This is a genomic window from Deltaproteobacteria bacterium, assembly GCA_019309545.1.
Taxonomy (GTDB): domain Bacteria; phylum Desulfobacterota; class Desulfobaccia; order Desulfobaccales; family Desulfobaccaceae; genus Desulfobacca_B.
The window spans coordinates 1-57,671 of sequence record JAFDGA010000003.1 but is presented as its reverse complement, the minus strand read 5'-3'; the positions used below and the strand labels follow the sequence as shown (position 1 = coordinate 57,671).

The window sequence follows — 57,671 nt, the reverse complement described above, 5'->3', positions numbered from 1 at the left end:
AAAGCCCGCTGCAGATCGTCGATGACACTGCCGAAAAAGTATTCGCCATCGTGGAGGCAGGCCTGCCCCTGGTAATCTCTTCTTCGCCGCAAGGTGGGTCCTCGGCTCCTATCCAGGAAGCGGGGATGGTAGCCCAGATCAATGCCGAAATTTTAGTCGGTATTACCCTGACCCAGTTGATCAAAGCCGGGGCCCCGGTGTTGTATGGCAGTGTGCCGGTCCGGGCCCGATTGGACGATCTGCACGATCTTTACGGTTGCCCAGAATTTAATCAGTATAATATCGACTGTGTGCAGTTGGCCCGTTATTACAAAATCCCCTGCTATTCCACTGCCGGGGTCGGCGATGCCAAGGTGCCGGGCATGCAGGCGCTGTTTGAGAAGCTCTTCACCCACCTGTATATGGCCATGACCGGAGCACAATACATTCATTATGCCTTTGGGCTGTTGGATCGGACCAACAGCTTCTGTCCTTTGCAAGCGGTGCTGGACAATGAACAGATCGGTAAGATCAAGCATTGTCTGGGAGAACCCAAAGTAAGGGCGGATGACGTGGAGGACGCCTTGCAGATGGTCAAAAAGGTCATGGCCTCCGGCCATCGGCTCTTTACCCGTCATACCCGCAAGGCCATGCACCGAGGCGAAATCTCCAGTCCGTATCAGTTTGAAGCCAAAGGCATGGAAGACAAGGTCATTGAAAACGCTCTCAATTATTTGACCCAACTGGAGGCCCAAGCCACTCCTCATCTTGATCAGCCCACCGTAGAAACTATTTTCGATGAGATCCCGGGTCTCCTACCGAACCTTAAGAAGTTCAAAGGAGATTAATCATGAATTTCCAAGCCCGACAACCGAAAGTTATGAATTATGAAGAGGAGAGTTCAGTGAGTAGTCAAGAACTGATAGAGAAAATCGCGTTCAATGTGATTCAGGGCCGGTTGGAAGCGGGAGACGAAGGCTTTGACCCCGGATTGGAAGGCCAACCGGCGGTTACCGAACTGATGCAAGAAGCCCTGGAACAGGGCGTTGATCCCAAAGACATCGTTTTAGGGGCTCTGACCCGCTCCATGGAGATCGTCGGCGAGAAGTTCGAGCGCAATGAATATCTGATTCCGGACATGCTGGCCTCGGCCGAATGCGTAGGGCTGGCCATGGAAATGCTGGCTCCGCACCTGATCAAGGCCGGCATCAAGAGTAAAGGCAAATTTATCATTGCTACAGTGGCTGGTGATTTGCACGACATCGGCAAAAATATCGTGGCCATTATGTTAAAGGGTGCGGCCTACGAAGTCATCGATCTAGGCACCGATGTCTCGGTGGAGCGAATTTTGGAGGCCGTAAGAGAACATCAGGCCCCGTATGTCGGACTCTCGGCCCTGTTGACCACTACCATGCGGGTCATGGGGGATGTCGTGCAGAGACTGGAAGATGAAGGTTTGCGCCAACAGGTCAAGGTCCTGATTGGCGGGGCACCCACCTCAGCGGAGTTTGCCCAACAGATCGGGGCTGACGCCTATTGCAAAGATGCCTTCCAGGCTCTTGATAAATTGAAAACCCTTGAAACTTAACTCAGGAGAAAATGACCATGGCTGAAAAGACAGCCTATAGTCAGGCTTTTCAGACCGGGAAATACGAGAAGGCCAGTGGACTGCTGGGAAAATACGATAATGTCCGGCGGTTCTGGGAAGACCAGGTTACGGGCAACTCCTTACGGCCGATGTTGCAACAAATGGTGAATCATAAACGAGAGCGCCTGGAAAGAATTAGAATTCTTGATCTGGGATGCGGCAGCGGTGATGGTTATGATCTGTTGATGGGGGTTACTACCAAGGATCCCGGCATCTTTGATTGGATTACCGCAGCCATTACCCCGGACATGCTGCAAGAGTACGTGGGGCTGGATATTAACCCAGACCTGATTAAACAGGCTGAGGAATACCTGGCCTATAACCCAAAGGCCCGGTTTATGATTGGCGATTTGTCGGACGGCTTACCTCCTGAGGTGTGGTCGGAGAAACCCTTTGATATTTATTTTTCCTCCTTCGGGACCTTTTCGCATTTTCATGATCATCAGAGTGTTAAAATCATCGCTGACATATGTCGGCATGCCCCGGCCGAGGCGATTTTTATGGGGGACTGGCTGGGGCGCTATTCCTATGAATGGCAGGATCTCTGGCATCACCCGGTGGACCAGGAATATTTTATGGACTACCGGATTTCCTATATTTATCCGGAGGAGCAACGCAGCCAGGTGGAGGTGGCCAGTTTCCCATTACGACTGATCACCCAGGATGAGGTCATGCGCATCATTGAGCAGGCCGCTAAGGAATCGGGGGTGGAAATCAGGCCGCTGAAGTTCTTTGACCGCTCGATTTTTATTGGCCGCCATATGGATACCGGTGATTATAACGCCAATTGTCCCCAGTTGCGGGGACCGGTAAACTCCCTTTTTGAGGGCTACATTCGTACTGACCTGGAGAGTCTGTTGGTCGACTATGTGCCGCGGGCCGGATTTGATTATCTCAACAACTTTTTCGAAATGTTTTTCATGTCTTGCAATACCCTGGTGAAATATACCATCAGCTTACTTACCAACTACGATAGCGCTACGCGGAAAATTAATGATATACCGCCAATCATGCCTTTCTATCCGGAACCTCTGAAGGAAGCCATGGCTACTATGCATAGTATCATCGAAGGAATCGGCTGGGTGCCTTGGGGCGATGTGCGGGCAAATGTCATCGAGCCGATGTTAGGCTATTCGCTGCGCAAGCTGGAAATGGAACTGCAGCCCGGAACCGGCGTCGGCCACGGCTTGGTAGGCATCTTTGAGATTCGCAAATAAAGTCGTCTGACGCAGTGGCGCAGGCTATTTTAGTTAACCATAAGCCAGGGGCTTAGAAACTTAACCTTCAATTTTGGGGGAGCAATTATTTTGAGTGGCTTTGTGGCGATTTATGGAAACCCGGATCGGGGGCAACTAAATACCATGTTTAACTGCATCAGGCATCGGGGGCCTTGGCGACAAGATATTTATACATCAGAGAAAATCATCATGGCCCAGAATTATCTGGAAGCCGATCTTCCCGGGGCTGCAAGTGATCTCAAGCTCTTTAGGCATAATTCTTCCAATACCGAGCCGCAAATTTGCTACGACGGTCAGATAGGCAACTGGCCGAAGCTGGCTTCGCTGTATGGGATCCCGGCCGGGCCGCTTCAGGAAGAGTCTTTAGTGCTCCATTTGTATAAACAGTATGGCCGCGACATGTGGCGCTACTTGAATGATGCTATTTTTGCCCTGGTGATCGCGGATGGCGACCGGCTGCTGGCAGCTCGCGACCTGCTGGGCATTAAAACTCTCTTCTATGGCTGGAAAGACGGCAACCTTTACCTGGGTTCGGAACTTAAGAGCCTGGTGGCGGTCACCGATGAGGTTTACGAATTCCCCCCGGGTTGCTATATGGACCAGAAGGGCCAGATCTTCCGGTTTGCCGAGTTGCCCCAGATTCCGCCGCCGGTCCTCCATGACGATCTGGATCAGATGATCGCCGACATCCGGGATATTATCCAGCGCAGTGTCATCAATCGGGTGGATTTTAGGGTAAGATCCGGCAGCCTGCTCAGCGGCGGGATTGACAGCAGTCTGGTCGCCTGTCTGGCGACCCAGACCTATCGGGACAAGTTTGGCCCCGAGGCCCGGTTGCCGACCTTTGCCCTGGGCGTGGGAGAAAGTCAGGACATCCAAAATGCCCGGCTGATGGCCCGCCATCTCAATTCCGATCACGCTGAGGTGATTGTCGATCTGGAGCAGATTCTGGCCGTATTGCCGGAAGTAATTTACTATCTGGAATCCTTCGATCCTTCCCTGGTCAGGAGTTCGGCTTCTAATTTCCTTATCTCCCGTTACGCCAAAGAACAAGGCATCCAGGTGCTGTTGTCGGGGGAGGGCGGCGATGAAGTTTTTTGTGGGTATATGTATCTTAAGAAATTTCCCTTGACCGAACTGTTTGCCCATCAGATGCAATGTATCGGCTTTTTACACAGCAATGCCTCTTTGCGCCTGGACCGCATGAATCTGGCTAATTCCATCCGGGTGGTAGCCCCCTTGATTTCCGGAGAACTGCTGGCCTACTCCCTGGCCATTCCCCCGGAATACAAGCAAAAGCCGGAAGGAGATGACAAGATCGAAAAATGGATTTTTCGGAAAGCCTTTGAAGATCTGCTCCCTACCGAAGTGGTCTGGCGTATTAAACAGGAGTTTTCGCAAGGGTCGGGATCTGCTGACGTCTTGCCCCAATATTTTGAACAGGTGATCAGCGATGCCGAGCTGGCCCAAACCCAATCCCAGTTTCCGATGGTCCGAAGCAAGGAAGAGCTTTATTACTTCCGGATTTTTACCGAGCATTTCGGCCACGGACGGGCGGTGGATACCGTGGGCCAGTGGGTCTGTTTATAACTAGTGTCCATCCGGAACCCCCTATCTTTTATAATTCTATCATTTCCAGACTATTTTGGGGCTTCGCGGCCCCATTTAATTTTTCAAGTAATAATGATAAATTGAACCAGTGAACAGCATTGGTGGTAAGTCAGGCAATGATAACCTACGAGGCGGTCACCAAAGTCTTTGGGGTCGGCAAAGATGCAGTTATTGCCGTGGATAATGTCAGCTTTACCATTGACCAGGGAGAGGTAGTCGTCTTTTTGGGACCCTCCGGATGCGGCAAAACCACGCTCTTGCGTCTGACTAATCGGCTGGATTCTTTGACTCGGGGTAACATATATATTAATTCCCAAAACATCATGGACTTAGATCCGGTGAAACTCAGACAGAGCATCGGTTATGTCATCCAGGAAATCGGACTGTTCCCCAATAAGACCATTTTTGACAATATCGCCGTGGTCCCCAAACTATTGGGGTGGAGCAAAGACAGAATACGACAGCGGGTTGATGAACTTTTGCGCCTTACCCGCCTGGAGCCCGAGCAGTATCGCCACCGCTATCCAGCCGAGCTATCCGGCGGTCAACAGCAACGGGTCGGAGTGGCCCGGGCCTTGGCCGCAGATCCGGAAATTCTGCTGATGGATGAGCCGTTTGGGGCTATTGATCCTATTAACCGGGAACGGATTCAGAATGATTTTTTAAATCTCCAGGCCGGGATGAAAAAGACCATTGCCTTTGTTTCCCACGATATTCACGAAGCCATCAAGATGGGGGATAAAATTGCCCTATTTAACCGCGGCCGACTGGTGCAATACGATACTCCCGAAACCATTCTGACCCGGCCAAAAAATAAATTTGTGGCTGATTTTGTCGGCGCGGACCGCACCTTGAAAGTCCTGGGCCTGATCCACGTCCGCGACATCATGAACCGCTCGCCGAAAAACATTGTCAAGGCTGCCGATTCGGCACCCGAAATCCTGAAATTTTTGGAAGAAAAAAACCAGGCCTACGCCATTGTCCTAGCTGACGGCAAGCCCATCGGGTATGTCACCCCCCAGGACCTTAAATACGAAAAGGGCTCGGTCCAGGAGGTGGTGCGACCCTATCCCTTATTGATAGAGGAGGCTACTTCAGTGCGCGAGGTTCTCTCTTACATGCTGATGCATGATCTATCAACCTTCTGCGTGGTAAATGGTCAGGGCGATTTTGTCGGCTCGGTTACTTATGACTGCATTCAAAAAGCGGTTAAGGAAACTTATCCTCAGGGCAGCGAAGATCAATAAAGGGCAAATATTTGACTAGTTTATATTTTATCATTAATAATTATAAGCAGGTTATCTATCTCACCTGGGAACATCTCTGGATCGTCGGGTTGGCCCTGGTCATTGCCACTTTTATCGGGTTGCCGCTGGGGATGCTGATTACTCGGAATCGGGAACTGGCCCGGAAGGTGATCGATGTCGCAAATGTTTTGATGACCATCCCCTCGATCGCCCTGTTTGGTCTCCTACTGCCGGTTTTTTCCCTGGTAGGCCACGGATTGGGCAAAGTACCGGCAGTAACGGCCCTGGTGTTGTACAGCCAGCTTCCTATCATCCGCAATACTTATACCGCGATTCAGAACGTGCCGCCGGCGGTGGTGGATGCGGGCCGGGGTATGGGGATGAGCCGCTGGGAGTTGCTTAAAGAAGTGCAGATCCCCATGTCTCTACCCGTGATCCTGGCCGGGCTGCGGACCGCCGCGGTCATGAACATCGGCATCGCCGCCATCGCCGCCTATATCGGGGCCGGTGGCCTGGGGGTTTTGATCCAGCAAGGCATTGACCGGGTCTACCGGGAGATGATTCTGGGTGGTGCCATCCTGGTTTCGCTGCTGGCCCTGGTAGTGGACGGCGGCATGGCCCTGCTGGAGTCCTTGGTTACCCCCCGGGGGGTTAAAATTCAGCGACAACGAGGCCGATGAGACATTTGTTACCGAAAGTATATCGATTGCTGCTGATCCTGGTGATTTTTGGGGCAGGAGTGGGGGTGCAAAGAATCGGCCTGATCGATTACCTCTTAGACCCCTATGAATATCCCTTGATTATAAAACTCTTCTGGCAACACCTTTACCTGGTGGGCTGCAGTATGGGGTTGGCGACCGTGGCCGGCCTCAGTGTGGGCATTCTCTTAACCCGAAGGCAGTTTAAAAAATATGCCGGGGTGGGGATGTATATCGTCAGTCTCGGCCAGACCATCCCTTCTCTGGCGGTAATTGCTCTGGCTATGAGCTTTTTGGGGATCGGGGCCACATCGGCGATTTTTGCCCTGACCATTTATTCCATCTTGCCGATCGCCCGAAATACCCTGGCGGGAATTATGGCGGTTCCGCCTCCCTTAATTGACGCGGCCCAGGGTATGGGGATGCCGCCCTGGCGTCTGCTACTGGAAGTGGAACTGCCCATGGCTATGAAAGTCATAATCACCGGATTTCGGGTCGCTCTGATCATCAATATCGGCACCGCGGCTTTGGCCTTCCTGATCGGCGCCGGGGGGTTGGGCGACTTGATTTTTTCAGGCATCAGCCTAATGGAACCTGATAAGTTGCTGGCCGGGGCCATTCCCTTAACCCTGTTGGCGCTGCTCGGGGATTATCTTTGTGAACTTGTAGGACTGCTGTTGATTCCCCCTGGCCTGCGGCTGGAAGAGGGCTGAAAAGGATAACCTATATGAGATATTTTATAAAAACAATTGTTTGCCTATATGTCGGCCTGTTATTTATGGCTTTTCCTAGTAAGGGTGGCGCGGCCGCCAAAAAACTGGTAATCGGAGGGAAAAACTTTACTGAACAATATATCCTGCCGGAAATCGCCAAAATCCTGTTACAAAAACATGGTTTTGAAGTGACCTTGAAAACCGGGGTGGGATCTACCCTGTTACGCAGAGCCCTGAGGAGCGGCCAGGTTGACCTCTATTTCGAATATACCGGCACAGCCTACACCGTTTACCTTAAACAGAAAGACCGGGAGATCATGGCGGACCCGGAGAAGGTCTTCAACTATGTGAAGCGAGCCGACGCAAAATGGGGTCTGGTGTGGCTGCCCCGTCTTCAGTGCAATACTACATATACTTTGATGATGCAGCAGGCCCGGGCCCAAAGTCTGGGAGTTACCTCTATCAGCGATCTGGCCATTTACGTCAAAAAACACCCCAATGTCCTGATTTTTGGAATGAATGCCGAATTCTGGGGGCGCCCCGACGGGTTTAAAAAGTTGATGCAAGCCTATGGCTTTCGGGTGCCCCACGGCAAGATCCGGAAGATGGCTACCGGCTTATGTTACCAGGCCTTAAAAGAGGGCCAGATCGATCTGGCCATGGGTTTTTCCACGGACGGCCGCATTGCCGCCTTTGGCTTCGTCAATCTGGAAGATGATCAGGGATTTTTCCCAGCCTATAACCCGGCTCCAGTGGTCCGCCGCCGGGTGCTAAACAAATATCCGGAAATTCCGGAGATTCTCACGCCCATGCTCGAACTGACCACCGAGGCCATGCAGCAATTGAATAAGGCCGTGGACGTGGATAAGCACTCCGTTCACCAGGTGGCGGTCGCCTGGCTCCAGAAAAAAGGACTTCTCTAAGGGCGGGCCGATCCTGGCGGTGATATTTTTTTAAGATAAGTATAAAAGAATTATGATATATTAGATTCAGCGCCGTTAATTATTCACAACCGGTAGCAAAAATTTTCGATTAGCAGGAGACTAAAAGAAGTTTCAAGATCGGGAGCCCACCTTTCTTAATGATCATGGACTTGCCTTTTACTGCCTCATTACCCCACTGTCCCCACTCCGAGGTCCGGATCATGGGTTTAGATCTGGGCCGAAAACGGATCGGCGTGGCACTAAGCGACGCCCTGGGAATCACCGCCCAAGGCCTGATGGTGCTGGAACGCCAGGACAATGCTACTGATCTGGCCCGGATCATCGCACTGGCCCGGCAGCATCACATAACCGGGATTGTTATCGGCCTGCCCCGCCACATGAATGGCCGTCTCGGAGCCAGCGCCGCCGAAGTCTTTGATTGGGTGGCGCAGCTACAACAAGCGCTAGCGATTCCCGTCCATACCTGGGATGAACGTCTAACCACGGTCCAGGCGGAGCGTATTCTGCTGGATGCCAACCTTAGCCGCCGGCGTCGCCGGCAGGTCATTGATAAAATGGCCGCCGTATTGATTTTGCAGGCCTTTCTTGATCAGCGCCGCCCTTCTCCCTGATGGCAAACCTCCTTCCGAGTTTAACAATTCTTAAATCAGATATAGTTAGCTATTCGATGAGCTTAACTTATTTATAAATAATTTACATAAGTTATATACTTGTATTTCTTTTCACATAGCTATTTTTTCCTTGACATTGGGTGGCAAACCCATTTAATTTGGGGCCAAGTGGGATTAAGTGGTGTCAGATGGAATTAAATAAGGGGGTAAGGTGTTCCGGGGGAGTTTCTTCCACGTCATCGATGACAAAGGAAGGATCAGCATTCCGCAACGCTATCGCGAAATTCTCCGGGCGCGTCACGATGATTATTTAATCATAACTAACCTCGACGGCTATCTGCCCGCCTTTCCGCTGTCGGAATGGGAATTGATTGAGCAACGGCTGGGCCAATTAGCACTTCTGCGCAAAGATTTCCGGTCCTTCCAGCGGTTTTTTGTCTCCGGGGCGGCAGAGTGTCAGCTGGATCGTCAGGGACGGATTCTGATTCCGCCTCACTTGCGTGAGTATGCCAGACTAGAGAAAGAAGCTGTTCTGGCCGGAGCAGTGCGCTGTTTCGAGATCTGGAACCGCCAAGCCTTTGAAGAGGATCGGGCCCTGGTGGACCAAATGGATACCGAAGAGGTACGGAAAGAATTGGGAATCCTGTAATCAACCAGGAGGTCATCCATGAGCCGGTAATGGTTGCCGAGGTGGTCGCTGGTCTCAACTGTCGGACCGACCAGATCTTTGTGGATGGCACGGTAGGATTGGGTGGCCATGCTCAGGCTATCCTGATCCACAGTGCCCCGGCTGGTCAACTGGTGGGTTTGGATCAAGATCCGGCGGCTTTACGGGTGGCGGCCCACCGCCTGGAACCTTTTCAATCCCGGGTTCGACTGTTTCACAGTTGTTATACACGCCTGGGAGAAATTCTGACGCACTGCCGGATCGAGCAAGTGGCGGGGATCCTGCTCGATCTGGGATTATCAACTCAACAGCTTAAACAATCGGGCCGCGGTTTTAGCTTTCTGGGTGACGAGCCTCTGGATATGCGGCTGAACCCTGAGGCTCCCGGGCTGACTGCCGCGGAAATCCTGAACACTTATCCAGAACCGCGCTTAACCAAGCTTTTCCTGGAGCTGGGGGAGGAGCGCTGGTCGCGCCGGATTGCCCGAAGGATCGTGACGGCCCGGCAACAGACCACGATTAGCACCACGGCCCAATTAGTGAAGCTAATTATGCAGGCCATCCCTCCCAAGATCTCCCGGGGGCGGATTCATCCTGCGACTCGGGTTTTTCAGGCGCTAAGAATCGCGGTCAATCAGGAACTGGAAAGGCTAACGGCTTTTATACCGCTGGCTGTCAGTCTCCTGGCTCCGGGCGGACGGCTGGTGATCATCTCCTACCATTCGTTGGAGGATCGGATAGTGAAGCATCAATTTTTAGCCCTGGAAAAGGCGGGCCAAATACGGCGCCTGACCCGGAAGCCGCTGACTCCCAGCCGGGCTGAAGTACAACACAATCCCCAGGCCCGCAGCGCGAAATTAAGAGTGGGGGAAAAGGCTATATTGACAACTAATTAGAATTAACGGGGAAAAGAGGAGGGGGAGACGGTGATCCACAACCGGACGGCGCGAGCAAGTTTAGTTGACCAGGTTTTTTACCCAGGAAATCGTAAACTGAGAAGCCGAAGTGCGGTTTTACAACTTGGGAAAGCCAAATTTCTGTCGCTATTTTTAGTTTTGGTAGCAGCCGTCGGCACTGCCTGCCTATTTGTTTACACCGATTTAAAATATATCACCCTAAGCTATCAGATCTCCGAGGCCTTTAACCAGCAGAAGCAATTATATGATCTAAACCGCAAGCTGCGTATTGAGTTGAATAACCTTAAGTCTCTTGGAAGACTGGAGAAACTGGCGGTAGAAAAATATAATATGGCACCGCCGGAACCTGGACAAGTAGTCTATCTGCGATGAGCTCGAGACCGGGGAAATGGCTCCGCTTGCGCATCATCCTGGTAGGCGGGTTTTTGGGGCTGCTGTTACTGACCGTAACGGGCCGATTTATCCAGCTCCAGTTGTTTGAAAGCCAAAGACTGCGGGAGTTGGCCCAGAGAGAGTATCAAAAGCTCTGCCCGGTCCTGAGCATCCGCGGGTCGATCCTGGACCGCCGAGGTAGCGAGTTGGCTATCAGTACCTTTGTCCAGTCGCTGGGGGCTCATCCTGGTCGTTTACCAGAAAAGGGCTATTTGAGCACCCAACTGGCCTCCCGGCTCAACCTGCCCCGCTCCCAGATTCAGAAGATTTTAAATAAAGACCGGCCTTTTGTTTGGATTAAACGTCATCTCACTCCACAGCAGGCCGAAGCCATTCAGGCCTTTAAGGAAGAACAGCATCAAAAGTCCAGATCTGCCAAATGTTCCGACCGAGCTACGGAGCATCAGAATAAATCCTTGGAGGCCATGTATTTGATTCCGGAAGCCCGGCGGTTCTATCCCCATCGGTCTCTGGCCGGAGCGGTTTTGGGATTCTGCAATATTGATGGTCACGGTCTGGAGGGTCTAGAGTGCCAGTTTGACCAGTATCTCTACGGGCAACCCATCAAATGTATGAATCTGCTGGATGCCCGGGGCCATATCATCGTTTCCAATGAAAAGGAACTCGCCCACCAAACCATGGGTAACAATCTAGTCTTGGCGCTTGATCGGACTATCCAATATATTGCTGAAAAAGCCCTGGTCAGGGGGGTAGAAAAATGGCACGCGGCCGGTGGACTGGCCCTCGTAGTCTGTCCCCAGACCGGCGAGATCCTGGCCATGGCTCAAGCACCTGGCTTTGACCCCAATCAATTCTATCGTTATACCAAGGAACAATATCAAAATCGCAGTTTGACCATTGCCTTTGAACCTGGCTCTACCTTCAAGATCTTTACGGTGGCGGCGGCCTTAGATGCCAATGCGGTCCGGCCCGGGGACCAGTTCCATTGTGGCTGCGGAGTCTTTAAGATCAGCAATTGTGGCGTTATCCATGATGTCCACCCCTATGGCAGCTTGACCGTTAGTGACATCATCAAGAAGTCAAGCAATATCGGGGCGGCCAAGATCGGTATGCGGATGCGACCAACCTTAATGGATAAATACCTCCAGGATTTTGGTTTTGGCAGTCGTACCGGCCTGTGTTTCCCTGGAGAAAGTTGCGGTCTGTATCGAACCCTGAAGTTTTGCCGGTCCCCGATCGACCGGATCACGGTCAATTTTGGTCAGGGCGTCTCCCTAACTGCTCTCCAACTGGCTATGGCTTTGGCCTCCCTGGGCAATGACGGCGTGCTCATGAAGCCTTTGTTAGTTAAAGAAATCCTTGATCAGCAGGGTAGGGTAATCAAACAATTCAAACCTGAACGGGTGCGGCAGGTAGTTTCGCCTCAAACCGCCCACCAGATGCTGGCCATTATGAAGACCGTGACCGAACCCGGGGGCACCGGAACCGAGGCCGTACCGCCAGGCTATACCGTAGCCGGGAAAACCGGGACTGCTCAGAAGCTAGTCGGGGGACGATATTCCCACAGCAAATTCAACGCTCTGTTCGTCGGTCTGGTTCCTGCCGAGCAGCCAGTGTTGGCCATTGTGGTAGTTATTGACGAACCCCAAGGGGCTATTTACGGGGGGGTAGTGGCGGCCCCGATATTCCGCGAAATTGCCGCCCGAACCATGCGGTTTTTAGGATACTATCCCCAGCTCGAACCGTTGGTTGACCCATCTCAATCCTGCAAAATCGTGGATTGCAGTCTGAGGTTTGCCAAACCAGAACCAGAGCCGATAAACGGGCCTTTGAAAGTTATGCCGGACTTCCGGGGCCAGACGATCCGTCAGGTGTTAAAGGCTCTGCACCGTTCGGGCCTGCGCTGCCGCATTGAGGGCAGTGGGGTGGCGGTCACTCAACAGCCCGAACCTGGAGCCCGGATATCTTCCGGAACTATCTGCTGGGTAAAATTTCAGCCAACATATCAATAGATCTCAAAAGATTAAGTAAAAATAAACCTGACTCTAAAGGCAGTTGCAAAGCAGAGGAAGTTAAGATAGGATAAAAATAATTTTCGTTTCTTACCTTCCCAAACCAGAAAGCTAGTTATTCAAGGAAAAGAGCAAGAGGAATTTATCATTGTCCGGTCTAGAGGATACCTATACCCCGAAAACCCTGAATCAACTCCTGGAGGGTCTGGCCGGAATCCAGGTCTGGGGGCCAGACGATCTCCCGGTTATCGGCATTGCCTATCATTCCGGACAGATTGAACCGGGGCAGCTTTTTGTGGCCCTGCGGGGTACCCAGACCGACGGCCACCTGTTTGTGGAGCAGGCTATCCAGCGAGGGGCCCGAGTCATCGTCAGCGAAAGGGATGTGCCAGTTTATCCGGGGGTAGTTAAGGTCCGGGTTCCCGACGCTCGGCTGGCCCTGGCTCACCTGGCCGCGGCTTTTTATCAGCACCCTTCCCGGGACCTTAACGTGGTGGGTATTACCGGTACCAACGGCAAAACCACTACCTCCTATATCCTGGAGGCCATTATGCAGGCCGCCGGTTTAGAGGTTGGGGTGATCGGCACAGTAAACTGTCACTTTGGCAACCAAGTGCTGCCTGCTCCGGTGACTACGCCGGAATCGTTAGACCTGCAAAGATTGTTGCAAGAGATGCAGCGCCACCGGGTCACCCACGTTCTGTTGGAGGTCTCTTCCCATGCCCTGGATCTGAAGCGAGTCCATCATTGCCAATTTGCCGCGGGTATTTTCACCAATCTGTCTCAGGATCATTTAGATTATCATGGTGATCTGGATAACTATTTTGCCGCCAAGTGTCGGCTGTTTACGGAATTGTTGAACAATGGCCGGCAGCTCCAGCCCCTGGCGGTTATCAATGGCGACGATCCCCGGGGAGAGGAATTGCTGCAGCAGACGTCGGTTCCGACCCTAACCTATGGTTTTAACGGGCGCAGCGATCTGAGCCCGGAAAAGTATAAATTATCCCCTACCGGACTGCAGGCTTGGCTGGCCACGCCCTATGGCCGTATGGAAATCAGTTCTCCGCTGGTTGGCCGCCATAATCTTTATAATATCATGGCGGCCAGTGCTACTGCCCTGGGCTTGGGACTCAGCCCTGAAGCAATAGTGAGCGGTTTAGGACAATTGGCCGGGGTTGATGGCCGCCTGGAACGGATTGCCGTCCCGGGACAGCCCCTGGTGTTTGTAGATTATGCTCATACGCCGGACGCCCTGGGGCAGGTCCTGGCCGCCCTGCGGTCTTTAGATTTTAATCGGTTGATAACGGTCTTCGGCTGTGGCGGAGATCGGGACCGCTCCAAACGTCCCCTGATGGGGCAGGTGGCGGCCCAGGCCAGCGATCTGGTGATTATTACCAGTGACAATCCCCGCACCGAAGATCCGCTGGCCATCATTGCTCAGATTGAAGCCGGGCTGAAGGAGGAGGGGTATGCTCGGCTCGACCCGGGTGAGGCAAGGGAGGCCTCCCCAGGGTATTTAGTGATCCCGGATCGCCGACAGGCCATTTATCAGGCGCTGCAATTGGGGCGATCAGGGGACGCCGTTCTGGTCGCCGGTAAAGGACATGAGACTTACCAGATTATCGGCACCCGGCGCTTTCATTTTGATGATCGTGAGGTTGTATGGGCAGCTCTGCGAGGTAAAGAAAACTCATGACCGCCCATTTTTCCTGCCAGGAAATAGTTCTCGCCACTGGCGGGCAATTACGCCAGCGAGGTGCCTGGCAGCATTTTGTCGGAATCTCGACCGATTCCCGCACCACTCAGGCCGGTCAGCTGTTTATCCCCCTGATCGGCGAAAAGCACGATGGCCACGACTTCCTGAAACGGGCCTGTGAGCGCGGCACTGGGGGGGTGCTGGTGGCGGAAACCTGGTGGCGCTCTCATTTCCGTGCCTTGCCGCCCGATGTGACGGTGATCAGTGTCCCCGATACCCTGACGGCGCTGGGGGATCTGGCCCGGAGTTGGCGCCAGCGATTTTCCCTGCCGGTGGTGGCCATTACCGGGAGTTGCGGCAAGACTACCACCAAAGAGATGGCCGCCCAAATAGCTTGGGCTGCCTATCGAGTTCTGAAAAATGAATTGAATTTCAATAACTTGATCGGCCTGCCGCAGACTCTTTTGACCCTTAGTGCCACTCACCAGGTAGTGATAGTGGAAATGGGAATGAATCGCTTCGGGGAGATCCGGCGCTTGGCCCAGATTGCTGTTCCGACCATCGGGGTGCTTACCAACATTTATCCCGCCCATACCGAAGGGGTCGGCGATATTGAAGGGGTAGGCCGGGCCAAAGCCGAGCTTCTGGAAGCTTTGGCAGAAAACCGACTATTAATTTACAATCAGGATGATCAGCGGTTAGCCCGGTTGGTCCAGAGGTTTCCAGGGCTAACCCTCAGCTTTGGTCTGTCGGCCCAGGCCCAGGTACGGGGCCGTAAACGCCGGTGCCATGGACTCCAGGGTCAAGAGGTAGAATTTCGTTGGCAAGGACGCTACTGGCCGATTTTTCTAAAAATTTCAGGATTGCACCATCTATATAATAGTCTAGCCGCCGCCGCGGTGGGATTGGCCCTGGGGCTGTCTCCGGCCGAGATCATTGCTGGCTTGGAAAGCTTTGAGCCCCTGGACAAGCGAACCCAACTCATCACCTTGAAATCCGGAGTTCATATCATCAATGATAGCTATAATGCCAATCCAGGCTCCATGGCCATGGCGCTCCGGACCCTGGCGGACTTGAGAAATCAGGGCCGCGCCGCCGCTGCGCTGGGGGATATGTTGGAATTGGGGAGCGTTGCGGTTCAGGCCCATCAGCAACTGGGAGAACAGGCCTGTCGACATAATCTTGATCTTTTGGTGGCTTACGGTGACTATCGGGACCAGGTGGCCGAGGCCGCCCGAGCCTCTGGCATGGCGGCCAACCAGGTGTATGCCGTCGCTTCTCAGGCTGAAGGAGTCAGGGTTTTGAAGGCCTTTCTGAAACCGGGTGACTGGCTTCTGGTTAAGGGTTCCCGCGGCATGCGGATGGAAAACCTGATCCATGCCCTGGGACCTTGAAGAAAGGATAACCGAAGCATATCCCCCTTCCCAATCTGGGGGGCTGATATATCAAACGAAGCAGACGCTAGGGAACTGATCTGTGCTTTATCATCTATTATTTCCATTAAAAACTTATTTTACCGTTTTTAATGTTTTTCGCTATATTACCTTTAGGTCGATCTATGCCTTGCTCACCGCTCTGGTGGTCTCTTTTGTGATCGGCCCCTGGGTCATCCGCAAGTTAGGCGAACTGCAGATAAACCAGTATATTCGCGAAGACGGCCCCACCTCCCATCACTCCAAGGCCGGGACTCCGACCATGGGGGGGATTCTGATTGTTTTCGCTGTGGTGTTCTCTACTTTGCTGTGGACTGATTTAACCAGCCCCTATATCTGGTTATTGATCGCGGTTACCTTGGGATTCGGGTTCATCGGCTTTGTCGATGATTATCTCAAAGTGATCAAGAAACATAATCGGGGCTTGAGTGGCCGGACTAAACTGCTGGGGCAGATCGCGCTGGCTTTAGGAGTGTCGTTACTGCTTTACTTTTCGCCGGATTTTAGTACGACTCTGACGGTCCCCTTTTTTAAGAATTTGCAACCGGATCTGGGCTGGGGTTTTATCCCCTTTGCCGTGTTTATTATTGTGGGGGCGGCCAACGCAGTCAATCTTACCGATGGCCTGGACGGTCTGGCCATCGGCCCGGTTACCATTGCCGCGGCTACTTATATGGTTTTTTCTTATCTGGTCGGGAATGTCAAGATCGCCGAGTACTTGCAAATCCCTTATGTGCGGGGCGCCGGGGAGATGGCCATCTTTTGCGGCGCTTTAGTCGGAGCCGGAATCGGCTTTCTGTGGTTTAATGCCTATCCGGCTCAGGTGTTTATGGGCGATATCGGGGCCCTGTCCCTGGGCGGTATCCTGGGCACTGTGGCCCTGATCACCAAACAGGAGCTGCTGCTCGCCATTGTCGGAGGCATCTTTGTGGTGGAAGCGATCTCGGTCATTCTCCAGGTGGGGTTTTTTAAGGTTACCAACGGGCGTCGCATCTTTCGTATGGCCCCGCTCCACCATCATTTTGAACTGAAAGGCTGGCCGGAACCCAAGGTTATCGTGCGCTTTTGGATTCTGGCCATAATCCTAGGGTTACTGTCGCTTAGCACTCTGAAGTTGAGGTAAAGGTTGGATCTAGCCGGAAAAAAAATTCTGGTGGTCGGCCTGGGCAAGACCGGGGTGGCCCTTTGCAAGTTCCTGGCCCACAGGGGTGCCCAGGTTATGGTGACCGACACAGCCGAAGCTGAAACTCTGGGGCCGGTGGTAGAGGAGGTCAGAGAACTGGTGACAGGGATGGCCCTGGGGCAGCCTCAACCTTCCCAGTTAGGGGCCTTTGAGCTCATTATTGTCAGTCCGGGGGTGCCACCGGAGCTGCCCTGGCTGCAACAGGCAGTAGCAGCCGGCATTCCCCTGATGGGTGAATTAGAGCTGGCCAGCCGTTTCCTCCGGGTCCCGGTGGTGGCGATCAGCGGTACCAATGGCAAAACCACTACCACAGAACTGGCGGGGGAAATGTTGCGGGCCTCGGGTAAGCGTATCCTGGTGGGTGGAAATATCGGCACCCCGCTGATAGAGATGCTCGCCCACCAAGAGCAGCTGGATTACCTGGTGGTTGAGATCAGCAGCTTTCAATTGGACACGGCCTGGAGTTTCCGACCTAAAGCCGCGGCGCTGCTCAATATCAGCGCCGATCATCTGGACCGCTATGCCAGTTTTGCAGCTTACGTTAATTCCAAAGCCAGCCTGTTTCGGCTGCAGGGTCCAGAGGACCTGGCGGTTCTCAACGCCGATGATCCCTGGGTGGCGCCGCTGGCAGCCCGGTTGCGGTCGCCGGTTTGCCCATTTTCGACACAAAAGCCAGTGAAGACGGGGGCCTGGCGGGCAGGGGGAGCTTTGTGTGTCCGCCTGGCCTCCGGTTTGGAGGCCCAGTTCCCGCTGGCCAATATTAAACTCTCAGGGCGGCATAACCAGGAAAACATCATGGCCGCTCTACTCTTAGCCCTGAATCTGGGGGCTGCGCCTCAGAGTTGCCGGCAAGTGCTGGAGCGCTTCCCGGGGTTGCCGCATCGGTTGCAATGGGTGGCTTCGATTAATGGAGTGCGGTTTTATGATGATTCCAAAGGCACTAACGTCGGTGCCGTAACCCGCTCCCTGGCCCATTTTACTGACCCGGTAATCCTGATTGCCGGGGGCCGGGATAAAGGGGGGGATTATGGGCCGCTGGCGCCACTGATCCAGGAGCGCGTCAAAGCCATGATTCTGATCGGCGAGGCCCGAGAAGATATGGCTGCCGCTCTGGGTCACCTGACTGATACCCAGTTGGCGGCCGATCTCCCCCAGGCAGTGCAGTGGGCCTGGGAAAAGGCCCAGACCGGGGATGTGATTTTGCTATCCCCGGCCTGCTCCAGTTTTGATATGTTTAAAGATTATGCTGAACGAGGCCAGGTTTTTCAGGCCGCAGTGCGAGGACTAAGCAATGGCAGACCAAGCAGAGCCTCAGGCCAGAAATCAGTGTGATCATGTCCTTCTGATCGTCACTCTCCTATTAGTGAGCATCGGGCTGGTGATGGTCTTTAGTTCCAGCGGGGTCATGGCCTATGATCGTTATCAGGATCCCTATTTTTTCTTGCGTAAGCAGGGCATCTTTGCTGTGCTCGGCCTGGCCTTGATGTTCCTGGTCAGGAAATTTCCCTATCAGATTTATTATCGTCTGGTCTACTTGATATTCCTGGTCAGCCTGACAACTCTGATTATGTTAATGATTCCTGGACTGGGAGTTGAGATCCGGGGGGCCACCCGCTGGTTAAGGATAGGGCCGTTTCTGTTCCAACCGTCCGAACTGGCCAAACTGGCCATCGTTATCTTTCTGGCATATTCTATGGCCCGCAAACAGGAGAAGATGAAATATTTTGCCATCGGCTTTATCCCTCATATTATCGTGGCCGGGGTGTTTATTATATTAATCGAGAAGCAGCCCGACTTCGGCACCGCCATGACCATCACCGTGATTGTGTTTCTATTGCTGTTTGTCGGCGGCACCCGCCTGACCCACATTTTTTTATCGGGACTGGCCTTGGTGCCGATCATTGTCTACGCCATTGTCCGGGACCCCAAACGTCTGGAACGAGTAATTACCTTCTTAAAACCGTTTGCATACAAACAAGAGAGTGGCTACCAGCTTGTCCATTCCCTGTACGCTATCGGCTCTGGGGGTTTGGGTGGACTGGGAATCGGCAAGAGCCAACAGAAACTCTTCTATCTCCCGGACATGCACACTGACTTTATTTTAGCAATTATTGCCGAGGAAGTCGGTCTGATCGGGGTCCTGGTCATTATCTGTCTGTTTTTCATCTTTGTTATCCGGGGAATTTCCTTGAGTCTCAAGGTCCAGGATAATTTTGGCTGCTACCTGGCTCTGGGCCTGGTTACCCTGATCGGCTTGCAGGCGGGCCTGAACATGGGAGTAGTCAGCGGCATCCTGCCGACCAAAGGCATGTCCCTGCCCTTTATCAGTTACGGGGGCTCATCATTATTAGTAAATCTGATGGCGGTGGGCATTTTGTTAAATATCAGTGCTCAATCTCAGGTGGCAAGTCCAGGGCTGGAATCGGCCCGCGCCCGGCAAAGACCGCGGTCCAGGAAAACCAACAAGTGAACAATAAACCGGACAAGAACAACCTGAGCATAGTCATTGCCTCTGGTGGTACTGGGGGGCATCTGTTCCCGGCTGTGGCCGTGGCCGAGGAATTCCGCTCCCGTCTGGGGGCCAGAGTGAGCTTTGTGACCACAGATCGACCGATGGCCTTGGAAATTCTTCAACGCTATCAATTTCCCTGGCAGACTATTGAGGTCGGAGCCTTAAAGGGACAACGTATCTGGCGGCGTCTGGCCACGCTGGCCGGCCTGCCGGGCAGTATTTCGCAGGCCAAGCAGGTATTAAAACAACAGTCCCCTGATCTGGTTTTGGGAATGGGCGGCTACAGCACCGGCCCGGTAGGGGTGGCGGCCTGGCGATTGGGAATTCCTTTGGCCATCCATGAGCAAAACGCTATTTTGGGCTTCACTAATCGGCTGCTGGCCCGGCTGGCGGATCGGGTCTTTTTGTCTTTTCCGGAATCATCCGACAAGATTAATCCCCAAAGGGTGGTGTGGACCGGTATGCCGCTGAGACCGGAGTTTATCCAGCCGCCGCCGATGGAACGGCCGACAACTCCCCAGACCTTGCTGATTATGGGTGGCAGTCAAGGGGCGCATCATATTAATATGCAGATGTTGGCAACCCTGGAATTTCTTTCAGATTGGCGCCCGCGGCTAAGGATCATCCATCTTACCGGCCCCGCCGATCTGGAGGCAGTGCGGGAAACCTATGACCAGGCCAATTTTACGGCCCAAGTCATGGCCTTCACTCCCGAGATAGCTACTTACCTGACCCAGGCTCATCTGGTAGTGTGTCGGGCCGGCGCTTCTACCGTGGCTGAGCTGACGGCCCTGGGACGGGCGGCGATCCTGGTTCCTTATCCCTATGCCGCCAATCAACATCAGGAAAAAAATGCCCGCTGGCTGAGGGACTCCCAGGCTGCTTACCTGGTTGCTAATAACGAGTTGACCGGACCAAGACTGGCGGCGATGATTAAAGAATTACTCGGTAATCCTGAAAAGTTGGCAGATATGGAAAACCGTTGTCACTCCCTGGCCCGCCCCCAGGCGGCGGAGATCATGGTGGCCGAATGTCAGCAGCTGATTCGACATCCGGCGTGAAGGAATTAATCATAGTGAGTTCTATTGTTCAAAGTTATCACTTGATCGGGATCGGCGGCATCGGCATGAGCGGCCTAGCAGAGCTGCTGGTCCGCCAGGGGCACCAGGTCAGCGGCTCTGATCTAGCGGCTAATGCTCAAACCCAACGGTTGGAGGCCTTGGGGGTGAAGATTTGCCTGGGCCATCACCCCGATCATCTTCCGGACACCGGGATTGTGGTAGTTTCAGCAGCGATTAAAGGGGACAATCCTGAACTGCAGGCTGCCCAGAGCCAAGGCCGGCAGGTACTGTCCCGGGCGCAGCTGCTGGCCCGCCTGATGATGGGCAAATTCCAGATTGCGGTGGCCGGCACCCACGGTAAGACCACCACCACCTCGATGGTGGCCTCCATTCTCCGTCAGGCCGGTCTTGATCCCACCGTGGTGGTAGGGGCGGTTGTCGATAGCCTGGGAAGCAACGCGGTTCTGGGCCAGGGAAAATATTTCGTCGCCGAAGCCGACGAGAGCGACGGTTCGTTTGTGGCTTTAACTCCGCATCTGGCGGTAGTTACCAATATCGATCGGGACCATCTGGACCATTACCGTGATCTATCACATATCCAGGAGGCCTTTGCCGCGTTTCTTCATCGAGTGCAACCGGGTGGACTGATTGTTGCCTGTCAGGATGATCCCCATCTTAAGCCTCTATTGGGCCGCATAAACCGGCCGATTTTGAGCTATAGCCTGACTCCGGCGGCTGATTTTTGGGCCGCGGACCTCGACCTAAAAGGTTTTACCAGCCATTATTGCTTGATGCGCGGCAACCAGGAATTAGGCCGGGTATGTTTGCCTCTGGCCGGGCAACATTATGTCTCCAATTCCCTGGCGGCGGCGGCGGCGACTCACGCCCTGGGGGTCGAATTTGAGGCCATCCAACAAGGACTGGCGCAACTAGGCCAGGTACACCGGCGCTTCCAGATCAAAGGTGAATCCCAGGGCATTACCGTGGTCGATGACTACGGCCACCACCCCACGGAAATCAGGGTAACCCTAGAGGCGATAGCCCAATCTTTTCACGGCCGACGGTTGCTGGTCGTATTTCAGCCGCATCGCTACAGCCGGACCCGCGCCTTGTTGACTGATTTCTTTTCGGCCTTTCCTTGTGCCGACGTCTTATTTCTAACCGAGATTTATGGGGCCGGAGAGATGGTGATCCCGGAGGTCTCCGGCCACTGTCTTTTTGACGGAATCAAGCAAAATGGTCACCACCAGGTATATTACGTCGAGGATAGGGCTGAGCTGATCGACCGACTATGGGAGACTCTCTATCCGGGAGATGTGGTGGTCACCATGGGGGCCGGGGATATCTGGAAAACCGGGGAAGAACTTCTTAAGCGCCTGGAATCCCAGCCGTTAAGATCGCCTGGCCAAAATTATCGTCCTCCTCCTCCTCAGGTGGGAAAGGTTAATTGACGGATGAATCGCTATACCTCGGCGCGGTCCGCCAAATATCGCTTGCCATCGATTAATTCATTGCGGCGTTCCAAGAGATTCCGTACCCCCCGGAGGAAGAACAATTATCGCCGTCCACCCCGGTCCTGGGAGGGCCTCAAAAAAGGCCTGGCTTACGGATTTTATCTATTTACCGCCATCACTATTTTGGCCTCGGTCAGCCTGCTGTTGGTGGTGGGATATCAGTATTGTTTGACCTCGCCCTTCTTTTGTATTAAAGATGCCAATTGTATCCAAATCCAGGGTCTGGAAAGAATAACCCCTGCGCAAATCCTGCAAATCGCCCAATTGAGCCCAGGAATTAGTCTACTGGCCATAAAACCTCTGGAGGTTGAAAAGGCCCTCAATCAACACCCTTGGGTAAAACGAGCCGAGCTTATCCGACAGTGGCCCGACCGTCTAACCATAGTAATAAAGGAGCACCAGCCGATTGCGATCGTCCCCCTGGACCGCCTTTATTATATGAACCGCCAGGGGGTATTATTCAAGCCTCTGGAGAAAACTGATTCCCATGATTTGCCGGTAATTACCGGCCTGACCTCGGAAGATTTCCAGGCGGCAGGAGATCAACCTTCCCCTTTGTTAAAAAAAATAGTTGACTTAATCCGGGTCTTGAAGGAAACTCCGGCGCCTTTAAATTTTAAGAACATCGCCGAGATTCATGTCGATCCAGAACGGGGCCTGACCCTTTACTCGATTGCTCTGGGCATAGGGATAGACATCGGATTTCAAGCACATAAACAGAAGTTTGCCAACTTTCGTAAGCTATTACCCACATTGGAAAGGAAGGGGGAAATTCAACGGGTGGTCAGAATCAATCTGAACTACCCCAACCGGGTCTTGGTAAGTTTTAAAAAACCTGATCAGGCTTCCCCTTAAGGAGAAAACGTGAGCCAGGAGTTGATTGTTGGGTTAGATATCGGTACTACCAAGATCTGCGCCGTAGTTGGAGAAGTAACGGATAACTGTGTAGAAATCGTCGGCGTCGGTACCCATCCGTCCCAGGGACTGCGCAAAGGCGTGGTGGTAAACATTGAGAGTACGGTCAAGTCGATCCGCAAGGCCATAGAGGAAGCCGAATTGATGGCGGGCTGCGAGATCCGCTCCGTGTACGCCGGCATTGCCGGGGGCCATATCAAGGGATTTAACAGTCAGGGGTTGATCGCCATCAAAAGTCGGGAAGTCACCCAGGCTGATGTCACCCGGGTCATCGATGCGGCCAAAGCCATGGCCATTCCCCTGGATCGGGAAGTGATCCATATCTTGCCCCAGGAATACATCGTTGATGGCCAGGATGGTATTAATGATCCCATCGGCATCCATGGGGTCCGGTTGGAGGCCAGGGTCCATATTGTCACCGGCGCGGTTACCGCGGTCAGCAATATCATCAAATGTTGCAACAAGGCGGGGCTGGATGTCTCGGATATCGTGTTGCAAAGCCTGGCCTCTGGGGATGCCGTTCTCACTAACGAGGAGAAAGAGCTAGGGGTGGCGCTGATCGATTTCGGCGGCGGCACCACAGATCTGGCGATTTTCTCTAACAACTCCATTAAACACAGTGCAGTTCTGGCCCTGGGCGGTAATAACCTGACCAATGATATCGCGGTCGGACTCCAGACCTCACTGCCGGAGGCAGAAAGATTAAAGCAAACCAGCGGCTGTTGCCTGACCACGCTGGAAGACCGGGAGGAACAGATTGAAGTGCCAGGATTAGGCGGTCGTAAATCCCGGATGCTGTCTCGGGGCATCCTGGCCGAGATCATCCATCTGCGAGCCAAAGAGATCATGGAGCTCATCCATAAAGAGATTCTCCGCTCCGGCTTTGCCATTCCCATTATCTCTGGAGTGGCCATCACCGGCGGCTCCTCATTATTGGATGGGCTCCCAGAGTTGGCGGATGAGATTTTCGGTTTGCCGACCCGGAGGGGCTACCCTATCGGAGTTGGGGGGCTGACGGATGTCATAAATAATCCAGCCTTTGCCACCGCCGTCGGTCTGGTGCTGTACGGGGCTAGAGGCCGTACCCAGCGGAGTCGAGATTCTTTCCGGATCCGGGATCAAAACATTTTCTTTCGGGTCCTGAACCGGATGAAAAAATGGTTTAAAGAGGTTATCTGATTTCTTAATTAGTTTCTGTGGGGAGGGAGAGCAATGGGTATAAATATTCAATTGGTGGAAAGCGAATCCTCGGCTAAAATAAAGGTTCTGGGGATTGGGGGCGGCGGTGGTAATGCGGTCGATGATATGATCAAGGCAGATATGAAATGGGTAGATTTTATTGCCGCCAATACTGATGCCCAAACTTTAGACAGGAACACCGCGCCGATAAAGATCCAATTGGGGGAGAATTTAACCCGGGGCTTGGGAGCCGGAGGGGATCCGGAGGTGGGGCGTAACGCCACCCTGGAAGATGCTGACCGCCTGCGCGAAATCCTTAAAGGGGCTGACATGGTTTTTATTGCCGCTGGTCTGGGGGGCGGCACTGGTACCGGTGGAGCCCCTATCATTGCTGAGATCAGCAAAGACATCGGTGCTCTCACCGTGGCGGTGGTGACCAAGCCCTTCTATTTTGAAGGCAAGCGACGGATGCGTCAGGCTGAGGCGGGCATTGAAGAGTTAAAAAAAGTTGTCGATACCCTGATCACCATTCCCAATGACCGCCTGTTAAGTCTGGATACCAAGAATACCCCGGGGTTGGCAACTTTTGCCAAGGCCAACGAAGTGCTGCTCTACGCGGTGAAAGGCATTTCGGATCTGATCATGGTTACCGGCCACATCAATGTCGATTTTGCCGATGTCCGCACTATTATGAGCGAAATGGGCATGGCTCTGATGGGTACCGGCATTGCCAGCGGCACCAATCGGGCCGTGGAAGCGGCTCAAAAGGCCATCTCCAGCCCCTTGTTAGAAGATCTGACCCTGCGGGGCGCTCGGGGCATCCTGATTAATATTACCAGCGGCATGGATTTCTCCCTGGATGAACTTAGAGATGCCTGTTCGCTGATCCAGGAGGAGGCCCACGAGGATGCCAATATTATCTTCGGTTGGGTGGTCGATGAAACCCTGGAGGATGAGGCCCGGGTGACCGTCATTGGCACCGGCATCGGGAAAAAACCGGAGCCGGAAAAAACCCGGCGAGCGCCCAGAATCGAGGCCAATTCCCCAGAGGAACTTGAAATCCCTACCATAATTCGGCAAGAAGAGGATCTGTCCCGGCTCCGGGAGATGACCCGGGGGGACAGCCAAAAAAGAACTAACCTGGAACTGGTGGCGAACAAAAGAAACGTTGTGCATCCAGATCTCCACTACGAGGAGGATGAATTGGATATCCCTACTTTCATGCGCCATCAGGCCGATTGAATTAAAATTATCCGGGGCGGCAGCCTTAATGCAGGATACTTCCGTCCCTGTGCAGCCTCCCACCCCCATTAGATGTCAAGAAAAATCATTGCCCACCTGAAAAAGCTTCTCGACCAGGAACAAGGGGCGATCAGCCGTGAATGGGGCCATCGCTGGCCCCTGGTCCTGGTCTATCCCCAGGTCTATGAAGTGGGGATGAGTAATTTAGGATTTCAGGCCGTTTACCACTTGCTTAACGATCATCCTGACCTGGCCTGTGAGCGGGCCTTCCTGCCCCCTGCGGACCTGTGGCCGGAATATCAGCGCACCGGCACCCCGATTCTCTCCCTGGAATCGCAGCGGCCCCTGACCGATTTTGCCGCCCTGGCTTTCGCTATCCCCTATGAAGCTGACTATCCCCAGGTATTGAAAATCCTGGAGCAGGCCCGGATTCCCCTCCTGGCACTTGAACGGGGTCCGAATTTCCCGCTGGTATTGGCTGGCGGGGTGACCACCTTCCTCAATCCCGAGCCGCTGGCGCCATTTATTGATGCCTTTTTTCTGGGAGAGGCCGAGGTCCAGGTCGCTGATTTTTTCCAATTCCTGGCCACTGGCGGGCGGTCTGCTAGGGATCGACGCCAGATGCTGCAAGAATTGGCGGCTAACCAGCCCGGGGTCTATGTTCCGGCCGGCTATCGTCCGGTTTATCAGGACGACGGCACCCTGGCGGCATTCCTTCCGGCCCCTGGCTACCCGGCCCAAGTAAAGGCCCTGCATCCCGCGGACCTGGATGTTCATCCCTGTCATAGCCATATAATCGCCCCGGCCAGTGAGTTCGGCCAGATGTTCCTGGTGGAAGTCAGCCGGGGTTGTGGCCGCGGCTGTCGTTTCTGTGCCGCGGGTTTTATCTACCGGCCGCCCCGCTTCCGGTCTGTCCCGGAATTGAGCCGTCAGATTAAGCTCGGTCTGATCCAGCGCCAGAAAATCGGCCTGGTGGGGGCCGCGGTTTCGGACCATCCCGCCATCCACGAGATTTGCCGACAGGTGGTGGAGGCCGGGGGGCAGTTAGGCATCAGTTCTATCCGGGCTGATTCCACGGATCGAGAATTGTTTGAACTGCTGGCCCGCGGGGGGGTTAAATCTATTGCCTTGGCCCCGGAAGCTGGGAGTGAACGGTTGCGCCGGGTGATTAACAAAGGCCTCAGCGAAGCACAGCTTATTAATGCGGTGACTAATTTACGCCAGGCCGGAATCCCCCGATTGCGCCTCTACTTTATGGTGGGGTTGCCGACCGAAACCCGGGAAGAGGTGCGGGATATCGCCCGGTTGGTGAAACGCCTGAAACATGCCGTAACCAAATCCAGCCGGGGGCGGAAGCGGTTGGCCAACATCACCGTCAGCCTCCATTCTTTTATCCCTAAACCTTTTACCCCTTTGCAATGGGTGCCATTCTTGGACCTGCCGGAGCTAAAAGACCGGATCAGACTGGTGAAGCGCGAACTCAAAGGCAGCCCTCAAGTGCGGGTCCATGCTGATCTGCCCAAGTGGGCCTATATCCAGGCCCTGCTGGCCCGAGGCGATCGGCGAGTGGCGCAGATGTTGCTGGCCGCGCACCGGGCTGGCGGGAACTGGACCGCGGCCTTTCGCTTGAGCCCGCTTAACCCGGATTTTTTCGTACTCCGCCCTCGGGGGGCCGAGGAATTGTTCCCCTGGGATTTTATCGATCACGGCCTGGAAAAATCATATCTCTGGGAGGAATATCAACAGGCTCTGGCCGGCCAGGAGACCCCGCCTTGCGACCCCCAGGTCTGTCGGCGCTGCGGGGTCTGCCGCCCCTCCTCAAATTATCAAGCTTGACAAAGACCTGGCGGATTTATGGCCATAATCAGATTAATCCATAAGGCAGATTCAGAAAGGAAGACATGGACAAGACAACTCTCGGTTCACTGCTGGCCCTGATCGGTATGATCATTCTACTGGTCAACAATTTTATGCGCCGCTCGGCCCGGCGACGTCAGGTCAGGATGAGTCCTCAGACCCTGGCTTGGCAAAAATGGGGCACCGTTGGGGCCTCGGTATTAATTTTCCTCGGCCTTTACTTGATGATCAGCCTCAGCTAAGGCCTTACGGGGTCCTATCAATATCATAATCACGGAAGCATACACGGCTATTGCTCTATCACTCTTTTTAATCTATTATTAAAATAAGAAAAGCCCTGAATATTAAATTTTCACTAAGGGGCAAGCTGGCATGTGCTATAGGAGGGAAAAGTTTTCATACGGTCACTGATTAGGCACTGGTCTCTATTTCGGGGGGATATTTTACCTAGGGAGGGGTAAATGGCTGCTGAGGATGTGCGTCTGGAAACGGTTCGAAATTTGAGTCGGGCTGCGGTGGAGTTGCTGGCTCCGGCCCATTTGGGGAAATTTGAGGCGGATTTTGCCCGCTGGGCCGTGGCGCAGAGTAGGTTTCGGGTGCAAGAGGGCGGTCTGGTCCGTACCCGGCCTCCGGATCAGGCTTTGGACACCACGCTGGTGGCCGGGATGTTTTTCCAGGTGATGATGGAAGCCGAAGGCTTGCCGGTCAACAATATCGAACGGACCAGATTCGTCAAACAACAGGTGAAAAATTTTCTGGTGCAGCGTCTGGCCGGGGAGATCACCCTATCGCAATTTTTCCGCCTGATGAGCCTTATTGAAGAACAGATGACCAACTATTTTAGTCAGTTAAGAGGTGGATGGCTGCCCCTCAGCCCTGCCCGAGCGGAAGCAGAGCCTGCTTCCCAGATCAACATCAGCCCTGCTGTGGAGATCGAGCCGGTCCAGAAAACCGCCTTACGAGAAGCCCTGGCGGCGGTGCCTTTACCACAGCGCGGCAACCGCAAGCTGTCGGTCGAGGGGTTAATAGATTTTCTGGCCCAGTCCCAGGGACGATGGTTCCGATTGCTTGATTTTGAGACGCATTTCCGCTTGAATAAAAAAACCGCCTGGATTTATTTGAGTCTGCTGCTCCAACATGAAATCTTACGGCATAATGAGGAGAAGGCTAACCGGGTGCGCTATGCGCTGGCCCCTCGATTTTTGCCTGCCGAGTCTGGGTCGCCGAGCTGACGCCGACGTCCCGGGTACTTTTCTACCCATGTTTTCCTAAAACTGAAACCTCTTAAAAGAGCTAGACGCTAATCCGGAGATTGACATGCCGCTGGAATTTAAATTGCCCGATGTCGGGGAAGGATTAACCGAAGGGGAGTTACTGGCCTGGTTGGTTAAGGAAGGAGATCGGGTCCGGGAAGGACAACCTCTGGCCCGGATAGAGACCGACAAGGCGGTGGTGGAGATTCCGGCCCCCCGGGATGGCGTGGTGTTAAAACTAGTGTTTGCCGAGGGCGCTACCATCAAGGTCGGAGAGGTCTTTGTTATTCTGGGAGACCCAGGGGAGGCGGCGGCCCCAACGCCCCCGACCGGAGTCGGAGTAGTGGGAGAGCTGGAAGAAGCCCCCCCGGAGGGGCCCCCGTCTTCGGAAGAGCCGAAAAGGGCAGCACTGGCGACCCCGGTGGTGCGCAAGCTGGCCAAAGAACTGGGTATTGATCTGGCCCAAGTAAGGGGTAGCGGGCCTGAGGGCCGCATCCTGGAAGACGATGTGCGCCAAGCCGCTGCGCCTTCTCCGCCAGCCGTGCACAAGGTCCGCAAATATGACCTCTATGGCTATATCGAGCATGTCCCTTTCAAGGGGATGCGGCGCACTATTGCCCGGAACGTCAGCCGCTCTTTCCAGTCCACGGTGCCGGTCACCGCGATGGACGAAGCCGATATTACCGAGTTGTTTGCCCTTAAACAACGGGAGCGCCAGGTGGCTCAGAGCCGGGGCATTCATCTGACCCTGTTGCCGTTCATCATTCGGGCGGTGATCCCTGCACTCCAAGAACAACCTTTTTTAAATGCCACTCTGAACGACCAGGCCGAAGAGATTATCTTAAAGAAGTATTATAATATTGGCATTGCCACGGATACCCCCGCCGGCCTGATGGTGCCGGTGATCAAGAATGCCGGGGATAAAAGCATCCTGGAACTGGCCGCTGAAATCCAATCCCTGGCGGTCCAGGCCCGGGACCGCAGCATTGATATTGCCGACCTCCAGGGTGGGACGTTTACTATAACCAACTATGGGGCCGTGGGCGGACTGTGGGGGACGCCGATCATGAACTACCCGGAAGTGGGAATCCTGGGGGTGGGGCGGCGGCAGGAATTGCCCCGGGTCTGGCAGGGCGAAATCCAGATTCGCCACATCCTGCCGCTGGTGTTGACTTTTGATCATCGGGTGGTCGATGGCGGCCAAGCCGCTCGGTTTCTGCGTCAGGTCGTGGCCCACCTGGAAGACCCGGTACTGATGCTGGTGGGTGGCTAAACAGTGGAGAACACAAGGGCTAATGCCCTGATAATTTTGGAAAATAATAGATCCAATATTTTTATCCTGGTAAATATTATTCTAAATACTTATAAACCATGGCCCTAAACAAAATTCGGATCAAGGGGGCGCGGGAGCACAACCTCAAAAATATTGACCTGGAACTGCCCCGCAACAAATTTATAGTCATTACCGGAGTCAGCGGTTCCGGTAAATCTACCTTGGCCTTTGATACCATTTATGCCGAAGGTCAGCGACGCTACGTAGAGTCGCTGTCCGCCTATGCCCGCCAGTTCCTGGAACTGATGGACAAGCCTGATGTGGATTTTATTGAAGGGCTGTCGCCGGCCATCGCCATCGAGCAGCGCCGGGCCAGTCAAAACCCGCGTTCGACCGTGGCCACCGCCACCGAGATTTATGATTACCTGCGATTGTTGTTTGCCCGTTTGGGCACCCCCTATTGTTACAATTGTGGCCGGCCCATTGCCTCTCAGAGTATCCCCCAGATGGTGGAAAACCTGATGAGTCTGCCGGCCGGCCGCCGCATTACCATCCTGGCCCCGGTGTTGGTCAATCGCAAGGGGGAGCACCACAAGCTATTGCAGCGGCTGCGTCAGGAGGGTTATACCCGGGTTCGGGTAAACGGCGAACTGTTTGATCTGGATGAACCTCTGAGCTTAGATAAAAATAAGCGCCACACCATTGACGTGGTCATCGATCGCCTAATCATTAAGGAAGGCCTGGAACCACGGCTGACCGACTCCCTGGAACTGGCCGGGGGGCTGTCCGATGGGGTGGTCAAGGTCGATGTGGTAGGGGGCAGCGAGCTGTTGTTCAGCCAGAGATTTGCCTGCGAATCCTGTGGCATCAGTTACCCGGAACTGACGCCCCAGATGTTTTCCTTCAACAGCCCTCAGGGTGCCTGTCCGGAATGCAGCGGCCTGGGGACGCAGCTGGTCATCGATCCGGAGCTGGTGGTCCCGGATCCCGAACTGAGCATCCGGGATGGGGCCATTCTGCCTTGGGCCAACCGCAATTCGGTTTATTTGCGCCATATCCTGGAAGCGCTGGAAGATCATTACCATTTTTCCATCCGGACGCCATTTTTGGAGCTTGCCCCCCAGCTTCAACAGGTCCTACTCTACGGCTCGGGGTCGGAAAGGATCAATTTCTTTTTCGAACGCAATGGCCGGCGCATCTTTGAGCCCCGTCCCTTTGAGGGGGTGATCACCAACCTGCAGCGTCGCTATCGGGAGACCGATTCAGGGCTTATCCGGGAAGAAATCGAGCGGTTCATGACCGTTCAGCCCTGTCCGGCCTGTGGTGGGGCGCGACTGCGCCGGGAGGCCCTGGCAGTCCGGATCGATGGCGTTAATATCTACGATATTACCGGCTACACCGTTGGTCAGGCCAAAGCCTGGTTTGACGGTCTACAATTGTCCTGGCAACAGATGGCCATTGGCCGCCGGATTCTTAAAGAGATTACCGAGCGTTTAAGGTTTCTAATCGATGTCGGCCTGGATTATCTGACCCTGAACCGGACCACGGCCAGCCTCTCCGGAGGCGAGGCGCAGCGCATCCGGTTGGCTACCCAGATCGGCTCCAAGCTGATGGGAGTACTATACATCCTGGACGAACCCAGCATCGGCCTGCACCAGCGGGACAACCTGCGGCTTCTCCAAACCCTGAAGACCCTGCGTGACCTGGGCAATACCGTCATTGTGGTAGAACACGACGCTGACACCATCCGCAACGCCGATTTTGTGGTGGACATGGGTCCAGGGGCCGGTAATCAGGGCGGCAAAGTAGTGTTTAGCGGCTCTCCTTACCGGCTCAGCCAGGATTCGCATTCCCTGACCGGACTTTATCTCTCCGGGGCGCGGGCCATTTCCATCCCCAACCAGCGCCGCACTCCTCAGGGCTATCTGACCCTGGAAGGGGCCCGGGGCCATAATTTGAAAGATCTAACCGTCTCCATACCCCTGGGGTTGCTGACCTGTGTCACCGGGGTGTCGGGATCGGGGAAGAGCACCCTGATCATGGACACCTTATATTGGGCTTTATGCCAGAAGTTCTACCGTGCCAAAAGGCGGCCGCAGGCCTATGGTCGGCTTCATGGTCTGGATCAAATCGACAAAGTCATCCATATTGACCAGAGCCCCATCGGCCGCACCCCCCGCTCCAATCCCGCCACTTATACCGGACTGTTCACCCTGGTGCGGGAACTGTTTGCCCAGGTCCCGGAGGCCCGGGCCCGGGGTTATAAACCCGGACGCTTTAGCTTCAATGTCCGGGGCGGACGGTGCGAGGCCTGTAACGGGGACGGGGTGATCAAGATTGAGATGCATTTTCTGCCGGATGTCTATGTCAATTGTGAGGTCTGTCGGGGGAAGCGTTTTAATCCCAGCACCCTGGAAATCCGTTATAAGGGCAAAAACATTGCCGAAGTCCTCCAGATGACCGTTGATCAGGCCGCTGAATTTTTCCATGCCGTGCCTGGCCTGCGGTCCAGGCTCGACACCTTGAGGGAAGTCGGCCTGGGTTATATTCAATTGGGCCAACCCGCTACTACCCTATCCGGCGGGGAGGCTCAACGTATCAAGCTATCCCGGGAATTGAGCCGTCGGGCTACCGGCTGCACCCTCTATATTCTAGATGAACCGACCACCGGGCTGCATTTTGCCGATATCGAGAAACTGCTGCTGGTGCTCAACCACCTGGTAGAGGCGGGCAATTCGGTGATTGTCATTGAGCACAACCTGGAAGTGATCAAGACCGCAGACTACGTGATTGATTTGGGACCCGAGGGGGGCGATGCTGGTGGACAATTAGTAGCTCAAGGAACCCCGGAAGAGGTGGCCCGGGTGGCGGGGTCGTATACCGGCCAATACTTGCGGCCACTGTTGGATCAGACTACTTCCATGGTCAGGTGATAAGCGAGATTGTCCAATTTAACGGTAAAATCAACATTTTCAATAATAAAGCCTTCCGGGACCTGGATCTGGATCGGAGCAAAATTGAGGATGGCTTTAACCCCCGCGCTGATCAGACGCCGGGCGGCGTTCTGGGCCTGATTGGCAGGTGTGGCGATCACTCCGATTTCAACCTCCTGTTCGGCGATCAGGCGGTCCATCTCGTCGATATGATGGATCATCTGGCCGCTGGGCAGACGGTGTCCGACTTTGGCTGGGTCGATATCAAAGACCGCCACAAATTCATATCCTTGCTTGGGAAAGTTCTCATGGGCGACCAGGGCCGAACCCAGATTGCCGATTCCCACCAGGGCCATTTTCCAGCGTTTATTCAACCCCAGAATCTTTTTGATCTCAAAGAGTAATTCCTTAACGAAATAGCCAACCCCGCGCACCCCGAATTCCCCGAAATAAGCCAGGTCTTTCCGGACTTGGGCCGGGTTGACCCCACATTTCTGGGCCAACTTATCCGAAGCAATGATTTTGACGTTGTTATGACATAATTCTTCAAGCGAACGAGAATACAGGGATAAGCGGGTGATTGTGGCCGAAGGAATCTTAGAGAATTTCATAAACTGAGCCAGCCCCGAGATGCTTTTTGAGTCCTAAGAATGTACTTCTTTGCACAAGGCTAGGGTTTGAAAAAGGGGGCCGATCCGGCCCCCAGGGTAGAAAATTCCAATTTACATCTGGAAGCCTAGCGCGGTAGCAATCGGCTTTGCCATCGGATAAGCATAGAGGATGATCAGCGCCACGACCAGAGCGTAAATACAGAGAGATTCGATCATGGCCAGACCGATCAACATGGTCACCGTGATTTTACCGGAAGCTTCCGGGTTCCGGGCAATACCTTCAACCGCCCGCTGGATGGCGATGCCCTGGCCGATGCCAGTGCCAAACGCGGCAATACCGATCCCGATACCGGCGGCAATCACCGTTGCTGAAAAGAACCGGGCCAGACTGGCGCCGGTGGCCGCACCAGCGCCTTTGGCTTCGGCGGCCATTGCCAGGGAGCAGTAAAGCAGGGTGAACAGCAAGGTCATCCCGATGACCATCCATTGTTTCCTCGACATCTGTAATACCTCCCTTAATAAGGTTAATTATATGATAATTTGGCCTTCTTCCAATAATTTAGTGAGCCTCTTCCATAGAGCCGGCAAAATACATCATGGACAGCAGGGTAAAAATGAACGCCTGCACCGTGCTGGTGAACACCGCCAAGAACATCATGGGCAGCGGTGCCAAGAATTTCCCGGCCAGCAACAAGAGGATCATCAACACCAGATCTTCACCCATGATATTGCCGAACAAACGGAGAGTGAGGGATAAAACCCGGGCAAAGTGGCCGATGACTTCGATGGGGAAGAATAACGGTGCCAACCAGGGAATCGGTCCCAAGAAATGCTTGATATATTTTATACCGTGGTATTTGACCCCTAGATAGTGGGTAAAAACGAAAGTACACAGGGCCATGGACAAGGGCGTATTAATGTTGGCCGTGGGAGAATAACAGCCTGGAATCAGACCAATAAGGTTGCAGACCCAGATAAAGATAAACAGGGTGGCAATGAAGGGAAAGAAGGCCCGGCCTTCCTCACCGGTGATCTCCACCATAAATTCTTCCAGGCCCCCGATTAAGGTCTCAAAAAAATTCTGTCCTCCCGCCGGGACCAAGGACCGGTGTTTGCTGGCCATGTAACCCAGCCCGATCAGCATGGCCATAATCAGCCATGAATAGGTTAGGTGGGGAGGAATATGGACATGAAAAAATCCTAAAATCACATCAAGAAATAGAATTGGATGTTCCATTACCGGCTATGGCCTCCTTTAAATAGAGCTTCCTAATTTCATTTATTCCCATCAGGATCAGAGTGAGAACTACAATGGACAGACCCACCACCAATCCCCAGATATTAACCAGGTTATATTTGATTACAAAATAGATGATGACCCCCATGAGGGTCAGGCGAATGATATTCTTCAGGAACAATACCCCCTGGCGTCCTCCAACTTCCCATTTTTGCACCTCCCCCGAAGACCGGTTCAAGGTACCGGACAGGACATGCGCCAGGGCATAAAAGTTTATTATGGCTAATAGGCCGCCCACTAGGATTCCTAAAGCAAAAGCTCCCCCCAGCCACAGCCAGCCCAACAGCACCAGTGCGGCTAAGATGATCCAGTTGGCCACCTTCAGGTGGCGGGGAGACATCAGTTGGACATCCATCTCAGAGTTTGGTCCGCTTGCTCATAATATATAGATTGCGGAAACCCGCGATGATCCCCAAGATCAGGCCTAGGTAGAAAAAAATCATATTATCAAAATATTCGGACAGTAACCACCCGATGCCCACCCCGATAAAAATTGCGAGCACCAGTGATAAGCCAATCGCACTGGCACGATAAAGCCCTTGGAATAAGTCTTTAAGGTATCTTTTGGTTTCGTTTTCCAACCATTATCCCTTACTCAGACCGGCCCCGGGAGACCAAGTTCGTGCAAAAACTCACATGGGCAAAACTACCATAAGCTTTTGGGGAAGTCAATATTTTTTCTTTAAACAAGATTATTTTCTGGAGAGGGCCAGTGCTTCAACAATTTCAGAAAGCTCATCTTTAATCCGACATATCAGTTCAGCTGGTGGATTAATCTAAGGATAATCTCCCGGGCTTATGAGCCGGCAGCTCGATTACAAAGGTCGTGCCGGGGGTCACTGAAGTGTCAACGTAAATGCGTCCCAGGTGCTTGCGTATAATGCCGTAACTGATCGACAGGCCCAGCCCCACGCCGCGTCCCACTTCCTTGGTGGTAAAGAAAGGATCGAAAAGCCGGTTCAGGTAGGCTTCGGGAATGCCCGGTCCGTCATCGGATATCCGGATTTCAATGATATCGCTGTGATGGATTAGATTGGTGGATACGTTCAAGGTCCCCTCTCCCTTAACCGCTTCGGCGGCGTTGATGAACAGGTTGATAAAGACCTGTTCCAGCTTACTCTTGTCGGCCTTGAGGGGAGGCAGATTGGAGTTAAATTGGCGGTTAACCTTGACATTATTGAACAGGAGATGGTTTTCGACCAAAGACAGGACTTCTTCCAAGACCGAGTTGATATCGGTCAGCACCATTTTTGAAGGCAACTGACGTGAGAAATCGAGCAATCCCTTGATAATTTCCTGACAGCGGGTAGCCTCTCGGATGATTTTTTCCACATTGGCGCGCTCCGGCCGGTCCGGCCCCAGATCCTCCAGGAGCAGGTGGCCAAACACCAGGATGCCGCCCAGGGGATTATTAATTTCATGGGCCACTCCAGCGGCCAATTGCCCCAGGGCTACCATCTTTTCGGAACGGATAAGTTGCTCCTCCAACCTTTTCTTTTCGGTAATATCTCGAATATGGGTCTGGAGCGCTGATTGGCCCCCAAAGGAAGTGGGAAAGGATATCACTTCGATATCAAACTCGGTCCCGTCTTTTTTAATGCCTTTCAGTTCGAAGATTCGGGGCGGGCCTTTGCGACGGCTGATTCCGGGCAACCGGCGCAGAATGACCTGATGGTAAGCGGGAGCAATGAGACCCAGAAAATCTACTCCTTGTAATTCCTCAAGGTATGAATAGCCAAACATCTCCAGGCAAGCCTTATTGGCGTAAAGCAATTTTTTATGGGCATGCAAGGCGATGCCATCCAGGGAGGTTTCCACCAGGCAACGATATTTTTCTTCTGATTCCTTCAGGTATTGGGCCAGCTTCTCACGATCGGTCATGTCCAGGATCGATTGGACGGCTCCCTGAATCTGGCCTTGTTCGTCGTAAATCGGGGAGGCGGTGGAATACAGATAACGTTCCTGGGGCCGGCGGAGATTTTCAAAGCGTTCATAAGCCTCATAGGCCCCGGGCAGGTTAGGGGATTTCTTCAAATTTTTATCGCCATAAAACCGGCGCAAAGCTTCGATATTTTGTTCCACTACCAAGTTGGCCATACTGGAGCGTTCATGGAGAGCAAAGGGCAGCCAGAGCCGGTAACTACCCAATAGTTCCTGCCGCTTATAACCGGTCAATTCTTCACAGGCCCGATTCCAATAGATGATCTGATGGTCCCGATTGATGACAAAGGTAGGAACCGGCATGCCCTCTAGAATACCTTCGGTAGTCTTTTTCTCCTTTAGAATCTCTTGTTCAATGCGCTTGCGTTCGGTGATATCCTTAACAATCCCTTCGTACCCGGTAATCTGTCCGTCTCTTTTTCTACGGACAATGCCGGTTAACAACACGTGTATCCGGGCCTCATCGCGGCGGAGAAGAGTAACCTCCAAATCGCGGACAAAGCCACCATATTCGGCTTGGCGTTGGAATTTCTCCCAATCGCGAGGATTTTCAAAAATGGCCGACAGGTTGCCAAGCCTGAGGGCCTGGTATTTGGACGGAAAGGCCAGCAGTTCCACCCCGGCGGGGTTAATATCCAACAGCCGCCCCTCCTGATCGGTGACAAAAATCATATCCTTGGAGCCTTCAAAAATTCGGCGATAACGCCGTTCAGAGCGCCGCAACTCATTGGACAGACGGGCATTGTCAATGGCCAAGCCTATCTGATTGCCCAGGATGCCAAAGAATTTTTTGCGGGAATAGGAGAAGAGTGCAGGAGTTTCATCGGCCAGGTTGAGAAAACCGATCATCCGTTCCCGATATCGCAAGGGAATGCTGACCATTGCCTGGAAGCGGGGTTCCTTACGGATGAAATCGGAGAAGGTGGAGGTCTGCAACCGCGGGTCGTTGGCCGCATCATGAATGATCAACGGCTGGGTAGCATGCATGAGATAGGGCCCAATAACCTTTTCAATATGAGATTCATTGATCTTAACCAAATAATGGTTGGGAAAACCCTGGGAGGCAGCATGACTAAGGCGACCTCCGGGTTGGTCCCAAAGCAACAGGATCCCTGCCGACACCCCTAGAAATTGCAAGACCCGGTTCAAGATCAGGTCGAGCACCTCTTGCACACTTAAGGCCTGAGCAGTTATGGTAGCAATTTCATTGAAGAGCAGCAGCTCTTCATAGTGATCAGTCTCTAAGGCGGCGCGCGCTTCCCATTTTTCGGAAAGAAGGGCGCGATCTGTTTGCTTAGTCGGATTGGTCGCCATTTCCTTACTCCCTCCCTTGGCTTCCTGGATAGCAGTCATCTTCATAAACCGTCTAGGAAAGCCTTAAGGCTGACAATTTATCGACCAAAGGCCTTAATTAATAAGCCGATCAGGTTCGAACCCCCCAGAGAATAACCAGACCGATGGCGACAAAACCCAGGCCGGTGACGGCTTTCAAAAGTTTGGGGGGGATCCAGTGGTTAAGTTGGGAGCCCAGCGCCACCGCAATGAGGGTAGCCAGGATCAGCGCGGCGGAAGAGCCAACAAACACCACTAGTTTATTGATCCCGTCATCGGCCGCCATGAGCAGGATAGCCAATTGGGTCTTGTCCCCCAGTTCGGCCAGGAAAATCGCCAAAAAAGTGGTAAAGAAAATTTTCAAGGTCATGGATTTTCCACCCTCCGATTAATACGAATTTTAACAATTATTTCCAAGAAAGATAAGAAAAATCTGTTGGTCTGCTCTCAGGTGCCGATCAAATGAGCATTTATTACTCAGGTCATATAATATAATAAATGAATTGGATTTAGAAAAAAACAGCTCTCCAAAACCCACACCCCCAACCCCTTAAGGGGGGTTGGGGGGAGCTTGAGGGGAGGGCGGGGATACGGCGGCCCTCCCCTCAAATTAACCGGTTAAATGCTCAGAGTAAAATTTAACGGGGAGGCTCTGAATTTAAGGCCGGAAGGGCATGAGCTTAAGATTGCAGTGGATTTCGTTAAAATCCACACTGAGAGGGCATAGCTCAGGACTGTATCTGGAAGCGGTGTTTAATCTTGGGCCACACTAAAGGGGTGCGGCAGCGGGAAGCGTTGACGAGAGCCTGTAACAGGTATACGGCCTCCGAAAAATCGTCGTTTATGACCAGATAATCATACCACTCCACCTCCTGCAACTCTTTTCGGGCTTGCTGCAGGCGCTGCTGCAATTCGGCTTCCGGCACATCTCCGCGCCGGCGCAAGCGCCGTTCCAGTTCCGCCAAGGAGGGCGGCAGAATAAAGATAAAGGTCTCGTCCGGATAAAGGCGTTTCAGTTGCCGAGCCCCGTGAATTTCAATATCAAAGACTATATCTTGCTCCTGGGTCAGGGCCTGGTCCACCCAGTCTTTAGAAGTGCCATAAAAGTGGCCGAATTGTTCCACCCATTCGATTAACCGGCCTTGCTGGACCAGACGGTGGAATTCGTCTGGACTGACAAAGAAATAGTCCTGACCGTGGACCTCGTGGGGACGCGGCTTCCGGGTGGTATAAGAGACTGAAAACCGTAGCCGGGAATCTTTGGCCAAAACTTCCTGCAGTAAAGAGGTCTTTCCGGTTCCGGAGGAACCCGAGACCACAAAAATCTGACCTCCCACCTATTCGTCCTTCTTGCCTCTTATTCCCGAATGATCTCCATTAAGGCGTTGACACAGGGTTTCGGGCTGAACCGCGGAAAGCACGATATGGTTGCTATCCATGACAATTATGGAGCGGGTCTTGCGACCATGGGTGGCATCAATGAGCCGTTCCCGATTTTTGGCTTCTTCCCGCAGCCGTTTCATGGGCGCTGACCCTGGAGTGACAATCGCCACTACCCGGTGGGAGGCCACCAGGTTGCCAAAGCCGATATTGACGGAGTAATTTTCTTTGTTGGACATGATCGAGCGCACTAGTCAATGGTTCCTTGGTTAATTATACTTTTTACTTATTCAATATTTTGGACCTGTTCTCGTAACCGTTCTAACTCGTTCTTAACCTCAACCACGGCTTGGGAGATTTTTAGGTCGTTAGCCTTGGCGCCAATAGTGTTGATCTCCCGATTCATCTCTTGCAGGAGAAAATCGAGCTTGCGGCCCACAGCCCCGGAACCGGCCAGATTCTGTTGGAACTGTTCCAGGTGGCTGCGCAAGCGGGTAAGTTCCTCGCTGATATCAGCCCGATCCGCTAGCAGGGCCACTTCCTGAAGCAGGCGGCTATCGTCGGCCCAGGGTTGCCCAGGCAATAACTGGGGCAACCGGGCCTCCAGCCGTTCCCGATAAAGCCGCGGGACCTCCAGGGCCTGAGTATTGATTTCCTCCAGTTGACGGTTTATCAGTTCTAGGCGCTGCTGCAGATCGGTTGCCAGGCTTTGCCCTTCGGCCTGACGCATGGTCTCCACCGCCTCCAGAGCCTGGAACACGGCCTGCGACAGGACCTCCCAGGTGGCCTCTTCGTCGGCAGGGGCTGGCTCCTGAACCGTGATCAGTTCTGGAAAGCGCAGCAAATGCTCCAGTTGCAAGGTTTCCGAAATGGTGCAAAGCCGCCGCATTTCCTCCAGGATGTCTTGAGCTTCTCGCAGTAAAGCTCGATCCAATACCAAAGACTTGTTACCTTCTCCTAAAGACACAACTTCCAGGTTTAATTCCACCCGTCCCCGAGCGATTCCGGCTTTTAACAGCTTCCGCAGGCGCTCTTCCAGCCCCCAAAACCTTCGGGGCAGGCGAAAATGTAAATCCAGAAATCGGTGATTCAGAGTGCGAATCTCCACCACCATCCTTTTTTCTGGATTCTCGGCTTCGCCGCGGCCAAAGGCAGTCATACTTTTGATCATGATAAAAATTTCCAGATTCTGATTACCAGACCCTGGTACTTGATTGAAGCCTTCAAATCACTTCTGCTTTATGGTTAAAGTCCGCAGTTGCCAGAGATATTTCTTCCGTACCAGGTATAAAAAATCCCCTAGTCGCGAACTGGCATAATCAGGGTAGGTCCAGGGCAAGGGCTGAAACTGGCCCTGGTGGTAAATTAAGGTTAAATCCCCGTAAATACCTTGGTCCAGATAAAGGCGGTGAACGTAGTTTTTACCGGTGGCCAGCACTAACCGCTCCCGGGCCAGATATCCCGGGTCGATATTGACCAGCCGCCGTGCCCCCAGGGAATAGCGGCCTTCCAGATTAACAGTAAAAAGTTTCCATTCCGGCAGCTTACCCGGCCCGGCCAGATGCAAAAAAGACATCAGCCGACGCTGCAAGACCGGCCCCATTTCGGGGGCATAATAAGAAGTGTGGGTAAACGGCAGCCAGGGACTTACCAAGTCCGCCGGACCAAACCGTTCCTGCAACTCTCCCAGAAGCTGAACCTCCACTTCTGGTTGAGCAAAAATTATACTAACCAACGGCTTGACCGGTAAGGGTCTGCCCAGAATACTCATATCTTTAAATTTTGGCGGTGTCCCATTCTAAGAAACCCGCCTTAAGAAGTCAATATAAATTTAAACCAGGAGCAATATTGGCCGCAACAACTTAGGGTAGTCAAGCACCACAATCTGGAGATTGATTATTCGTTTAGGCCTTGTCCTGGGCCAGGGGTCTTAATAAGTCAATCAGAGGCTTGAGTCGGCCGGTTGGCTGGATTTGACCGCCATCGGGATTTCTGCTATGATATTGAGGCAGTTACCCTTCGCAATTTAGTTTTTTCCCATATCTTGACCTGGAGTTAATGATGCCACCGGCTAATTTATATCTATCGCGGATTCAGTGGTTGCCTTATCTTGACTCAGAGGAATGTCAGGCGGTGGGCGTTGATAATGCGGAACATTTCCTTTCCTCGCTCAATAATGGCACCTTGGAGTTGGATGACTGCCATAACCTCTCGCCTCAGAAACGCTATGCCCTGAAGCTGGCGCTGACCGCCGGGGACTGGCTGCCGCGGGTGGAATCTATGCCTTTGCCTCAGCCTACCGCACCGGGATTGTTTGAGATCAATATCCCCGATCCTCATACGCCGGTTCTGGTCAGCGGTAATAGTCAGCTTACCCTGACGGTGCTCACCGCGGTCCTGGCCACTACCATCAGCCCCTTTTATTTATTGCTGATCGATTGTCGGGGTGATACAGTTGATATGGCCATGGTCTATGAGACCTTTACTCCGGTCCGGTTGGAACGGGGCCTTAAGGAATCCGACCTGGCGGCCAGGATTGACCACCGTCAACTGGTGATTCCGGGACTTTGCGCTTCCCTACAGGAACCCCTGGCGGCCCAGACCGGCTGGCAGATTCAGATCGGCCCCATTTGCGCTGCGGAATTACCATTGTTTTTCGGAGAGCGGTGGCTGCCCCCGTTAGACGTTTGACACTGCCGATTAAGCCAGAACTATCCGGTCAATTTTCTTAACCCTGACCAAGTCTGCTTTTTTGTTGAGCCATCGTCTGTTGGTTGTCACCGCCATAAAATGAGTTTATAATAAAATTTCGTTGAATAGCCATGAGGAGGTGCCATGAAAATAATTCTAGTAGTCGATGATGATGAAAAAATCCGCCTCCTCCTCAGTGAGGAACTGACCGATGAAGGCTACCAGGTGCTGACCGCGGCAGACGCCATGGAGGCTCTTAAGATTATTGAACGCAAGGAGCCGTTAGACCTGGTAGTTTTGGATATCCGCATGCCCGGCATGACCGGGGTAGAACTGTTGCCCCGGATAATTGGCATGAGAGAAGGCTTGCCGGTGATTTTAAACACTGCCTACGCGCAATATAAACAAGATTTTATGACTTGGGCCGCCAATGCCTACATCGTCAAGTCCAGCGACCTCAGTGAACTCAAAAATAAGATCAAAGAACTTTTAGAATAGGTTCAGTCCATGCAAAAATTACAGCACCTGACTACGCTGATCATGGCCGGCGGGCGGGGCGAGCGACTTTATCCCTTGACCCGGGATAAGGCAAAGCCGGCCATCACTTTCGGCGGCATCTACAAGATCATTGACTTTACTCTTTCTAACTGCATCAATTCCGGTATCCGGCGCATCTATGTGCTGACTCAATATGGCAGCCTGTCTTTGGACCAACACCTGACTCTGGGCTGGCATATTCTGCAACCCGAGATGGGGGAATTTATCCGCAGTGTGCCCCCCCAGCAGGTCATGGTCAACCGCTGGTATCGCGGCACGGCTGATTCCATTTACCAGAACATCAATATCCTCCAGGAGGAGCGCCCCCGGTGGACGCTGATTCTTTCTGGTGATCATGTTTACAAAATGGATTATCTGGAGATGTTGAATTTCCATCTGGAGAAGGATGCCGAACTCACCGCCGGCTGTGTGAAGATTCCTCGCTACGAAGGCAGTGCCTTTGGCATTATCCATATGGACGAAGAGCAAAGAATTATCGATTTCTTGGAAAAACCCCAAGACCCGCCCTGTATTCCGGGTGATCCGGAACATGCCCTGGGTTCCATGGGAGTCTATATCTTCAACACCGAAAAGTTGGTGCAAGAGGTCATCCAGGACGCCCGGCAGCCTGACAGCGCCCACGATTTCGGCAAAAATATCATCCCCTCGATGATTGGGCGAGAACGGGTTTATGCTTATAATTTCCGTGCCCAGGACAAAGACGCGGCGTGCTACTGGCGGGATATCGGCCGCATTGATGCCTATTTTGAAGCAAACATGGACCTGGTAGCCTTGGATCTCCGGTTTAATTTATATGACCCGGAGTGGCCCATCCGGACCTATCAGCGCCAGACCCCCCCGGCCAAGATCAATTCCGCCAGTGACCCAGGTAATCTCAGGCCCGCCATCGTAGAAGATTCTCTGCTGTCTGGCGGCTGTATCATCAGCGGGGCCACCGTGCGCCGCTCGGTGTTGTCTCCCAATGTTCACATTGACCGTTATGCTGAAGTGAGCGAATCGATCATTTGGGATGATGTGCATATCGGGTCCCGGGCCCGCATCCACCGGGCAATTATCGAGGAAGGGGTTCGGGTGCCGGCCGGGTTTACCATCGGCATCGATCATGAGGTGGATGCCCGGCGGTTTCCGATCAGCGACGGCGGCGTGGTAGTGGTGCCCAATAACGTCATCCTGGACGAATGATGCAACTGAAGGCCTTAACCAAAGATCAGGATGTTAAGCCGACCCGTCTCTATCTGGCGCGTCATGGCCAGGTGGCCGATGGTCATACCCACATCTATAACGGCCATAATGATGTGGCTCTGAGCCCGTTCGGAGTGCGCCAATTCGAGGCTTTGGCCGAACATTGGCGCCATCTCCCCCTGGCGGCTATCTATGCCTCGGATCGCCTCCGGGCCCAGCGGGGGGCCGAGATCATTGCCCGGGACCGGGGTTTGCCGGTGCAGCCGCTGCCAGAGTTCCGGGAGCTTAATTTTGGCATCTGGGAAGGCTTGAGCTTTGCCCAGATCGCCCAGCGCTACCCTCAGGAATTGCAAAGCCGGTTCCAAGATCTGACCAATTATCGTATTCCCGGCGGCGAAAGCCTGGCGGATGTTCACGCCCGGGTCATCCCGGCCCTGGAACGCCTGCGGCAGCGCCATGAGGGGGAACAATTTCTGATCGTCGCCCATGCCGGCATCAATCGGATCATTATCTGTGAAGCCCTGGGGTTGTCCCTGGATTGCCTGTTTCGTCTGGACCAGGCCTACGCCGGCTATAACATTATCGACTACTTTCCTGACTTGGCGGTGGTCCGCCTGCTGAACGCTACCGTTTCTCCCTCGGTCTAGCCTACCGACCAGGCCTGATCGGTTAACATTGACCATTTAGAAAATTCCACCGGTCCTTCTTCGAGCCTCCAGGTTATCTAAAATTTTGAATTTAAGAGCTGTGTTTTGCGGATGGAATGGGAAGAGCAGCCCAACCACCTTCAATCCGGGCCAGGATGGAAATCAGGGTCAATCCGAGTCAAGATCTCGATCAGGATGCGCGCTGTAGCCCCCCAAACGGTAATCTCCTGATATTGGCAAAAAAATGCCGAGAAGGTCTGTCCCTGCCATTCATAAGGTCGGATGGACCAGCGCTCTGGCTCCAGCAGGGGTCTGACCGGCAAGATAATGAGTCGGTCTACTTCCTGGCGGTTAATCTGGAAGTCATAGGGAAAGGGGATCAGGCCGACGAAGCCATAAATCTGGTAGCCGGTGACGGTGCTGATGGGGGGCAAAGCCCCCAACACCTCGACCATCTCAGGTTGCAGACCGATCTCTTCCTGGGCCTCCCTCAGGGCCGTGGCCAGAAAGCTGTTATCTTGCGGAGCCTGGACGCCACCCGGAAAGGAAACCTGGCCCTGATGAGATTTGACCGTGTCGGTGCGTTGGGTAAAAAGCACCTGTAAAGCTGCGTCCTGGAAGAAAAGCGGCGCCAGCACTGCGGCCGGGATGAGATCAGCCGCCACCGCGGCAGTCAAGGGTGGAAAAGAGAAAAGCTGGCGCAATTGCTCCGGTGTCATGATAGCCCTTCCTGCAGATTTTTTAGCATATAAAGCGTTATCTGGCAAGAAAGTCCGGGGCTGATTTCCCCGTCCAGGGAATACAATATCAACTGCCAGCAAAATAGAACCTCAAACCTGGTCGGAGAAGTTTTAGAGCTCTTGAAAAACCCTAGATTGTTTGACATCCGGCTGCTGCTGACATAATTTATTATAATATCGACTTTTAAATAAGGAAGGAAAGTAAGCCATGGCCCAGGACATAAGTTGCATGATCGACGCCTTAAAGGATGCCGTGCAGATGGAAATCGACGGCCAGAAGTTTTATCAACAGGCCGCAAAACAGGCCAAGACTCCGGGAACCCGGGAAATTTTTGAGTATCTGGCCAAATCTGAAGAATACCATATCCAAAAAATCAGGGAAATTTATCAGGCCCTGGAGAAAGACCCTAAGTGGTCGGAAACCATGTGCAGCTTTGAGCAGCCCCATCATGACCCCAATGTCTTTGGCAAAGCACTGGCCAAGGAAACCATGGGGCAGGGCAATGCCGATGATCTCAAGGCCCTGAAACTGGGGATGGATATGGAAGAACAAAGCGTGGCCTATTACAATAAACTGGCCCGGGAAGCCGCCACCCCCATGGAACGTCGCTTTTTCTTGAGCCTGGTCAACGAAGAACGGGGCCATTATTTAGCTCTGCTGGATTATCATAATTATCTGGCTGATCCCGCCGACTGGTTTTTTGTCAGCGAAATGGCCCACGTGGACGGTGCTTGACCGGTTTGCCGGTAACACCGGCCCGGTCCATTATCGACGCTGCCCCAGGTAACCAGAAAGAGGAAGCAGTGGAAGTTATTATTATCGGTTCAGGAACCGCGGTGCCCTCACGGCGCCGGGGCGCGCCCGCCGTGGCCCTCAAGGCGGCCGGACAGGTGGTGCTGTTGGACCTGGGGGCGGGGACCTTGCGGGCCTTACTCACGGTGGACCTCGATTTCACCATGATCGACATTATCGGCCTCAGCCACTTTCATGTCGACCATGTTGGGGATCTCGCCCCTTTTCTGTTTGCCACCCACTATTCTCTGGGCTATCATCGCCAGACTCCCATCTGGCTGCTGGCGGCCCAGGGGTTTAAAGATTTTTTCCGCGGTCTGAAAGAGGCCTTCGGCGACTGGATTGAGCCGCCCCCAGGGCTGATGAAGGTTAAGGAACTATCAACTGCTGGTCCGGATGAGGTTCGCTGGGATGATCTGATCATTAAAACTGCCCCGGTCAAGCACATCGCCAGCAGCATTGGCTTCCGGGTCGAAGCCGAAGGGAAGTCGGTGGTCTATTCCGGGGATACGGATTTGAGTGACTCCCTGGTCAAGCTGGCGACCGGGGCCGACCTGTTGATTCTGGAGGCGGCTAATCCTACCAAGATTCCGGGTCATCTCACCCCCACGGATGCCGGGCTACTGGCAGCCCGGACCGGGGTCCCCCGGTTGGTTCTGACCCATTTCTATCCACCCTGCGACCAGATGGATGTGGTGGCCGCCTGCGCCCAGCACTATTCCGGAGAGATCATCCGGGCCGAAGACGGCCTGCGGGTGGCAGTGTAGATTTAAGTTATCCTCTGTTCCCAATTCAGTTATTTTATGACCTGAGTATTAAAAGTTTACCGATTATTATAAAGATCAGGCGAAAGGGGCAGGCAAGATGGAAGAGTTCTGGCGTAAAACCGTGCATTTTGGCCTGGGTTTGTGGGATTTTACCAAAGAGAAGGTTGAGGGCCTGGTTGATGAGATGGTCAAGCGGGGCGAACTGAGCCAGCAAGATCGCTCCCAGGCGGTGGAGCAAATCATTGAAAAGGCTCAGGTTGAGCAACAGGCCTTACGGGAGCAGCTCAAGGAGTTGGTTAAAAAGATCATTACGGAGATGGGATTGGCCCGCCAGGCTGACTTGGAGAACCTGGAAAAACGCCTCCAAGATCTGGAACAGGAGATTAAGGGTCGGCAATAACCCTCATGTCAGGATTCGGCAACCTGAGCTAGGGTTAGCATGAGTGGTTTAAAAAGTCCGCTCTACCAGGTAATTGGTAATCTCCATGAAGATGGTTTTCTCACGGGAGGGAGGAAAAATTTTCAAAAATTCTTGAGCCCGGGTGGTATAGTGCTGGGCCTGTTGTCGAGCGTGATCCAAAGAACCATATTGATGCAGGATCGGTCGTAGCTCCCGGGTAATTTCCTGCCGGTCGGTAGATTTGGCCAACTCCTGGAGGCGTTGTCGGTCCTCTGCCTGTGCGTGGGACAGCGCATGGATTAAAGGCAGGGTAATTTTCCCCTCTTTGAGATCATTGCCGACCGGCTTGCCTAATTCCTCAATATTGCCGGTATAGTCCAGAATATCATCGACGATCTGAAAGGTTATGCCCAGATTAAGTCCAAAGTCCCTCAAGGCCGATTCCTGGGCCGGCGGCACCCCTCCTAAAATGGCCCCGATCTGGCAGGCGGCCGACATCAGGATGGCGGTCTTGCGGGTAATGACCTCAAAATAATCTGCTTCTGTCTTATCCAGATTACCGATGTGAATAAGCTGCAGGATTTCCCCTTCGGCCATCTGGATGGTGGTCTGGGCCAGCACCTGCATTATCCTGATCCGGTTGGTAGAGACCGCGATGCCCAATGCCTTGGAGAGAAGAAAATCACCAACCAGGATGACCGCCTGGTTACCCCAGATCATGTTGGCCGACGATAACCCCCGCCGCACCGTGGCAGCATCAACTACATCGTCGTGAAGCAGGGTGGCAGCGTGCAGATATTCGAAAACAGTTGAAATATCGGGAAGATGATCTTCCTGGCAACCGCACATGCGTGCCGACAGCAGAAACAATAAGGGCCGGATGCGTTTGCCGCCACTGAGTAAAATATGTCTCCCCACCTCAGAAATCATCTGGACATGGGAAGACAGATTACTCTCCAGAGCCTGATTGATCCGGTCGATGTCGGTCTTTAAGGTCTTAAATAGTTTATTGCGATTCATAGAGGCAAATTTCTGAATACTTGGTAACTTATAAAGATATGCGGAAAAATTTTGCTTGTCAATTTTATCTTTTGTCCATAATCCTTTTCTGGATAGGAGCGATGATTTCTCCTACCAGATCATAGGTATGAGCGGAGGTGATCCGAACGGGTTGAATCTGCCCGATTTGGCCATCCCCGGCAGTGATATAGACCTGCCCGTCCACCTCCGGGGCCTGGGTAGCCAGGCGGCCGCAAAGCAGCAGCTCGGTCTCGGGGCTGGGTCCCTCGACTAATACCTCCTGGACGGTGCCGACCAGGGAGCGCAGTTTTTTCTTGACTAACCTTGCCTGGAGGGCCATGAGCTGCCGGGCCCGCTGCCGGGCCAGGCGGACCGGAACCTGATCGGTGAAACCACAGGCCGGGGTGCCCTCCTCGGGTTGAAATTCAAATACCCCCAGATGATCGAATCCGATCTGCTCAATTACCTGGCATAATTCGGCAAATTGGTCCTCAGTCTCGCCGGGAAAGCCGACCATTACGGTGGTCCGTAGGGCGGCTTGGGGAAGCACCCGGCGGCTGCGGTCGATGGTGTCCAAGATGACTTTTTTATTATAGCCGCGTCCCATGCGCTTCAACAATTGATCGTTGACATGCTGGAGGGGGAGGTCCAGGTAGGGACAGATCTGAGGATGATCAGCCATTACCGTTAGTAGTTCCGGAGTAATCCGGGCCGGGTGGCTATAGAGCAGCCGCAGCCAGTGTATTCCAGGAATCTGGCATAAGCCCTCCAAAAGCTTGGGTAATTGGTGCGGTTCACCCCAGTCCAGGCCATAAGCGGTGGTATCCTGGGCGATCAGATTGAGTTCGCAGACCCCTTGGGCGCTCAGGTTTCTGGCCTCTTGGAGGATTACCTCCAGAGGACGACTCCGAAACGGACCGCGGATTTGGGGAATAGTACAGTATGTACAGCGATGACTGCAACCCTCGGCAATTTTCAGGTAAGCACTGTAAAAAGGGGTGGTGAGCAGACGAGGCCCTATCTCCTGATACCCATAGCAAGGGGCCTGGCAAAAGGTCGAGGTCTCATGCCTCTGGTTCAAATGGGCTAAAATCCGCACAATCTGGGGGAAATCATTGACCCCGATAAAGGCATCGACCTCGGGAAGCAGGGCTGGCAGTTCTGTACGGTAACGTTGAGCCAGGCAGCCGGTGACTACCAGCCGCTTCTTAGGATCGGCCTGTTTGTAGGCGGCTAACTCCAATACTGTATCAATCGACTCCTGGCTGGCCGGAGCGATAAAACCACAGGTATTGACCAGCAGGACATCGGCAGTCGCTGCCTGGGAGACGATTTCCCAACCGGCCCGGGATAACAGGCCCAACATGATTTCGGTATCGACCCGATTTTTGGCACAGCCCAGACTGACCGGGTAAAGTTTTGGGTTTGCTGCCATCCTTATTATTATATCTGATTCCCTGCTGACCTGGTTATTACTCAGGTCATAAAATAAATGAATCGGTATTAGAAAAAACGGCTCTGGGGAGAGGGGGCCAGGGGTCCCCCGGCCCTCCCCTCAAATTAACCCTTTAAATGCTCGTACTAATAAGGCCGGCATACTGTTTCGCAGTTCATCACCCCCGAAAGCATATTACCGTCCATTTATCTATAGCCCACAACATTATTATCCAGAAACCGACCTGGCTCAGCCCCCAGAGCCAGCGGGCCTGCCGGGTTTGCCACACCTTGGTGCGCAGCAATTGAATAAAATTATACATCACGGCGCATTCCACCGCAAAAGGGGGGAATCCCAGATAACCCAATATCGGCATTTCAAAGACTCTGCCCCAGTTGAAAAAAGGTAGGGTATAAACCCACTTGGAAATGGCCCAGTAATTCCACAATTCCCATAAAAATCCACAGATCAGACCGGCGCTGAGCAGCAGCAGGAGCTCCCGCCGTTCCCCTTGGGCCCAAAGCCCCACCAGGGATTTGCCTCCTCCTAAATGGCAGAATGGTTCCAGCAGGAAGATAAAGCCCAGCCAGACGAGCGGAAAACCATAACGCGGCAGGATAAGGGGCCAGACCAGGCAGAACGCGCCAACTAAAACAAAGGTGGTATACCAGCCCTGACCTATAGGCCGAGGTCGTCCCTGGACCTGGCGGAACAGGCCCACGGCTTCCAAAACCGCGGCGGTTTGAAAAAGAGCGGGGAAAACCGTAGCATAGGCGATCAGATAACTGGGCCAACGCAGCCACCAGGCTGAGGGCAAGCCAAGGTAATGCCAGTTGCCCAGGGACAGATTGAAGGCCTCAAAGATCAGCCAGCAGGTTATGGAGGCCGGCAGCAGGGCCAAAAACTCTGGGAAACGGTTGACTAGCAGGGAGCGGCCTTGGAGTTGATAGATCAAGCAATCGACCAAGAGGATATAGGACCACCAGGCAAAGGAGTAAAACCAGGAGGCAAAAGGCTCCAGCCCCCGGGCCAACCCCCAGATGGAGACCGCTAACGTAGCCGCCCCTAAGCCGCCCCAGGTCCAGGAGAGAAAATTTCGGCAATTCATCCTTGTAGACACTCCTTTCTAGGCAAGTAGCGCTGGAAGTATGTCAGCCATGATAACACCTCTTCCGGCTTAGGGCAAAAAATCAGGATAGGTTTTAAAATCCCATTTAAAATTAGAAAGATAAGTTTTTTTGCTTGCAATTCCACTAAAATCTGTGCTAATAAGGGGCTTAATGTTTAGTCAGGGAATTTTTGCACTTCGCCTTTCCTTTGCCTTGGGGAAGGGGGCAAAGGGAACGTTTACCTATCACATAAATCAGCCTACCAATTCATAACAGGGGCAGCGCGCCTGCAGCATAGGAGTGTTAAATGAAACGACTTGGCTACTTGGCAGTGGCGATTTTGTGGCTGCTAGCCGGCTGTAGCGGCAATCGGAATTATGTCCCTGATCAATCAAGTTCTGCCCAAACCTGTCCCGTAGATCAGTTTTATAGTGATCTTGAAGATGAAGGCGAAGAGCCCCTGGCGGGAGATCTGAGCGATCAACAACTGGATGAACTATATGCCAAATATCCCATTCCGGGATTGGAGAACAATTTAGCGGAAGAATTAAAAAAATGGGGCCTGCAAACCAAATATGATATGCCCATCCATCTTAACAAACAGGTACGTAATTATATCGCATACTTCTGCACCAAACGGAAAGAGGTTTTCCGCCGTTATCTGGCCCGCTCCACGCGCTATCTCCCGATGATTAAAAAAATTTTTAACGAATACGGCCTGCCCGAGGATTTAGCCTATCTGGCCATGATTGAAAGCGGCTTTAATAACCGGGCTTACTCCCACGCCCATGCCTGCGGTATGTGGCAATTCATCCGGGCTACGGGGCGACGCTATGGCCTAATGATCAACAGGTATGTCGATGAACGTCGTGACCCAGAAAAAGCCACGCGTGCTGCGGCCCATTACCTCCTCGATTTATACAAAAGATTCGGTTCCTGGTATCTCGCTGCAGCCAGCTATAATTGTGGCGAAGGTCGGGTCCAGAGAGAAATTGATAAAAACGCTCACCTAAAAAATTTCTGGGACCTGTCTTCGGATAACTGCTTACCCTCGGAGACCAAAAACTATGTCCCGCAGATGATCGCCGCTACAATCATTGCCAAAAATCCCAAGAAATATGGGTTTGATAATATCTGTTACCTGCCGCCCTTGAAATATGAAATTGTCAAGGTAAAAAAGCCCACTTCCCTTAAACTAGCGGCCATTGCCACTGGTGATGATTATAAGCAGTTATGTGCTCTCAATCCGGAACTGAAACGGGGGACAACCCCACCTAATTATTCCGCCTACCTGTTGAAAGTGCCTTACGGCAAAAAAGAAGCTTTTGTGAGAAATATTGAGGTGGCCAGGGCCCATACACCCAAAAGAACCTATTGGGCCAGGCGGACGGGTCATAAAGTTCGAGGTGTCCAGACTAAAGGACGTAGTAAAGCCAGTCTTCGCTACCGGGTGAAACGCGGCGACACGGTCAACCGCATAGCCCGCCGCTATCGGACCAGCCCGGCCAAAATACTGGCACTCAATGGATTGCGACGAGGCCGGGACATTAAGCGGGGCCAAATCCTCCTGGTGCCTGGCAAACAGGCCCGTTCGGCCTCTAATAAACGTTATCGGTCAGTGGCTAGTAAAGGCCACCGTTCGGTACTCTCCAAACGCTCCCGTTCAGTAGCTGCCAAAGCCTCCCGTTCGACTTCGACCAAATCTACGACAGTGGCCAAGCGCCAACAGACCAAGAAATCCGGGCCCGTGGTTGCCTCAATATTTCCCAGCTGGCAGCAAAAACCAGTAACGCGTTACAACTCCAAAAAGGTAAGTCAGGCGAAGCGAGCGACTTCAAAAAAGGTAGATTCGTCCAATATTCAGAAGATCAAGAAGGCTACCCCCAAGGTAGTCCGTAAAGTCTCCAGTGGATCAAAGCCCGCTGAAAACCAAAAGAAGTCCACGGTGCGGTTAGTTCGCAAGGCGCGGGTCCTGGCCCGGGCCAAGTGAAAGACTTCTAAACTTTGTTGCTAGTGCCAGGAGAACCAGGAAGATCGGCGAGTTGCCGCTGAATTAATCCCGCCGCTGTTTTTTGGTGTACTTTTTAGGCGATTCGGCCAGTCCCATTGCTCCCTGAGCTTAACTGCCCTTGTCCCTTCACTGCATCCCGGTGAATTTTTCTGAGCCGGGAGAAAATAAAAAAATTTTTTATCCCTCCCCTTGATTTTTCCAGGGGAATGATTAAATATTAATAGCACTCTTTTCCAAGGAGTGCTAATCATGCCTAAGCTTATGAATCTATATTGAGGAGGTCATTTTATGAAAATCAAACCGTTGAATGATCGTGTTCTGGTCAAGCGACTGGAGGAGACCCAGATGACCAAAGGGGGAATTTATATTCCCGACACCGCCAAGGAAAAGCCCATTGAGGGCCGGATTATGGCTGTGGGTGCGGGCAAGATTTCCGACAAAGGTGAACGTATGCCCATGAGCGTCAAAGAGGGCGATCGGATCTTGTTCGGTAAATACGCTGGCACCGAAATCAAGTTGGAAGGCGAAGAATACTTGATGATGCGGGAGGATGATATTCTGGCCATCATCGAAGATTGAATCATACAATCCGGTAATTCTCCCCATTTACCCACCAATATTCTCTGATAGGAAAATTCGTTAAGGAGGAAGAGTTTATATGGCAGCAAAAGAGATAAAGTATAATGTCAAGGCCCGGGAGGCCATGCTGCGCGGGGTCAACACCCTGGCCGACGCCGTCAAGGTCACTCTGGGTCCTAAGGGTCGAAATGTTATCCTGGAAAAATCCTTCGGGGCTCCGGTTATCACCAAGGACGGAGTAACGGTCGCCAAAGAGATCGAGTTGGAAGATAAGTTTGAAAACATGGGCGCCCAGATGGTCAAGGAAGTGGCCTCGAAGACCTCGGATGTGGCCGGCGATGGGACCACCACCGCTACTATTCTGGCCCAGTCGATCTATCAGGAGGGTTCCAAGCTGGTTGCTGCGGGGGTCAATCCTATGGCCCTCAAACGGGGTATCGACCGGGCCGTGGACGTAGTGGTCAGCGAACTCAAAAAGATTTCCAAGCCTACCAAAGATCAGAAGGAGATTGCCCAGGTCGGCACCATCAGCGCCAACAATGATCCCGGGATCGGCAATATTATTGCCGAGGCCATGAGCAAGGTCGGTAAAGAAGGCGTCATTACGGTCGAAGAAGCTAAGGGCATGGAGACTACCCTGGAAGTGGTTGAAGGCATGCAGTTTGACCGGGGTTATATCTCCCCGTACTTTGTCACCAATGCGGAAAAAATGGAAGTTAATCTGGATGAGCCGCTTATTCTCATCCATGAAAAGAAAGTCAGCGCCATGAAGGACCTGCTGCCCTTGCTGGAGCAGATCGCCAAGATGGGCAAACCGCTGCTGATTATCGCCGAAGATGTCGAAGGTGAAGCCCTGGCTACCCTGGTCGTGAACAAACTGCGGGGTACTCTCCAGGTAGCGGCGGTCAAGGCCCCCGGTTTTGGCGACCGGCGCAAGGCCATGCTGGAAGATATCGCTATCCTCACCGGCGGCCAGGTGGTCTCTGAAGACCTGGGTCTGAAGCTGGAAAATGTGACCTTAAAAGACCTCGGCACCGCTAAAAAGATCAATATTGATCGGGACAACACCACCATTATTGACGGCGGCGGGGCCCGGGAGAAGATCGAAGGTCGGGTCAAACAGCTGCGCGTCCAGATCGATGAAACTACCTCTGACTATGATCGGGAAAAGATGCAGGAACGGTTGGCCAAACTGGTCGGCGGCGTGGCAGTCATCCGCGTCGGCGCGGCTACCGAGATTGAAATGAAGGAAAAGAAGGCCCGCGTCGAAGACGCCTTAAATGCTACCCGGGCGGCGGTCGAGGAAGGCATTGTCCCAGGCGGTGGTGTTTCCATGATGCGCTGCATCCCGGCCCTGCAGGAACTCAAACTGGATAACCACGACGAGCAGTTGGGGATCAACACGGTCCTGCGGGCTCTGGAAGAGCCGACCCGGCAACTGGCCAACAATGCCGGTTTCGAAGGCTCGGTAGTGGCCGAACACATCAAGAAAGAAACCGGCGCCTTTGGATTTAATGCCGAAACCGGGGGATATGAAGATTTGGTGGCGGCCGGAGTCATCGACCCCACCAAGGTCTGCCGCTTTGCCTTACAGAATGCCGCTTCGGTATCCTCGCTGCTGCTCACCACCGAGGCCATGGTGGCGGAGATTCCCAAGAAAGAGGAAACCCCGCCGATGCCTCCAGGAGCTGGGATGGGTGGCATGTACTAAACCGTTGACCACCGGTGCAAGAAACCCTTGCCGGACAGTGATCAGGGGAAGGGGGTGATGACTCTCTTCCCCTTATTTTTTCCGGGAGGCGGCAGCCGGAAGGCCAGCGGCAACAGGTCCTGAACCCGCCAGCTTCCTTCCCAACCCCCCTTAAGGGGTTGGGGGAGTGGGTTTGGGAGAGCTGTTTTTTCCCAACCCAAATTCACTTATTTAATGACCTGAGTAATAACATCTGGAGGAGGTTGCTTAACAAGGGGACAGTCAGGCTCCCTCCACATAAGGGATGGGATCAGGGACGCCGACCGCCGCAAACCCCCTCAAACGCAAGCGGCAGGAGGAGCAGCAACCGCAGCCCCGATCCTCATTCTGGTAACACGACCAGGTGAGTTCCAGGGGAGCTTTTAGCTTCAGCCCCAGCCGAATGATTCCAGCCTTATCTAGCCGGATCAGGGGAGTATGAACGACAATTTTGGTTTCTGGAGCAGTGCCCAGGTCAATCAATTGATTTAAGGCCGCGAAGTACTCCGGGCGGCAATCCGGGTAGCCCGGACTGTCGATCTCATTGGCCCCGATAAAGATGGCCGACGCTTCCAGGGTTTCGGCCCAGGCCACCGCGGCAGCGATCAGGATGGTGTTGCGAAAAGGGACATAGGTTGAGGGCAGCTTCGCCGGAGGTTCTTCCTGCGTGGGAATCGGACGCTCTTTATCGGTCAGACTGGAACCGCCGATGGCCCCTACAAATGGTAGATCAGCCTCCAGGGTACGGCAGGCCTGAAAATAGGCGGCCTGCTCCCGAAAGGCCCGGAGTTCCCGGGTCACCGTACGCTGGCCGTAATTGGCGTGAAACAGAGCCAGATCATACTGCTGCCGGGCGAAGGCAGCGGTTACACAGCTATCCAGCCCGCCGCTCAGTAATATCACGGCCAGGGGTTTTGACTTCATACGCCCCGCACCTCCGGTCCCCAAATATATTTATGCAGCTGCAGGTTGAGCCGCAGCGGCAGCCGGCTTTCCAAGATCCAGGCGGCTAACTCCTGAGGAGGCAACATCCCGAACACCGGAGAAAATAATACCGGCAAGCGCTCCCAGGGTTGGAAGGGCCTCAGCACTTCCAGCGCCCAGTCAAAATCGGCGCGGTTGCCCACCACCACCTTGATTTCGTCGTTGGGGGTTAGAAAATTCAAGTTGTCGAGATGATTATGGGCCGCCATGCCGCTGGACGGACACTTGACATCGACGATCCGATGCACCCGGGTATCCACCGGCGCTATGGGTAGGGAGCCATTGGTCTCCAATAAGACCGTCAGCCCGGCTTCGGCCAGGGCTGACATCAACTTCAAAGATTCGGCCTGCAGCAGGGGTTCGCCGCCAGTAACCAACGCCAGCCGGGCCTGCTGGGCCTGGGCCGCGGCCACCAGGGAGGCCACCGACCGCGTCTCGCCGCCTTCATAAGCATAGGTGGTATCACAGTAGCGACAGCGCAGATTACAGCCGCAGAGGCGGATAAAAAACCCGGGCTGCCCGGCGAAGGTGGACTCCCCCATCAGGCTATAAAAAGTTTCCGTGACTAACAGGGCCATTCCCGAATTGTTCTTCTCCTCTTAATCGATTTAATTCTACCAATAAGATTGATCGTGTCAAATGCTGGCACCTTAAGCCTCTACCCCTACTTTAAAAATACCGGCGTTTTTTGATAAATTTTTTTGTTCAAATCAGCTAAAATGGAATTGGAGCAGTCGGGGGTGGACCATGACCGGTGAGTGGAAGAATAAACTTTATTTCGGCGATAATCTCGATATCCTAAGGGACCATATTCAGACCGAAAGTGTCGATTTAATTTATCTGGACCCGCCCTTTAACAGCCAGGCGACCTATAACATTCTGTTTGCCGAGAAAAGCGGGGAGCAATCCGCGGCCCAGATTACCGCGTTTGAGGACACCTGGCACTGGGGCCTGGAGGCCGAGAAGGCCTATCATGAGGTGGTTACTCTGGGACCTCGCAAGTTGGCCGACCTTTTACAAGCGCTGCGGAGTTTCTTGGGCTCGAATGATATGATGGCCTTCTGACCATGATGGCCATCCGCCTGGATGAACTGCACCGGGTGCTGAAACCCACCGGGAGCATTTATCTGCACTGTGACCCCACGGCCAGTCATTATTTAAAATTGCTGATGGACGCAGTATTTGGATACAAAAACTTTTTGAATGAGGTTGTTTGGTATTATAGAGGTGCAGGGACTCCCAAAGCGGCGCGGGCACGTAGGCACGACATTTTGTTGTTTTATGCCAAGAGGAAAAGTATACATTTTTTTGACCCAGATCCCATCCGGCAACCTTATGCAGAGGCTACGGTAGAAAGGTTTGCCCATTATATTGGTAATGTCAGAGACGGTCATGACTATGGATTACAAAAACTGCATCCTTTGGGAAAACATCCCGATGACGTCATCACCCACATCCAGCCTATTGCACCTTCAGCAAAAGCACGACTGGGCTATCCAACTCAGAAACCAGAAGAACTATTAGAAGAAATCATAAGATCCAGTAGTAGAAAAGGTGACCTCGTATTTGATCCCTTCTGCGGCTGTGGCACCACCATCGCTGTGGCCGAGCGCCTGCAGCGGCACTGGATCGGCATTGATATTACTCATCTGGCCATTACGCTGATCAAGAAAAGGTTGCAGGATACCTTTGGCCCCGAGCTAAGTCCTTACGAAGAAATCGGCGCGCCGGAAGAT

At 53.3% G+C, this 57,671-nt stretch carries 55 protein-coding genes and 1 pseudogene (1 of these 56 running past the window's edge); 39 read left to right on the top strand and 17 right to left on the bottom strand.

Annotated features, from left to right (window positions below):
- From JRG72_01490 to uvrA, 28 genes are all read left to right on the top strand, one after another.
- Positions 1-827, top strand: partial view of a trimethylamine methyltransferase family protein gene (locus JRG72_01490; protein ID MBW2133894.1) — the 3' portion only. Its footprint begins 718 nt before the window's first position; the window shows 827 of its 1,545 coding nt (coding positions 719-1,545); the start codon falls outside the window, past its left edge; it ends in the stop codon at positions 825-827.
- Between the two features lie 56 nt (positions 828-883).
- On the top strand, positions 884-1,567 hold the full coding sequence (locus JRG72_01485) for a corrinoid protein (GenBank protein ID MBW2133893.1): 684 nt from the start codon (positions 884-886) through the stop codon (positions 1,565-1,567).
- 17 nt (positions 1,568-1,584) lie between these two features.
- Entirely contained in the window at positions 1,585-2,844 is a 1,260-nt protein-coding gene (locus JRG72_01480; GenBank protein ID MBW2133892.1) for a class I SAM-dependent methyltransferase, read from the top strand.
- A gap of 102 nt (positions 2,845-2,946) precedes the next feature.
- Positions 2,947-4,455: a hypothetical protein gene (locus JRG72_01475; protein ID MBW2133891.1), complete on the top strand. Its 1,509-nt coding sequence runs from the start codon at positions 2,947-2,949 to the stop codon at positions 4,453-4,455.
- A 137-nt stretch (positions 4,456-4,592) separates the two neighbouring features.
- A complete protein-coding gene (locus tag JRG72_01470) occupies positions 4,593-5,723 on the top strand; it encodes an ABC transporter ATP-binding protein (protein MBW2133890.1) in 1,131 nt (376 codons plus the stop codon).
- A gap of 11 nt (positions 5,724-5,734) precedes the next feature.
- On the top strand, positions 5,735-6,403 hold the full coding sequence (locus JRG72_01465) for an ABC transporter permease (GenBank protein ID MBW2133889.1): 669 nt from the start codon (positions 5,735-5,737) through the stop codon (positions 6,401-6,403).
- Positions 6,400-7,134, top strand: coding sequence for an ABC transporter permease (locus JRG72_01460; protein ID MBW2133888.1), 735 nt, complete (start codon positions 6,400-6,402; stop codon positions 7,132-7,134). Before JRG72_01465 ends, JRG72_01460 begins: the two co-directional genes overlap by 4 nt.
- A gap of 65 nt (positions 7,135-7,199) precedes the next feature.
- Positions 7,200-8,057, top strand: coding sequence for a glycine/betaine ABC transporter substrate-binding protein (locus JRG72_01455; protein MBW2133887.1), 858 nt, complete (start codon positions 7,200-7,202; stop codon positions 8,055-8,057).
- A 164-nt stretch (positions 8,058-8,221) separates the two neighbouring features.
- Entirely contained in the window at positions 8,222-8,689 is a 468-nt protein-coding gene (gene ruvX, locus JRG72_01450; protein MBW2133886.1) for a Holliday junction resolvase RuvX, read from the top strand.
- Positions 8,690-8,900: 211 nt separating this feature from the next.
- Positions 8,901-9,338, top strand: a complete 438-nt coding sequence (mraZ, locus tag JRG72_01445; protein ID MBW2133885.1) for a division/cell wall cluster transcriptional repressor MraZ — start codon at positions 8,901-8,903, stop codon at positions 9,336-9,338.
- Positions 9,339-9,367: 29 nt separating this feature from the next.
- Positions 9,368-10,252 carry a 16S rRNA (cytosine(1402)-N(4))-methyltransferase RsmH gene (gene rsmH, locus JRG72_01440; GenBank protein ID MBW2133884.1) on the top strand — a complete coding sequence of 295 codons (885 nt, stop codon included), beginning with the start codon at positions 9,368-9,370 and terminating at the stop codon, positions 10,250-10,252.
- A gap of 30 nt (positions 10,253-10,282) precedes the next feature.
- Positions 10,283-10,645: a cell division protein FtsL gene (locus JRG72_01435; protein ID MBW2133883.1), complete on the top strand. Its 363-nt coding sequence runs from the start codon at positions 10,283-10,285 to the stop codon at positions 10,643-10,645.
- Positions 10,642-12,678: a transpeptidase family protein gene (locus JRG72_01430; GenBank protein ID MBW2133882.1), complete on the top strand. Its 2,037-nt coding sequence runs from the start codon at positions 10,642-10,644 to the stop codon at positions 12,676-12,678. Before JRG72_01435 ends, JRG72_01430 begins: the two co-directional genes overlap by 4 nt.
- 184 nt (positions 12,679-12,862) lie before the next feature.
- On the top strand, positions 12,863-14,374 hold the full coding sequence (locus JRG72_01425) for a UDP-N-acetylmuramoyl-L-alanyl-D-glutamate--2,6-diaminopimelate ligase (GenBank protein MBW2133881.1): 1,512 nt from the start codon (positions 12,863-12,865) through the stop codon (positions 14,372-14,374).
- Positions 14,371-15,768, top strand: coding sequence for a UDP-N-acetylmuramoyl-tripeptide--D-alanyl-D-alanine ligase (locus JRG72_01420; GenBank protein MBW2133880.1), 1,398 nt, complete (start codon positions 14,371-14,373; stop codon positions 15,766-15,768). Before JRG72_01425 ends, JRG72_01420 begins: the two co-directional genes overlap by 4 nt.
- 82 nt (positions 15,769-15,850) lie before the next feature.
- Positions 15,851-16,930 (top strand): phospho-N-acetylmuramoyl-pentapeptide-transferase, encoded by a 1,080-nt coding sequence (locus JRG72_01415; protein ID MBW2133879.1) that lies wholly within the window; start codon positions 15,851-15,853, stop codon positions 16,928-16,930.
- Between the two features lie 3 nt (positions 16,931-16,933).
- Complete coding sequence (gene murD, locus JRG72_01410) at positions 16,934-18,322, top strand: UDP-N-acetylmuramoyl-L-alanine--D-glutamate ligase (GenBank protein ID MBW2133878.1); 1,389 nt, start codon at positions 16,934-16,936, stop codon at positions 18,320-18,322.
- Positions 18,282-19,460 (top strand): putative lipid II flippase FtsW, encoded by a 1,179-nt coding sequence (ftsW, locus tag JRG72_01405; protein MBW2133877.1) that lies wholly within the window; start codon positions 18,282-18,284, stop codon positions 19,458-19,460. The genes murD and ftsW overlap by 41 nt, the downstream gene beginning before the upstream one ends.
- The gene (murG, locus tag JRG72_01400; GenBank protein ID MBW2133876.1) at positions 19,457-20,563 is read left to right on the top strand and encodes an undecaprenyldiphospho-muramoylpentapeptide beta-N-acetylglucosaminyltransferase; all 1,107 of its coding nucleotides are present in this window, start codon (positions 19,457-19,459) and stop codon (positions 20,561-20,563) included. The genes ftsW and murG overlap by 4 nt, the downstream gene beginning before the upstream one ends.
- On the top strand, positions 20,533-22,014 hold the full coding sequence (locus JRG72_01395) for a UDP-N-acetylmuramate--L-alanine ligase (protein ID MBW2133875.1): 1,482 nt from the start codon (positions 20,533-20,535) through the stop codon (positions 22,012-22,014). Before murG ends, JRG72_01395 begins: the two co-directional genes overlap by 31 nt.
- A gap of 3 nt (positions 22,015-22,017) precedes the next feature.
- Positions 22,018-22,932 carry an FtsQ-type POTRA domain-containing protein gene (locus JRG72_01390; GenBank protein ID MBW2133874.1) on the top strand — a complete coding sequence of 305 codons (915 nt, stop codon included), beginning with the start codon at positions 22,018-22,020 and terminating at the stop codon, positions 22,930-22,932.
- Between the two features lie 9 nt (positions 22,933-22,941).
- On the top strand, positions 22,942-24,171 hold the full coding sequence (gene ftsA, locus JRG72_01385; protein ID MBW2133873.1) for a cell division protein FtsA: 1,230 nt from the start codon (positions 22,942-22,944) through the stop codon (positions 24,169-24,171).
- Positions 24,172-24,204: 33 nt separating this feature from the next.
- Positions 24,205-25,413, top strand: a complete 1,209-nt coding sequence (gene ftsZ / locus JRG72_01380; protein MBW2133872.1) for a cell division protein FtsZ — start codon at positions 24,205-24,207, stop codon at positions 25,411-25,413.
- A 72-nt stretch (positions 25,414-25,485) separates the two neighbouring features.
- Complete coding sequence (locus tag JRG72_01375; GenBank protein MBW2133871.1) at positions 25,486-27,249, top strand: radical SAM protein; 1,764 nt, start codon at positions 25,486-25,488, stop codon at positions 27,247-27,249.
- Positions 27,250-27,314: 65 nt separating this feature from the next.
- On the top strand, positions 27,315-27,512 hold the full coding sequence (locus JRG72_01370; protein MBW2133870.1) for a hypothetical protein: 198 nt from the start codon (positions 27,315-27,317) through the stop codon (positions 27,510-27,512).
- 219 nt (positions 27,513-27,731) lie between these two features.
- Positions 27,732-28,502: a hypothetical protein gene (locus JRG72_01365; protein MBW2133869.1), complete on the top strand. Its 771-nt coding sequence runs from the start codon at positions 27,732-27,734 to the stop codon at positions 28,500-28,502.
- Between the two features lie 85 nt (positions 28,503-28,587).
- On the top strand, positions 28,588-29,796 hold the full coding sequence (locus JRG72_01360) for a 2-oxo acid dehydrogenase subunit E2 (protein ID MBW2133868.1): 1,209 nt from the start codon (positions 28,588-28,590) through the stop codon (positions 29,794-29,796).
- A 98-nt stretch (positions 29,797-29,894) separates the two neighbouring features.
- A complete protein-coding gene (uvrA, locus tag JRG72_01355) occupies positions 29,895-32,729 on the top strand; it encodes an excinuclease ABC subunit UvrA (protein ID MBW2133867.1) in 2,835 nt (944 codons plus the stop codon).
- Here the strand turns inward: uvrA and JRG72_01350 are convergent.
- The 11 genes from JRG72_01350 to JRG72_01300 all read right to left on the bottom strand — a co-directional run bounded on the left by JRG72_01350 (position 32,705) and on the right by JRG72_01300 (position 41,025).
- Entirely contained in the window at positions 32,705-33,340 is a 636-nt protein-coding gene (locus JRG72_01350; GenBank protein ID MBW2133866.1) for a redox-sensing transcriptional repressor Rex, read from the bottom strand. The genes uvrA and JRG72_01350 overlap by 25 nt on opposite strands.
- A gap of 111 nt (positions 33,341-33,451) precedes the next feature.
- Complete coding sequence (gene atpE / locus JRG72_01345) at positions 33,452-33,811, bottom strand: ATP synthase F0 subunit C (protein MBW2133865.1); 360 nt, start codon at positions 33,809-33,811, stop codon at positions 33,452-33,454.
- 88 nt (positions 33,812-33,899) lie between these two features.
- The gene (atpB, locus tag JRG72_01340; GenBank protein ID MBW2133864.1) at positions 33,900-34,577 is read right to left on the bottom strand and encodes a F0F1 ATP synthase subunit A; all 678 of its coding nucleotides are present in this window, start codon (positions 34,575-34,577) and stop codon (positions 33,900-33,902) included.
- Positions 34,552-34,992, bottom strand: coding sequence for an ATP synthase subunit I (locus tag JRG72_01335; protein ID MBW2133863.1), 441 nt, complete (start codon positions 34,990-34,992; stop codon positions 34,552-34,554). The genes atpB and JRG72_01335 overlap by 26 nt, the downstream gene beginning before the upstream one ends.
- A 1-nt stretch (position 34,993) precedes the next feature.
- Positions 34,994-35,218 (bottom strand): AtpZ/AtpI family protein, encoded by a 225-nt coding sequence (locus JRG72_01330; GenBank protein MBW2133862.1) that lies wholly within the window; start codon positions 35,216-35,218, stop codon positions 34,994-34,996.
- 190 nt (positions 35,219-35,408) lie between these two features.
- Positions 35,409-37,892, bottom strand: coding sequence for a PAS domain S-box protein (locus tag JRG72_01325; protein MBW2133861.1), 2,484 nt, complete (start codon positions 37,890-37,892; stop codon positions 35,409-35,411).
- Between the two features lie 109 nt (positions 37,893-38,001).
- Complete coding sequence (locus JRG72_01320; protein MBW2133860.1) at positions 38,002-38,280, bottom strand: TMEM165/GDT1 family protein; 279 nt, start codon at positions 38,278-38,280, stop codon at positions 38,002-38,004.
- A 358-nt stretch (positions 38,281-38,638) separates the two neighbouring features.
- Entirely contained in the window at positions 38,639-39,247 is a 609-nt protein-coding gene (gene gmk, locus JRG72_01315; protein MBW2133859.1) for a guanylate kinase, read from the bottom strand.
- Entirely contained in the window at positions 39,248-39,529 is a 282-nt protein-coding gene (locus JRG72_01310) for a DUF370 domain-containing protein (GenBank protein MBW2133858.1), read from the bottom strand.
- Positions 39,530-39,576: 47 nt separating this feature from the next.
- Positions 39,577-40,461, bottom strand: coding sequence for a YicC family protein (locus JRG72_01305; protein MBW2133857.1), 885 nt, complete (start codon positions 40,459-40,461; stop codon positions 39,577-39,579).
- 57 nt (positions 40,462-40,518) lie between these two features.
- The gene (locus JRG72_01300; GenBank protein ID MBW2133856.1) at positions 40,519-41,025 is read right to left on the bottom strand and encodes a DUF4416 family protein; all 507 of its coding nucleotides are present in this window, start codon (positions 41,023-41,025) and stop codon (positions 40,519-40,521) included.
- Positions 41,026-41,351: 326 nt separating this feature from the next.
- Here JRG72_01300 and JRG72_01295 point away from each other — a divergent pair, with 326 nt between their 5' ends.
- From JRG72_01295 to JRG72_01280, 4 genes are all read left to right on the top strand, one after another.
- Positions 41,352-41,981, top strand: a complete 630-nt coding sequence (locus JRG72_01295; GenBank protein MBW2133855.1) for a hypothetical protein — start codon at positions 41,352-41,354, stop codon at positions 41,979-41,981.
- 144 nt (positions 41,982-42,125) lie between these two features.
- Positions 42,126-42,479 (top strand): response regulator, encoded by a 354-nt coding sequence (locus tag JRG72_01290; GenBank protein MBW2133854.1) that lies wholly within the window; start codon positions 42,126-42,128, stop codon positions 42,477-42,479.
- Positions 42,480-42,488: 9 nt separating this feature from the next.
- Positions 42,489-43,721, top strand: a complete 1,233-nt coding sequence (gene glgC, locus JRG72_01285; protein MBW2133853.1) for a glucose-1-phosphate adenylyltransferase — start codon at positions 42,489-42,491, stop codon at positions 43,719-43,721.
- Complete coding sequence (locus JRG72_01280; GenBank protein MBW2133852.1) at positions 43,718-44,368, top strand: histidine phosphatase family protein; 651 nt, start codon at positions 43,718-43,720, stop codon at positions 44,366-44,368. Before glgC ends, JRG72_01280 begins: the two co-directional genes overlap by 4 nt.
- 140 nt (positions 44,369-44,508) lie before the next feature.
- Here the strand turns inward: JRG72_01280 and JRG72_01275 are convergent, their stop codons facing one another.
- Positions 44,509-45,087, bottom strand: coding sequence for a CoA pyrophosphatase (locus tag JRG72_01275; GenBank protein ID MBW2133851.1), 579 nt, complete (start codon positions 45,085-45,087; stop codon positions 44,509-44,511).
- A 229-nt stretch (positions 45,088-45,316) separates the two neighbouring features.
- Between JRG72_01275 and JRG72_01270 the strand changes: the two genes are divergently transcribed.
- The 3 genes from JRG72_01270 to JRG72_01260 all read left to right on the top strand — a co-directional run bounded on the left by JRG72_01270 (position 45,317) and on the right by JRG72_01260 (position 47,068).
- Positions 45,317-45,844 carry a ferritin family protein gene (locus JRG72_01270; GenBank protein ID MBW2133850.1) on the top strand — a complete coding sequence of 176 codons (528 nt, stop codon included), beginning with the start codon at positions 45,317-45,319 and terminating at the stop codon, positions 45,842-45,844.
- On the top strand, positions 45,841-46,668 hold the full coding sequence (locus tag JRG72_01265; protein ID MBW2133849.1) for an MBL fold metallo-hydrolase: 828 nt from the start codon (positions 45,841-45,843) through the stop codon (positions 46,666-46,668). Before JRG72_01270 ends, JRG72_01265 begins: the two co-directional genes overlap by 4 nt.
- A gap of 97 nt (positions 46,669-46,765) precedes the next feature.
- Positions 46,766-47,068, top strand: coding sequence for a hypothetical protein (locus tag JRG72_01260; GenBank protein ID MBW2133848.1), 303 nt, complete (start codon positions 46,766-46,768; stop codon positions 47,066-47,068).
- Positions 47,069-47,116: 48 nt separating this feature from the next.
- Here JRG72_01260 and JRG72_01255 read toward each other — a convergent pair whose 3' ends face one another.
- The 3 genes from JRG72_01255 to JRG72_01245 all read right to left on the bottom strand — a co-directional run bounded on the left by JRG72_01255 (position 47,117) and on the right by JRG72_01245 (position 50,631).
- Positions 47,117-48,088 (bottom strand): polyprenyl synthetase family protein, encoded by a 972-nt coding sequence (locus JRG72_01255; GenBank protein MBW2133847.1) that lies wholly within the window; start codon positions 48,086-48,088, stop codon positions 47,117-47,119.
- Positions 48,089-48,152: 64 nt separating this feature from the next.
- Positions 48,153-49,523 carry a 30S ribosomal protein S12 methylthiotransferase RimO gene (rimO, locus tag JRG72_01250; protein MBW2133846.1) on the bottom strand — a complete coding sequence of 457 codons (1,371 nt, stop codon included), beginning with the start codon at positions 49,521-49,523 and terminating at the stop codon, positions 48,153-48,155.
- Positions 49,524-49,701: 178 nt separating this feature from the next.
- On the bottom strand, positions 49,702-50,631 hold the full coding sequence (locus JRG72_01245) for a hypothetical protein (protein MBW2133845.1): 930 nt from the start codon (positions 50,629-50,631) through the stop codon (positions 49,702-49,704).
- 308 nt (positions 50,632-50,939) lie between these two features.
- Between JRG72_01245 and JRG72_01240 the strand changes: the two genes are divergently transcribed.
- The 3 genes from JRG72_01240 to groL all read left to right on the top strand — a co-directional run bounded on the left by JRG72_01240 (position 50,940) and on the right by groL (position 54,933).
- Positions 50,940-52,622 (top strand): transglycosylase SLT domain-containing protein, encoded by a 1,683-nt coding sequence (locus JRG72_01240; protein ID MBW2133844.1) that lies wholly within the window; start codon positions 50,940-50,942, stop codon positions 52,620-52,622.
- A 309-nt stretch (positions 52,623-52,931) separates the two neighbouring features.
- A complete protein-coding gene (gene groES, locus JRG72_01235) occupies positions 52,932-53,222 on the top strand; it encodes a co-chaperone GroES (protein MBW2133843.1) in 291 nt (96 codons plus the stop codon).
- Positions 53,223-53,301: 79 nt separating this feature from the next.
- Complete coding sequence (gene groL / locus JRG72_01230; GenBank protein MBW2133842.1) at positions 53,302-54,933, top strand: chaperonin GroEL; 1,632 nt, start codon at positions 53,302-53,304, stop codon at positions 54,931-54,933.
- A 261-nt stretch (positions 54,934-55,194) separates the two neighbouring features.
- Here the strand turns inward: groL and queC are convergent, their stop codons facing one another.
- Positions 55,195-55,875: a 7-cyano-7-deazaguanine synthase QueC gene (queC, locus tag JRG72_01225; GenBank protein ID MBW2133841.1), complete on the bottom strand. Its 681-nt coding sequence runs from the start codon at positions 55,873-55,875 to the stop codon at positions 55,195-55,197.
- On the bottom strand, positions 55,872-56,513 hold the full coding sequence (locus JRG72_01220; protein MBW2133840.1) for a radical SAM protein: 642 nt from the start codon (positions 56,511-56,513) through the stop codon (positions 55,872-55,874). The genes queC and JRG72_01220 overlap by 4 nt, the downstream gene beginning before the upstream one ends.
- A 169-nt stretch (positions 56,514-56,682) precedes the next feature.
- Here JRG72_01220 and JRG72_01215 point away from each other — a divergent pair.
- Positions 56,683-57,671: pseudogene (locus JRG72_01215) on the top strand (site-specific DNA-methyltransferase).

What these genes read in the sequence shown, in the direction of transcription:
- JRG72_01480 (MBW2133892.1), top strand. Translation starts at nt 1,585, where the DNA reads ATGGCTGAAAAGACAGCCTATAGTCAGGCTTTTCAGACCGGGAAATAC.
- JRG72_01470 (MBW2133890.1), top strand. Translation starts at nt 4,593, where the DNA reads ATGATAACCTACGAGGCGGTCACCAAAGTCTTTGGGGTCGGCAAAGAT.
- JRG72_01460 (MBW2133888.1), top strand. Translation starts at nt 6,400, where the DNA reads ATGAGACATTTGTTACCGAAAGTATATCGATTGCTGCTGATCCTGGTG.
- JRG72_01455 (MBW2133887.1), top strand. Translation starts at nt 7,200, where the DNA reads ATGGCTTTTCCTAGTAAGGGTGGCGCGGCCGCCAAAAAACTGGTAATC.
- ruvX (MBW2133886.1), top strand. Translation starts at nt 8,222, where the DNA reads ATGGACTTGCCTTTTACTGCCTCATTACCCCACTGTCCCCACTCCGAG.
- rsmH (MBW2133884.1), top strand. Translation starts at nt 9,368, where the DNA reads ATGGTTGCCGAGGTGGTCGCTGGTCTCAACTGTCGGACCGACCAGATC.
- JRG72_01430 (MBW2133882.1), top strand. Translation starts at nt 10,642, where the DNA reads ATGAGCTCGAGACCGGGGAAATGGCTCCGCTTGCGCATCATCCTGGTA.
- JRG72_01420 (MBW2133880.1), top strand. Translation starts at nt 14,371, where the DNA reads ATGACCGCCCATTTTTCCTGCCAGGAAATAGTTCTCGCCACTGGCGGG.
- ftsW (MBW2133877.1), top strand. Translation starts at nt 18,282, where the DNA reads ATGGCAGACCAAGCAGAGCCTCAGGCCAGAAATCAGTGTGATCATGTC.
- JRG72_01395 (MBW2133875.1), top strand. Translation starts at nt 20,533, where the DNA reads ATGTCAGCAGCTGATTCGACATCCGGCGTGAAGGAATTAATCATAGTG.
- JRG72_01390 (MBW2133874.1), top strand. Translation starts at nt 22,018, where the DNA reads ATGAATCGCTATACCTCGGCGCGGTCCGCCAAATATCGCTTGCCATCG.
- ftsZ (MBW2133872.1), top strand. Translation starts at nt 24,205, where the DNA reads ATGGGTATAAATATTCAATTGGTGGAAAGCGAATCCTCGGCTAAAATA.
- JRG72_01375 (MBW2133871.1), top strand. Translation starts at nt 25,486, where the DNA reads ATGTCAAGAAAAATCATTGCCCACCTGAAAAAGCTTCTCGACCAGGAA.
- JRG72_01370 (MBW2133870.1), top strand. Translation starts at nt 27,315, where the DNA reads ATGGACAAGACAACTCTCGGTTCACTGCTGGCCCTGATCGGTATGATC.
- JRG72_01365 (MBW2133869.1), top strand. Translation starts at nt 27,732, where the DNA reads ATGGCTGCTGAGGATGTGCGTCTGGAAACGGTTCGAAATTTGAGTCGG.
- JRG72_01360 (MBW2133868.1), top strand. Translation starts at nt 28,588, where the DNA reads ATGCCGCTGGAATTTAAATTGCCCGATGTCGGGGAAGGATTAACCGAA.
- uvrA (MBW2133867.1), top strand. Translation starts at nt 29,895, where the DNA reads ATGGCCCTAAACAAAATTCGGATCAAGGGGGCGCGGGAGCACAACCTC.
- JRG72_01350 (MBW2133866.1), bottom strand. Translation starts at nt 33,340, where the DNA reads ATGAAATTCTCTAAGATTCCTTCGGCCACAATCACCCGCTTATCCCTG.
- atpE (MBW2133865.1), bottom strand. Translation starts at nt 33,811, where the DNA reads ATGACCTTGCTGTTCACCCTGCTTTACTGCTCCCTGGCAATGGCCGCC.
- atpB (MBW2133864.1), bottom strand. Translation starts at nt 34,577, where the DNA reads ATGGAACATCCAATTCTATTTCTTGATGTGATTTTAGGATTTTTTCAT.
- JRG72_01335 (MBW2133863.1), bottom strand. Translation starts at nt 34,992, where the DNA reads ATGGATGTCCAACTGATGTCTCCCCGCCACCTGAAGGTGGCCAACTGG.
- JRG72_01325 (MBW2133861.1), bottom strand. Translation starts at nt 37,892, where the DNA reads ATGGCGACCAATCCGACTAAGCAAACAGATCGCGCCCTTCTTTCCGAA.
- JRG72_01320 (MBW2133860.1), bottom strand. Translation starts at nt 38,280, where the DNA reads ATGACCTTGAAAATTTTCTTTACCACTTTTTTGGCGATTTTCCTGGCC.
- JRG72_01310 (MBW2133858.1), bottom strand. Translation starts at nt 39,529, where the DNA reads ATGTCCAACAAAGAAAATTACTCCGTCAATATCGGCTTTGGCAACCTG.
- JRG72_01305 (MBW2133857.1), bottom strand. Translation starts at nt 40,461, where the DNA reads ATGATCAAAAGTATGACTGCCTTTGGCCGCGGCGAAGCCGAGAATCCA.
- JRG72_01295 (MBW2133855.1), top strand. Translation starts at nt 41,352, where the DNA reads ATGCCACCGGCTAATTTATATCTATCGCGGATTCAGTGGTTGCCTTAT.
- JRG72_01290 (MBW2133854.1), top strand. Translation starts at nt 42,126, where the DNA reads ATGAAAATAATTCTAGTAGTCGATGATGATGAAAAAATCCGCCTCCTC.
- glgC (MBW2133853.1), top strand. Translation starts at nt 42,489, where the DNA reads ATGCAAAAATTACAGCACCTGACTACGCTGATCATGGCCGGCGGGCGG.
- JRG72_01280 (MBW2133852.1), top strand. Translation starts at nt 43,718, where the DNA reads ATGATGCAACTGAAGGCCTTAACCAAAGATCAGGATGTTAAGCCGACC.
- JRG72_01275 (MBW2133851.1), bottom strand. Translation starts at nt 45,087, where the DNA reads ATGACACCGGAGCAATTGCGCCAGCTTTTCTCTTTTCCACCCTTGACT.
- JRG72_01270 (MBW2133850.1), top strand. Translation starts at nt 45,317, where the DNA reads ATGGCCCAGGACATAAGTTGCATGATCGACGCCTTAAAGGATGCCGTG.
- JRG72_01260 (MBW2133848.1), top strand. Translation starts at nt 46,766, where the DNA reads ATGGAAGAGTTCTGGCGTAAAACCGTGCATTTTGGCCTGGGTTTGTGG.
- JRG72_01255 (MBW2133847.1), bottom strand. Translation starts at nt 48,088, where the DNA reads ATGAATCGCAATAAACTATTTAAGACCTTAAAGACCGACATCGACCGG.
- rimO (MBW2133846.1), bottom strand. Translation starts at nt 49,523, where the DNA reads ATGGCAGCAAACCCAAAACTTTACCCGGTCAGTCTGGGCTGTGCCAAA.
- JRG72_01245 (MBW2133845.1), bottom strand. Translation starts at nt 50,631, where the DNA reads ATGAATTGCCGAAATTTTCTCTCCTGGACCTGGGGCGGCTTAGGGGCG.
- JRG72_01240 (MBW2133844.1), top strand. Translation starts at nt 50,940, where the DNA reads ATGAAACGACTTGGCTACTTGGCAGTGGCGATTTTGTGGCTGCTAGCC.
- groES (MBW2133843.1), top strand. Translation starts at nt 52,932, where the DNA reads ATGAAAATCAAACCGTTGAATGATCGTGTTCTGGTCAAGCGACTGGAG.
- groL (MBW2133842.1), top strand. Translation starts at nt 53,302, where the DNA reads ATGGCAGCAAAAGAGATAAAGTATAATGTCAAGGCCCGGGAGGCCATG.
- queC (MBW2133841.1), bottom strand. Translation starts at nt 55,875, where the DNA reads ATGAAGTCAAAACCCCTGGCCGTGATATTACTGAGCGGCGGGCTGGAT.
- JRG72_01220 (MBW2133840.1), bottom strand. Translation starts at nt 56,513, where the DNA reads ATGGCCCTGTTAGTCACGGAAACTTTTTATAGCCTGATGGGGGAGTCC.